The following is a 57,671-nucleotide window of genomic DNA, read 5'->3' as shown; positions in this document are numbered from 1 at the left end:
CTCGGCTATTGTCGGCATCGGACAGATGCTCGTGATTACGCTTGGTCCCGGCAATATCGACCTGTCTGTTCCAGCCACAATGACATTGGCCGCCACTTTGGCGCTAAAGTTCATGGACACGCAGTCCGCGCTGATCCTGCCCGGCCTGCTGGTTGCAATCGGAATAGGCATCGGTTGCGGGATCGTGAACTTCGCGCTGATCCTGATACTGCGTATCCCGCCCATCATCGCAACTCTGTCCGCCTCGTTCCTGTACCAATCACTGGCGATCTGGTCGAACCGGGGGCTGCGCATCAAACCACCGGAACCCCTGGCCGAGTTCGCCTCGGGCGGGACGTTCGGGGTTCCGAATGTCGCCTGGGTCGGCATTGCGCTGGCCGTCTGTGCATGGCTGCTTTTGGAACGCGCGATTGCAGGGCGGTGGATCTCGGCCATCGGGCAAAACCTACGCGCGGCAAGGCTCAGCGGGGTCCCGGTGAACGCGGTGCGCTTTGGCATCTATGTCAACTCAGCCATTTGTGCCGCCTTGGCGGGGTTTCTGCTGGCCAGCTTCTCGGGCGGGGCCAACCTGAACATGGGCACCGAATACATGCTGATGTCCATTGCAGTCGTCGTCATTGGCGGGTCGTCCATCGGCGGAGGCAATTCGAACGTGCCCGGCATCTGGGGGGCGGCGCTGTTCATGTTTTTGATCGTATCGATGCTGAATTCATACGGTCTGGGCGCCGGAATTCGCCTGATTTTGACCGGGCTTGTGATTGTGGGTGTGGTCACTCTGGCCAGCCGAAAGGGATATAGCGCATGAGTCATTCGCAGACATATGAGGTCATCCGTCCCGTGTTTCGGGACCTGATCCACACCAACCTAACGCTGGCGCGAATCGCAACTGGCCATGTCTGGACCGAGGGGCCGGTCTGGTTTCCTGCGCATGAAACGTTGCTGTTCTCGGACATACCAAATGCCCACATGTATCGCTGGACCCCGCATGGCGGCACCAGCCTGTTCCGCCAGAACTCAAACTATTCCAACGGCAACACGCGTGATCGCGAGGGGCGGCTGGTGACCTGCCAGCACGCAACCCGTTCAGTGGTGCGGACCGAGCATGACGGACGACTGACAACAATGGCTGACCGCCATAGTGGCCGACGGTTGAATTCGCCCAACGACGTGATCACCCGGTCGGATGGCTCGATCTGGTTCTCAGACCCAACCTACGGCATCCTCTCTGATCTCGAAGGTCACAAAGCCACGCCCGAACAGGAGGGCAGCTTTGTCTTCCGCCTTGATCCGGACAGTCCGGAACCCACCATCGTTTCGCGAGATTTCGTGCAGCCGAACGGGCTGGCATTCTCTAAAGATGAAGGCCGCCTGTACGTCGCCGAATCCGGCAGCAGCCATGATCCGAACGTCCCATCAGTTCTGAAGGTTTTCGATGTCCAGCAGGACGGCCATCTTGGCGAGCCCAGCGATTTTGCGGCGATTGATCAAGGTCTACCCGACGGGCTACGCGTGGACCAATACGACAACGTCTGGTGCTCAGCGGCCGACGGGGTGCATGTGTTCTCGCCTGATGGAGAGCTTCTGGGCAAGGTGAAAACGCCCGAGACCGTCGCGAACCTGTGTTTCGGTGGCCCGCGCGGCAATATGCTGTTCATCACCGCAACCACCAGCGTCTACGCAGTTCATGTGAACACCAAGGGCGCTGCCGGCTAAGCAAATTCTGGACTTCCGATCCTCGCCTAGACAAGGTGGCGATGTACGCAAACCCCCTCAAAAGAGTTTGCCGGAAACATGCCACCAACAAGGGTCCTCCTGATGAACCAGCCCCAAACGACGCGCATGAATGGCGCGCAGATCATCCTGAAAATGCTGGAGCTTCACGGCGTTTCCCATGTATTCGGTCTGCCCGGTGAGACAACAATTGGCTGGTACAAGGAATGGCGCGCCAATAGCGGGATCGAGTTCGTGCTGACCCGCGATGAACGCACCGCGGCTTTCGCGGCCGAGGCCTATGCAAAGATCACAGGTCGCCCCGCCGTGCTTGAAGCGCCCAGCCCCGGTGTGACCCACTGCACCCCGGGCATTACCGAGGCGTTCCTCAGCTCGGTGCCGGTGATCTATTTCAGCTCGGACATTCCGATCAATCAGGACAAAAAGCACGGTCTGACCGGCGTCGATCAAACTCGGCTCTATGACAGTATCTGTAAGGAAAGCTTCGTGCTGACCAATGCGCGCGAAATCCCGTTCCTGATCCGACGGGCCTTTCGCGTGGCAACCTCGGGCCGTCCGGCGCCGGTTCATATCCGCGTGCCGATCAACATCTTCGGTGAAGAGGCCGAAATCACCGACCTGTATGCCGAACCGGACTACAGCACCTATCCCGCGCATCGGCCGGTCGCGGATCACAGCAAGATCCGCGCTGCAATCGACGTGCTGTTGGCGGCGCAAAAACCTGCGATTGTCTGCGGTCAGGGCGCGCTGATCTCACAAGCCTCGGATACAATCCTTGAACTGGCTGAACGCCTGCAAATCCCGGTCGGCACCACCACGCCCGGCAAAGGCACCATCCCCGAGGATCACCCGCTGGCCCTGCGCGTCATCGGTGGCCGCGGCGGGATGGAATATTCGAACCAATACCTGCTTGAGGCCGACACGATCTTCTTCATCGGCTCGAACACCGACAGCGCCGGAACGGATCACTGGAAGCTCTACGGCGATCCCTATACCAAAAACTTCCTGCACCTTGATATTGCTGAGGCGCATGTCGGAAACACCTTCCCGCTGAAGGTTGGCCTTGTAGGGGATGCCCGCGCAACGCTTGAATATATGGTCGAAATTCTGAAAACCGAGCATCCCGGACTTCAGCGGACACCACTGGACCTGAACCCGATCAAACAAACCGCGCTGGACAAGGTTTTCAACTCGAACATCCCGATGCCCGAAGGCACGATCTCACCGGTCAAGCTGTCTCATGTGTTGGACCAGATCATGCCCGATGACGCGATTGTCACCTCGGAACCGGGCGTCAGCGCGATCTATCCTTCGGCGCTGCTGACGTTCCGCAAACCGGGGCGGCGCTATATCACCAACTACTCGATGGGCGCGCTGGGGTATTCAGTGCCTGCCGCAGTTGGCGCGATCTACGCCCATGACGGCCCGGTCATTTCCTTCACCGGAGACGGATCGTTTGGGTTCGTCATCGGCGACATGGAGACCCTTAAGCGCAGCGGCAAGAACATCACCGTCATCCTGACCCGCAATGACACGTTTGGATGGATCAGGGGTGAGGCGATCCTGCTCGACGATGTGGATGAGCCCTGGACCACCGATTTCGGACGCGTCGACTATTGCAAGGTGGCCGAAGGGTTCGGGTTCAAAACCGCCCGGATCACTTCTGAGGCCGATATCGAACCCATCCTGTCCGATGCCATCGCCAATTCGGGCGCGAATTTCATTGAGATGATGGTGCCCTCACAAGACAAGATCATCCCCTTCGTGCCCAATTGGGTTCGCGTCGCCCGCGCAAAGAACCTGCCCCACTTCTACTGAGGCAGGCTATAGGTCAGCAACTCCCGCACCAGCGGGTTGGGAAATCGGCGTTTGAAGGTGACGGCGTGAAAGCTCTCCTTGATGCGGGGATGTTCCTCGGCCTCGACCAAACGGCCCGAGGACAGCTCATCCTGCACAACGATCGGGGCCACAAGTGCAAGGCCGATATCCTCACGCGCGAGCAGGCGCATCATCGCCATGTCGTCCACTTCGGCCGCGATCTGAGGCCGGACAGACATGCGGCTGGCCATCGAATCAAACGCCGTGCGGACGCTGTTATTGGTGGTTGGCAGGATAAAAGGCTGCTCCTCCAACAGGTCCCGGATCGGGCGCTTTGGATCCAGTCGCGCTGGCGTGCCGACGATGCTGACGGGTTGTTCCGCCAGATGGTGCGTTTCAAAACTGGTCAGGCTGTCACTGGCAGGCTCATGATTCATAAGAACCAGATCGAAATTCAGCGTCTCCAGCCCCTCAAGCAACTCGCTGGGATTGCCTGATCGCAGGATCACCTCGACATCTGAGCGCGCCAGCATCGGGCGCAGAAATCCAATCTGAAAGTTCCGTGACAAGGTCGCCTGCGCACCAACCCGCAGCGCCGTGCGCGCGTTGCCTTCATCCTGCAGAGTGGCCACAAGTTCTTGCCCTGTAGCAAAAATTGCGTCCGCATGGTCCAGCGCGATACGCCCGGCCTCGGTCAGATGCAGCTTGCGCCCGCGACGTTCAAACAGGGGGTGACCCAGCCGTTCCTCAAGCTCTTTGATCTGAACGGACAGTGCGGATTGCGACAGGTTCAGCCGTTGGGCTGTGCGGGTCAGGTTGCCATCATGGGCGACCGCCCAGAAGTAACGTAGGTGATGATAGTTAAGCGGCATATCGTTCTATTTAATAGAACATAATCTCTATAACAATGTATTTTTCATACACAGGATTGCGCAATATGTCCTGCTCAACCGGCCAAATCAGGCTGGACTCACAAGGAACGCGCATCATGACCTACCTGTTTCTACCCCTGCTTAGCCCGCTGATCTTGCTGGCATCGGCCTACTATGCCAGCCGCAATCCGGGACTGCGGCCAACCCGTGTCACCAGACTGTCGGAATGGGCGGCATTGGCGGCCTTCGGAGGCGCCGCACTGTCGGCCCTGATGCTGGTTCTTCACGGCCCCGGCACTTCGGAGTTGATCGGGTTCTGGGGTATCGGCCTCTCCGTGCGGCTTGATGCGGTCAGCGCCACCATGCTGGTTCTGGTCAGCTTCATCGGATGGATCGTCCTGCGCTACTCGGCCACCTATATGGATGGCGAGGCCCGTCAGGGCGCGTTCACAGGCTGGATGTCAGCAACACTCGCCTCGGTTCTGTTGTTGGTGATGTCGGGCAACCTGATCCAACTGCTGGCCGCGTGGATTGCGACCAGCCTGCTGCTGCACCAATTGCTGCTGTTCTACCCCGAGCGGACGACCGCCCGAAGAGCAGCGCGGAAAAAGGCCGTTGTGGCACGTATCAGCGAAGGCGCGCTGGCCCTTGCGGTGGTCCTGTTGATCGCAACCTATGGCACCACGGACATTGCCTCGATCCTGTCATCGGCCGAACCAAACGGACTGACCATCGCCGCCGCCCTGCTTATCGCGCTGTCCGCCATCATGGCTTCAGCCCAGTTCCCGGTCCATGGGTGGCTGACCGAGGTGATGGAGGCCCCGACCCCCGTCTCGGCCCTGCTACATGCGGGCGTCATCAACGCCGGAGGGTTCCTGCTGATCCGCTTTGCCGACGTGATGCTGGCGGCACCGGGCATTATGGCGCTGCTGGTGATGCTGGGTGGGTTCACCGCGCTGTTCGGCGGTCTGGTGATGCTGACACAACCGGCCGTGAAGACCTCGCTGGCGTGGTCGACCATTGCGCAGATGGCCTTCATGATCATGCAATGCGGGCTGGCCCTGTTCCCGCTGGCGCTGCTACACATCGTGGCGCATTCGCTCTACAAGGCGCATGCCTTCCTCAGCGCGGGTGAGGCCGTGCGCAACGTAGCCGCCATCCGCAGGCCCGGCCCAGTCGCTGTGCCAAGCGCGCGGAACGTGCTGCTGGCCTTTGCCACCGGCATCTTGATCTACGGCATCGTCGCCATGACCTTCGGCGTAGACGGCAAATCCGTTCAGGCGATTGCCCTTGGCGTGATCCTGATCTTCGGCGTCGCCTATCTGCTAGCACAGGGCTTTGCCGATGCCGCACCCGGCGCGTTGACCCGCCGCACTGTTGTCTATGCGGGCGTGACCTCGATCAGCTACTTCGTCCTGCAGATCATCGCCGTGCATCTGACCAAAGGCACCCTGCCCGCAGCGCCTGCGCCCGGGCCGTTGGAGTGGACGTTGATCATTCTCGCCCTGATCAGCTTTGGCGCGGTGGCTCTGGCGCAATCGACCTTCCCGCTTTGGGCCTCGCACCCGGCGGCGGCTGGTATTCGGGTGCATCTGTCAAACGGGCTCTATGCCAACGCAATCTTTGACCGGCTGCTGGACGGATGGTCCAAGCGCCAGACCGTTTAAGAGGGGATTCTCAAGATGTATATGAAGCACGAAAGCTATCCCGCAGCCCTTCTAGAACTGGTCGCGCTGGCCAATGACGCGGTGCGTCAAATCCCGCCGTTGTTCCCGCTTGCCTCCAACGTCGCGGTAAACCCGTTTCTGGGACAAACGCAAGAGACACTGGCTGTGACCTCCGCCCGGTTGGCACGGGTTGCAGGCACGCGGATCACGCCGGACCGGGCGGTATTTGCGCAAAAGCTAACAAGTGGAGAGATCACCGAAGCCGATCTGCGGGAGGCCCTCGCCAGTGTCGAAAGCCGCTTTGACACGCCCAGTTTCGAAGATCTGCAAGCCGCGCTTGGGTCCGAGACCGCGAAGCTGTCCCCTCTGCCCACGGTTGCCGATCTGGCTGCCGAGGTTTCCGGCATCGACTGGCCCGGTCTCATTGACGAACGGATCGGGGCCTGGGCCGCCAGCCATTTCGATCAGGGTCAGGCCCTCTGGCAACCCAACCGAACAGGCGGTGCCTACAGCGCGTGGCGCGAGTTCGCCTCACGCGATTTGACCCCGGAAATCCACGGCCTGAAAGGGTTCGGAGCCTTCGTGGCCGGTACAAACCGCTCGCAATGGCGGGCGATTGGCCGCGCTTCTGAGGCTCTGGGTGTCACCCCCGAAGCGGCAAGCACGGCCTTCCATCGCTGGCTGATGACACTGGGCGGTTGGGCGCAATATGCCCGATATCTGCTGTGGCAGGCCGAATTGGAAGGGCAGACGGATACGAGCACAACCGAACTGCTGGCCATTCGGATGGTGTTCGAAGAGGCTCTGTTTGGCCTCTACCATGATCAGATTGCCGATCGCTGGGCCGAAACCATTGCCCAGCATGAGGCCCCCATCACCCCGACCCGCGATCTGGTGATCGACGCGTTGCTGCAGGACGCCTCGGAGCGCGCGCAACAACGCAAGTTGGCGCAAACCCTCAGCGCAGGTCAGCCGCGCAAGGTCGAAGGCCGCCCCGAGGTGCAAGCGGCCTTCTGCATCGACGTCCGCTCCGAAGTCTTCCGTCGCGCGCTGGAATCGCAGGACAGCGGGATCGAGACCATTGGTTTTGCTGGCTTCTTCGGCCTCGCCAGCGCCCACAAGGCGGCTGGCTCGGACGTGACTGAAATACGGGGGCCAGTCCTGTTGAACCCGAACGTTTGTTCCCACGCGGCCGAGGGCGCGCAGGCCGACCTGAACCGCCGCTACACCGCACGGGCCAAACGGGCCTGGGGCCGGTTCAAACTGGCCGCCGTCTCCTCATTCGCCTTTGTCGAGGCAACAGGTCCGGTCTATGCGGGCAAACTGCTGCGTGACGCTCTGGGCAAGGGCCACGGGAACGCGAAGTTCGACCCTGCGCCGAAGCTTGACGACGGGATCGACCTGCCTACACGGGTCGCCTCGGCCAAGGCCATCCTTGGGGCGATGTCTCTGACCAGCAACTTCGCTCGCGTCGTGATGCTGGCCGGTCATGGGGCAGATGTGACCAACAACCCCCATGAAAGCGCCCTACAATGTGGCGCATGTGGCGGTCATGCCGGTGACGTCAGCGCCCGCCTTCTGGCCGGGTTGTTGAACGATCATGCGGTACGTGAAGGGCTGCGCGCCGAGGGGATTGACATCCCGGCGGACACGCTGTTTCTGGCGGCGATGCACCACACTACGACCGACAAGGTCTCTCTGTTCGATCAGGATCAGGCGACGGGTCAATGGGCCGCGCAGATTGCACAGCTGAAAAACTGGCTGACCTCGGCCGGACAGCTGGCCCGGTCTGAGCGTGCCGCGCGTCTGCCGCGTGCCAAGGGGGCCAATGACATCGCCCGCCGCGCCACCGATTGGGCTGAGCTGCGCCCCGAATGGGGTCTGGCCGGATGCCGCGCCTTCATTGCCGCGCCGCGGTCCCGGACTGATGGCACGGGTCTTGCGGGCCAGTCCTTCCTGCACAGCTATGACTGGCGCGCGGATGAGGGCTTTGGCGTGTTGGAACTGATCATGACCGCCCCGGTCGTGGTCGCCAGCTGGATCAGCCTACAGTACTACGGCTCGACCGTCGCACCCGGCCTGTTTGGCGGCGGCAACAAACTGCTGCACAATGTGGTCGGCGGCATCGGCGTGGTCGAGGGAAACGGTGGCGCGCTGCGTCCCGGTTTGCCCTGGCAATCTGTGCATGACGGAGAGCAGTTCCAGCACGATCCACTGCGGCTGTCGGTCATCATTGAGGCCCCACGAGAGGCGATGAATGACATCCTCAGACGCAACGAAACCGTTAAAGAGCTGTTCGACAATCGCTGGCTGCACCTGATTGCCATGGATGAAAACGGCGATCTGGCCTGGCGTTACACCAAAGATTTGGAATGGGTCGCGATGGAGCGTGCCGAGATCAGCGCTATGGCGGCTGAGTAACAATTAAGAGGCCCGGCAAGGAAACTCGCCGGGCAGTCTTACCTAAAGCGCGGCGTGGAACAGCTGCGTCAGGTTCTCTTTCGTCAGCTCAATCGGATTGCCCCCACAGGAGGGGTCAATGATCGCGCCTTCGACCAGCTCGGGAATCCGATCTTCGGTCACGCCCAGATCCGACAGCTGACGCGGGATCCCAAGCGCATCGTTGAACTCCTGCACGAAGTTGCAGAATCCGTCGAAACCACCCTCGATCCCCAGATAGGCGGCAGCCTGCTGGAACCGATCCGCGATGGCGGGTGCGTTGAATTCCAGCACAGCGGGCATGCAGACCGCGTTGGTCGTGCCGTGATGAGTGTTGAACACCGCACCAATCGGATGGCTCATGGCGTGGATCGCGCCGAGGCCCTTCTGGAAGGCTGTGGCCCCCATCGCCGCCGCGCTCATCATCTGCGCCCGCGCCTCAAGATCAGTGCCATCCGCGTAGGCGCGCGGTAGGTACTCCTTGACCAACCGCATTCCCTCCAGCGCGATACCCTGGCTCATCGGATGGTAATGCGGGCTGGAATAAGCCTCGACACAATGGGCAAAGGCGTCCAGCCCGGTGCCTGCTGTGATGAATTTCGGCATACCCACGGTCAGTTCCGGGTCACAGATCACCACGGTCGGCAAAACCTTCGGGTGAAAGATGATCTTCTTGGCGTGGGTCTCGGAATTGGTGATGACACTGGCACGCCCCACCTCGGACCCTGTCCCGGCTGTGGTCGGCACAGCAATGATCGGCGCAATCACATCCGCATTCGCGCGGGTCCACCAATCACCGATATCTTCAAAATCCCAAACGGGGCGCGTTTGACCCGCCATGAAGGCAACCATCTTGCCAAGATCCAGTCCCGAACCGCCGCCGAAGGCAATCACCCCGTCATGACCACCGGCTTTGTAGGCCGCGACACCGGCATCGAGGTTCCTTTCATTCGGGTTCGGGTCCACATCGCTGAACAGACCGCGACCCAGATCGGCCGCCTCAAGAATATCCAACGTCGCCGTGGTGATCGGCAAATCTGCCAACCCCTTGTCCGTCACCAGCAGAGGGCGCTTCATTCCTGCCGCCGCACAGGCCTCGGGCAGTTCCTTGATGCGGCCAGCACCGAATTTGATCGCGGTCGGGTAGGACCAGTTTCCAACAAGGCTCATGATGTTACCTTCTTCAAATGGTAGGATTTTGGACGGGTCAGGTTGTGATACCCAATGACCGACAGGCCACCACCCCGCCCTGTATTCTTGCAGCCAGTCCAGCACAGACCCGGGTCCAGATAGTCAGCCCGGTTCATGAACACAGTGCCGGTTTCGATCTGATCGCCGACTCGCGCGGCCCGGTCCACGTCACGGGTCCACAGGCTGGCGGTCAGGCCGAATTCGCTATCATTCATCAGTGCGATGGCCTCTTCATCCGAGGACACTTTCATAATCCCCACGACCGGCCCAAAACTCTCATCCCGCATCACGCGCATATCATGGGTGACAGTGGTCAGGATCTGAGGCGTCAGATACGCACCACCGTCATCCTCGGGGAATGTCTCGATATGGGCCACGGCACCGGCGGCAACCGCCTCCGAAATCTGCGCCCGCACCTCATCGGCAAAACGCACATTGGCCATCGGGCCCAGCGTCGTCTCAGGGTCCAGAGGATTGCCCAGCTTGTAGCCCTTCACGATCTCAACCGCCTTCGAAACGAAGTCATCGAAAAGACTTTTATGCACATAGATCCGCTCAATCCCGCAACAGCATTGACCCGAGTTGAACATCGCCCCGTCGATCAGAGTATCCACGGCGGCATCCAGGTCGGCATCCTCCATCACATAGCCCGGATCTTTTCCACCAAGCTCGGTTCCGACGCCGGTAAAGGTGCCCGCCGCCGCGCGTTCCATAGCCTGACCACCACCGACCGAGCCAGTGAAATTCACGAAATCAAACGCATTTCCGGCAATCAGGTCATTGGTCACATCGTGGCTGAGGAAGACATTCTGAAACACATCCTCGGGCACACCGGCCGCATGGAACGCCCGCGCCATCCTCTCGCCCACCAACAACGTCTGAGTGGCATGTTTCAGGATCACGGTATTCCCAGCGATTAGCGCCGGAGCCACCGTGTTGATCGCGGTCATATAGGGATAGTTCCAGGGGGCCACCACAAAGACCACCCCATGCGGAACACGCTTGATGTACCGCCGAAAAGTCTCATCCTCTCCAACTGCAATATCAGAAAGCGCGCTTTCAGCAATCTCCGCCATATGGCTGGCGCGTTCATTGAACCCACCAAACTCACCACCGTAGCGCACGGGCCGACCCATCATATGGGCAAGCTCCGGCACGATCTCATCATTCATCGCACCAACAGCCGCCACACCGGCCATCACCAAATCAACCCGCTCCTGCAAGGACCGCGCCGCCCAAGCCGCCTGCGCGGCACGAGCCCGAGCCGCCAACTCAAACGCCGCGTCCCGAGTTAACACCTCCCGCTCTGCAAAAACCGACCCATCAATCGGCGAGACACACTTCAACATCTGCCCCATAGTCACTCCATTTCCGAAAAAACAGGATCCCTGCTTCATCTGGCTAAAAATATCCCGGGGAGCGTGAGGGGCTGGCCCCTCGCTCCCGTCCTTTACGCCCGCTCAAACCCACGGGCAACTTCCCAATCGGTTACCACACGCGCAAATTCTTCGATCTCCACCTCAGCGGCCCGGGCGTAGTGATCGACCACCTCATCCCCCATGGCGGCTCGCAACATGGCCGAGCCGCGCAAAGCGCCAAGTGCCGCACTAAGATTGCTGGGGATCATCCCCGTATCGCCCTGGTAAACGTCGCCGGTTGCTGCAGGTTGCAATTCCAATCCTTCCTCAATGCCGGCAATTCCCGCCGCCAGCATACCGGCCATCACCAGATAAGGGTTCATGTCAGAACCGGGGATCCGGCATTCCACCCGAATGGCCTTGGTCCCATCTCCACACAGACGGAAGCCAGCCGTGCGATTATCGACCGACCAGATAATCCGCGTCGGCGCAAATGTGCCCTTCATGAAGCGTTTGTAACTGTTGATGTAAGGGGCCATGAAATACGTGTAATCCGGGGCGTACTTCAGCAGGCCAGCCAAATAGCTTTTCATCACATCCGACATGCCAAGCGGATCATTTTCATCAAAAAAAGCAGGCGCGCCGTCTTTCCACAGGGATTGATGCACATGGCTCGAACTGCCGACCTTGTCGTGATGCCATTTCGGCAGGAACGTTGCCGCATGACCATGCTGCCAGGCGATCTCTTTCACCGCATTCTTGGCGATCGAGTGGTACTCGGCCGTGTCCATTGCAGGCGCGTATTTGATGTTCAGTTCTTCCTGCCCGGTTTCGGCCTCACCTTTTGAGTTCTCAACCGGTATTCCCGCATCCCACAGATGGTTACGGATCGGGCGCATCACATGCTCTTCCTTAGTGGTCTGGAGGATATGATAATCCTCGTTGTAGCCGGAAATCGGCTCCAGATCTCGAAAGCCGTTTCTGCGGATTTCGTCGAAACTCTTTTCGAAAAGGAAAAACTCCAGCTCTGTCGCACACATCGCCTCATAGCCCATGGCCTTCAAGCGGTTGACCTGCGCCTTCAACATCGCCCGAGGCGCATGCGGCACCTCTTCATGCGTGTGATGGTCGAGGATATCGCACATCACCATCACAGTGCCCTCAAGCCACGGCACCGGGCGCAGGGTCGCAAGATCGGGTTTCATAACGTAGTCGCCATATCCCCGCTCCCAACTGGTCGAGGCGTAGCCATCCGGTGTGCCCATCTCAAGATCGGTGGCCAGCAAGTAGTTGCAGCAATGGGTTTCTTCCCATGCGCCCGCAACGAAATGACCCGCGTGAAAGCGCTTGCCCATCAGACGGCCCTGCATGTCGACAAAGCACACCAGAACGGTGTCTACCTCACCCGCTGAAACCTGCGTTTTGAGATGTTCGAATGTAAGTGTCGCGGTCATTCTGCCCCCTCCTTCAAATTCCTGATGGCGGGCCACAGCAACGCCAAAATCTCAAATGCTACCGTGGCGACCTGTGACCGCGAACGCAACAGATCATTGCGACGTTTCGGTATGAGATTTCACAATCTGCGCCTGAGTGCCTGCAAACGCTGAAAAGACGTACGCGAGGTAGTAACCACGAGGCCTCAGACCCGCGGCTTTCGCGCGACGATCCAGACGGGATGATAGCTGAGAGAGACGCCGTTTTCGGTCTGGAACCGGCGTGTGTACTCTGCCTCGAACAGGGCGAGTGTGGATTTGGTCCAGACGCTCTGCGCGCGCCCGTTGACGCCAGTCTTGCGCAAATGGCGCAGAACATGGCGCGGCGTAGGAAAGTACGAGGGTCGCAGGGCCTCGCCTGTCGAAAGCACCTCCAGATGCGCCCTAACGGCGGCGGCCATTTGGTCAGGGTCGCACAAACCAGGGGCACGGGCCGAGGTGCCGATTTGGCTGAGTTCTCTGTATTGTTGCGGCCCAAAGCCCGCAATCACCAACCAGCCGCCCGGTACGAGGGATCGCGCCGCCCGTTCCAACAGCGCCTGCGGGTCTTCCATCCACTGGATCATCGACGCCGAGGCAAAGAGATCGGTCTTCTCGGGCCAGATCACCCGCCGCGCATCGCCGCAGATAAACTGCGCGCCCACCATATCTCCCGTTTGGCGGGCTTCGGGTGCGATATCATTCAGGGTGAGGCTGTCAAAACGGTGGGCCTGACACAGAAGCCGCGTGAAATGCCCGGTGCCGCAACCCAGCTCAAATCCGCGTTCGAACTGGGCCGGGGCGCCGTGTCGGCGCATCTCTTCCACCAGTTTCTCGGCCACCCAAGCCTGTTGGCAGGCCGTGTCGTGATAGCTTTGAAAGCTACGGCTGAAGCTACGCTGAACCCGGTCCGAGAGTTGCACTGTCATGCCAGCCACTCCACCCAGCTTTGCCCCGCGCAGAACGGGACATGAGGACCTTCGATCGTTCGAATAATATCAGCGCGTGAAGCCCAAGCGGCCTGTTGCGCTTTAGTTGGCAAAATGCGGTCTCGGGTGGGAATCCAAATACGATCAAAACCCGGATCTTCAGATGGGCCACGGTCGATCACTGCGTGCAACTCAGCCCGAGCGGATGGGATATCCAGTTCGTCAACATCACCGCTGAGGCCCGCACGGCGGCAGAATTTGGCAAAGCTGGCCTGAGACAATTGATCCGCCGTTGCCCGGATCATATCGGGTGCGATCCCATGCTCGGCACTTGCAGGGTTCAGCGTGCCGCTGACTGCAACCAAGCGATCTGGGCGCATCCCCGTTTGGCTCAGCCAATGCGCCGCCGAGGCGACGCCGAAAGAGAAGGCCAGCAAATTGACACGGTCGAACCGCGACAAGTCCGGCAGCGGGTCATCCAGTCGGGTATAGCCCTCAACGAACAGCACATTTTCACCACCCATGAGGTCAGTGAACGGCGAAGGACCCAACGCCCATCCCCCGAACACGAGGATCAGATCAGGGTTATCCGAGCGTGCCAGCCAGTGATACCTCATCCGGCACCTCCGGCGAGATCGACCATTGCGGCGGTGACGCGGCTCAGTTCATTTGGCGAGATGATGTAGGGCGGCATGCAATAGATATTGCGACCAAACGGACGCAACCAGACGCCGGTTTTGGGGGCGAGGCCATGGGCCACGGAAGGGTCGACACGATCCTTCATCTCGATCACACCGATGGCGCCCAGAACCCGCACATCCGTCACGTCGGGCAGGTCACGAGCCGGAGCGAGTTCGACCTGCATCTGGTGCGCAATCCCCGTGACCTCGGCCCACCAGTCGCGTTGGACCAATTGATCGAGGCTGGCAACACCTGCAGCGCAGGCCAGAGGGTTGGCCATATAGGTCGGGCCATGCATCAGCACACCGGCCTCGCTTTCGCCGATGCCGCGCGCCACCGCCTCGGTCGCGATGGTGGCGGCCAGTGTGATGTGCCCTCCGGTCAGGGCTTTGCCAAGGCACAGGATGTCAGGCACCACGTCCGCGTGATCCATGGCAAACAGCTCTCCGCTGCGGCCAAAGCCCGTTGCAATTTCATCGAATATCAGCAGCACGTCATGCGCGTCACACAGCGCCCGCGCGCCCTTCAGCCAGTTCGGGTGATAGAAATACATGCCACCCGCACCCTGCACGACAGGCTCCAGGATCAGTGCCGCGATCTTGTCGCCTTTTTCGTCCAACAACTGCTCAAGTGCCTTCAGCCCGTTTTCGGCGGCATCCTCCGACCAGTCCTGATTGAACCGGATGGTCGGGCGCGGCAAGAAATGCTGGATGGACAGAGCGCCCTTGAACAGCCCATGCATCCCATTTGCCGGGTCGCACACGCTCATCGCTTTCCATGTGTCACCGTGATAGCCGCCCCTGATGGTGGCGAACTCCGACCGCGCGCAGCAGCCTTTGGCGATCTGGTACTGCACCGCCATTTTCAACGCGACTTCGATGGCGACTGAGCCGCTGTCGCTGTAGAAGATGCGATCCAGACCCTCAGGCAGCATTCCAATTAGCCTGCGACCCAGCTCAACGGCGGGCGCGTGAGTCAGGCCTCCGAACATGACATGCGGTAGTTGCGCCAGTTGGGCCTGCATCGCCTCGACAATTGCCGGGTGACGATGGCCGTGAACGGTGCACCACCAGGACGACATGGCGTCGATCATCTGCCCACCGTCCTCACGCGTCAACCAGACGCCCTCGGAGCTGGTAATCAGATGCATCGGGCCCGGATCCAGCACATGGGTGTAGGGGTGCCACAGGTGTCGGGCGTCAAATTCCAGCGGGGTCATAGAGCCCTCCGGATCGCATCAAGGTCGATGCTTTGGAACGCATCGGCCAGGTTTTCACGGGTCAGGTCCGAGAGATAGGGTATACGCCCCAAATGCCGCACCTTGCACATCTGTGCGATGGTCTGTTCGACATCCGGCTCAGGGTCGCCAACGAAGGCAACGCCAACGACATCGCACCTCGCATTGCGCAATGCCATCAGGGACAAAGCCGTGTGGTTGATCGTGCCAAGCGCGGTGCGCGCAACTAGAACCACCGGGGCTTTCCACTGCGCGAAGAGGTCCAGATAGAACACCTGCCGGTTCAGAGGGACCATCACCCCCCCTGCCCCTTCAACGACCAGAGGGCCTTCGCCCCGCGGCAATGCCAGTTGGGCAAGGTCGATCTCGACCCCCATATCCTCGGCGGACAGATGCGGCGAAGCGGGCATGTTCAGGCGATACGCCTCAGGCAGCACCTCGGCCCCCGACAGGGTGCGCACGACGTCGGTGTCGGTTGCATCCTCAAGCCCGGATTGCACCGGTTTCCAATAGGTGGCTCCAAGGGCGGCCGTCAGACCGGCGGAGAATACAGTCTTGCCGACGCCGGTGTCGGTTCCGGTGATGATCAGCGCGCTCATGCGGCCTCCGATTGATATGCCGCCAAAACGTTAAACAGGGCCGAGATATCGGCGCTATCTACATTGCCGGTGATGGAAATCCGCAAGCGTGACGTCCCGCGCGGTACCGTTGGCGGGCGGATGCCCCTGACGTCGAACCCTTGCGTCTGCAAGCCTTGCGCCATCGTCATCGTGCGCGCATCATCGCCCAGAATGACCGGAATGATCTGGCTGTTGAGCGCAGCCTCAGCAATTCCAATTGCGCGCGCCGCATCATGGGCATGGCCAATTCGCTTCTGGGCGTCGTCGACCAGACCTGTCTGAGCAGCCAGCGCCTCAAGGGCCGTACGAACCAAAGCGGCATTCAAAGGCGACGGCGCGGTGGCAAAAATGAAGGGGCGTGCGCGGTTGATCAGCGTGTCGATCATGACCTTGGGGCCGCAGATCAACCCTCCGGCAACGCCCAGACCTTTGCCGCAGGTGTGCAGCGTCAACAGATGGCAGTCGAGGTCATGCGCCATCCCCCGTCCCTGAGGTCCGAACACGCCGGTCGCATGGGCTTCGTCGACGACCAGAACAGCTTCCTGCTCTCGCGCCAAACCCGCCAGATCGGAAAGAGGGGCCAGATCCCCTTCCATCGAATAGACGCTCTCGACCGCGATCCAAATTTGGCCCGCGCCGCCCTCGGTCCGCCACTGCTGCGCCTTTTCACGCGCGTCGCCGACATCATTGTGCCGAAACGACCGCAGATCGGCCCGGCAAGAGCGCATGCCCTCATGCGCGCTGGCGTGAACCAAAGCATCAAAGAGGACCAGATCCTCGGCCGCAGGTAGGGTTGCGAAAATCGCCTGATTGGCCTGAAACCCACCACCCATGAACAACGCCGCCTCGGCCCCAAAGAACGCGGCGGCTTCGGCCTCCAGCGCTTCATGCTCGGCGTGATTGCCGCGCAATAGCCTAGAGCCGCCAGAGCCAACCGGAACACCGCGCGACAAGGCCTCTTGCGCGGCCTCTTGCAGAAGCTGCGATCCGGCAAGGCCCAGATAGTCATTCGACGCGAAATCCAATCCCGACGCAGGCGTCAGGACCCGGCGGCGATGCCGGGCCTGCAAGGTGTCGAGCATGGATTCGAGCCGAGCAGCAGCCTTCATTCAGCGGCTTCCTGGCCCGCCTGATCCCCCGCTTTCTCGGCTTGCAGACCAAGTTTGGCGAACAGGATCATATCGGTGTCCTCTTCGGGGTTTTCCGCCGTCAGCAGCGTTTCACCCACGAAGATCGAGTTCGCACCGGCGAAGAAACACATCGCCTGCATCTCGTCGCTCATCTCGCTGCGGCCTGCGGACAGGCGAACGTAGGAGGTTGGCATCAGGATACGCGCCGTCGCGATGATGCGCACAAAGTCGATCGGGTCGATCGGCTCGGCATCGGCCAGAGGTGTATCGGCCTGCGGCATCAGCATGTTGATCGGAACCGAATCCGGCGCGGGCTGCATGTTGGCCAGCGTGAGCAGCATGTCGATACGGTCGCCCGTATGCTCGCCCATACCCAGAATGCCGCCGGAACACACCTTGATCCCCGCTTCCTGCACTCGGTTCATCGTATCGATCCGGTCGGCGAAGGTGCGGGTCGTGATGACCTCGGAGTAGTAGCGCTCGGACGTGTCGATATTGTGGTTGTAGTAGTCAAGGCCTGCATCGCGCAGCTGCACGACCTGTGTGTCGTCCAGCATGCCCAGCGTCATACAGGTATCCATCCCCATGGCCTTGACGCCTTCGACCATCGCGACCAGAGCCGCCATGTCCCGCGCCTTGGGCTCACGCCAGGCAGCGCCCATGCAGAACCGCGTCGCGCCGCCATCCTTTGCCTTCTTCGCCTCGGCCAGAACACGCTGCACCTCGATCAGTTTGGAGGCAGGCAGGGTCGAGCCGTTGCGGGCCGATTGCGAGCAATAGGCACAATCCTCGGCGCAGCCTCCGGTTTTGATCGACAGCAGCTTCGAGGTCTGGATTTTGTTGGGGTCGAAATGCTCACGATGGACGGTTTGCGCCCGGAACAACAGATCCATCAGCGGAAGATCATGAACAGCTTGCGCGGATTTTTTGGTCCAGCCGGAATGAGGGATGATCATTTTATCTATAAAACTTTCGGCAGCTTGCTTTGCGTCGAGTTTATTATCTATAAAATGTCACGACGCAACCCGGCATGCATCACAAGTTCAATATGACGCATCAATTCGCGGATCGTTGACCGAGGGCTATCCCAGAATACCCGGCAACCGCAGACCGTGTTCGCGGGCGCAAGCCTTGGCATCCTCGTACCCCGCATCTGCGTGGCGCCACACGCCCGAGGCCGGATCGTTCCACAAAACCCGCTCCAACCGTTTGGCCGCTGCATCGGTACCATCGGCGCAAATGACCACGCCCGCGTGTTGGCTAAAGCCCATGCCGACCCCACCGCCATGATGCAAAGACACCCATGTTGCGCCCGAGGCCGTATTCACCAGCGCATTCAGCAACGGCCAGTCCGAAACAGCGTCCGAGCCGTCCTTCATCGCCTCGGTCTCGCGGTTGGGCGAGGCCACGGACCCGCTGTCGAGGTGATCCCGACCAATGACAACCGGGGCTTTTAGTTCTCCGTTGCGCACCATTTCGTTGAAGGCTAGCCCCGCTTTGTGACGATCCCCAAGACCGATCCAGCAGATCCGTGCGGGCAGGCCCTGGAAGGCAATACGCTCCTGCGCCATGTCGAGCCAATTGTGCAGATGGGTGTTCTCGGGGAACAGCTCTTTCATCTTGGCATCGGTTTTGTAGATATCCTCGGGGTCGCCAGACAAGGCGCACCAGCGGAACGGGCCAACCCCGCGGCAAAACAGCGGGCGAATGTAGGCGGGCACGAAACCGGGGAAGGCAAAGGCGTTCTCGAGCCCTTCATCCTGCGCCACTTGACGAATGTTGTTGCCGTAATCCAGCGTCGGCACGCCCGCGTTCCAGAAATCGACCATCGCAGCGACATGTTGCTTCATTGAGGCGCGCGCGGCAGTTTCCACCGCTTTGGGATCGCTTTCGCGTTTGCCCTTCCACTGCGCCATGGTCCAGCCCAACGGCAGGTAGCCGTTGACCGGGTCATGGGCGCTGGTCTGGTCGGTAACGATATCGGGGCGCATGCCACCGGCCTGCATCCGGGCGTAAATCTCGGGGAAGATTTCGGCAGCATTGCCCAGCAGGCCGACCGATTTCGCCTCACCCGCCTTGGTCCAGCGGTCGATCATCTCGAGCGCTTCGTCCAGCGTTTCGGCTTTTTCATCCAGGTATTTGGTGCGCAGGCGGAAGTCGATGCTGTCCGGATTGCATTCAACAGCCAGACAGCAGGCCCCGGCGAAAACCGCCGCCAAGGGCTGCGCGCCACCCATTCCACCCAGACCGCCGGTCAGAATCCACTTGCCAGTCAGGTCACCGCCATAGTGCTGACGCCCGGCCTCGGCAAAGGTCTCATAGGTGCCCTGCACGATGCCTTGCGTACCGATATAAATCCACGAACCAGCGGTCATCTGGCCGTACATCATCAGGCCCTTCTTATCGAGCTCGTTGAAGTGATCCCAGTTGGCCCAATGCGGCACGAGGTTGGAGTTCGCGATCAGCACCCGAGGCGCATCCGTATGCGTCCGCACAATGGCCACGGGCTTGCCGGACTGCACAACCAGTGTCTCGTCTTCTTCCAAATCCTTGAGGCTGGCCACGATCGTATCAAAATCATTCCAAGTCCGGGCCGCGCGCCCGATGCCGCCGTAAACGACCAACTCATGCGGGTTCTCGGCTACGTCCGGATGCAAATTGTTCATCAGCATCCGCAGCGGCGCTTCGGTCATCCAGCTTTTGGTGTTCAACTCTGGCCCGGTGGGAGGATAGATATCACGGGTGTTCTTGCGAGGGTCGGTCATGATGCAAGCTCCAATGCTGTGTCTTGGACGGCGTCCAGAATATCGAATAGCCAGCGGCGCAGACGGTCGGCTTTGCGGTCGTCATAGGACCATGGCGGGCGCTCGATTGTAAGGTAGGTGGATTGCGCCAGCTCCATCTGAATAGCGTGCAACCCTTCGGCCGGGCGGCCATAGTGGCGCGTCGTCCAACCGCCTTTGAAACGACCGTTCAAGACGGTGCTGTAGGGTGATGAGGCGGCAAACTCATCGGCCGCTGCCTCGATCTCCGGCGCGCAGGTCGTGCCATTGTTTGTCCCCAGATTCATATCGGGCAAAACCCCGTCAAACAGGTACGGAATGGTGCTGCGGATCGAGTGGCAGTCGTGGAGGACCGCAATGCCGTGGATCGCTCGGACCCGCTCCAGCTCGGCTGCTAGCGTCGCGTGGTAGGGCGTGTGAAATGCGGCGAGGCATTCTGCGATTTCCTCATCGGATGGCGGCTGATCCCAGATGCCATTCCCATCGAAATCGGTCAGCGGAACCAGTGTAGTCGTGTTCTGACCGGGATAGAGCGACACGCCCGACGGATCGCGATTGGCATCAATCACATAGCGGTGGAAGGTCGCGCGGACCGTCGTCGCCCCAGGCAACAACCCGTCGTAGAGCGTGTGGATGTGCCAATCCGTATCCGTCAGCGCCCTGCCCCGCTTGTTCAGCTTGGTCTGAATCTCTGGCGGCACATAGGTTCCGGTATGGGGCAGACCCAGAACGATGGGGCTATCGCCACGGGTGACCTCAACCGGATCCGTCACGCGCCCAGCTCCGGCATGGCAACACGTGTGCGATGCGCGATCTCGCCACTGGAAATCAGGGCCGAGGCTACCTCGATATCCGGCGCGATATAGCGGTCGCCTCCCAACGGCGGCACCACAGCGCGTAACCGGGCCATCACGCCTTGTAGCGTCTCACTAGTGGGCAATGGCGCGCGGAATTCGATCCCCTGCGTGGCGCAGAGCAGTTCGACCCCCAGAATACGCTCCAGATTGGTGACCATCTGACCCAGACGCCGCGCGCCATGGGCCGCCATTGAGACATGGTCCTCCTGATTGGCGGAGGTGGGCGTCGAATCCGTCACGCAGGGGTTGGCGAGATGTTTGTTTTCGCTCATCAAAGCCGCCGTCGTGACCTCGGCAATCATCAGGCCCGAGTTCAGCCCGGGATTGGGGGTCAGGAACGGCGGCAGATCAAAGCTGAGGACGGGGTCCACGATCAGCGCGATGCGGCGTTGGGCGATGGCTCCGATCTCGGCCACAGCCAGCGCGATCATATCGGCGGCGAACCCAACCGGTTCGGCGTGAAAGTTACCGCCCGAGACGATCAGCCCGGCCTCGGACAGAACCAGAGGGTTGTCGGTGGCGGCGTTCGCCTCAAGTTCAAGCGTCGTGGCGGCTTGTCGGATCACGTCCATTGCCGCACCGACGACCTGCGGTTGGCAGCGGATGCAATACGGGTCCTGCACGCGGGTATCGCCGTCGCGGTGGCTTTCGCGGATCACCGATCCGGCCAGCAGGGCGCGCATGGTGGCTGCGGCCTCAATCTGGCCGCGATGGCCGCGCAAGCTGTGTATTTCAGGCTGCAACGGCGCGGTGGATCCCATGATGGCGTCCGTGGTCAGAGCCGAAGTAACCAGCGCGCTCTGCGCCGCTTGCCACGCCCCGAACAGGCCCGCCAAAGCAAAAGCGGTCGAAAACTGGGTGCCGTTGATCAGCGCCAGACCTTCTTTCGGGCCAAGCCCCACCGGCGTCAGGCCAGCTGCCGCCAACGCCTCAGCACCCGGCAAGACCTCGCCGCCATATTCGGCCTCACCCTCGCCCATCATGACAGCCGCCATATGCGACAGCGGCGCGAGATCACCAGAGGCCCCGACCGAGCCCTGCGCTGGGATCACAGGCGTGACGCCCTTGGCCAGCATAGCCTCGAGAAGCGTGATCAACTCCAGCCGCACGCCCGAGGCTCCGCGCCCGAGGCTGAGCAGTTTCAGGACCATCATCAACCGTGCATGCGCCCGCGGGATCGCAGGGCCGACGCCGCAGCAATGCGACAGGATCAGATTGCGCTGCAAGGTCGCCGTATCCTCTGCCGCGATCTTGACACTGGCTAGTTTGCCGAAGCCTGTGTTGACGCCGTAGACTGCGGCCTCACCCGCAGCGGCATCCGCGATGCGCGCGTGGGCAGCCAGAATGCCGGGATGGCATACCGGATTTAGCTGCACCGCGCATTCGTCTCGGAACACCTGCTCCAACTGCGCCAGCGAAACAGCGCCGGGTGTAAGGGTCAGGGTGGTCAAACTGCGCCTCCGAAAATGCGAGTGTGAAGTGAATTGAAGCCGATGCGATAAGATAGCTCGGCCGGGTGAGTGACGTTCCAGATCGCCAGATCAGCGCGCATGCCGGGTGCAATCTGGCCGCAATCGTGCAAACCCAGCGCGCGGGCCGCGTTGAGGGTCACTCCTTTCAGCGCCTCTTCGGGCGTCATGCGGAACAGGGTGCAGCCCATGTTCATCGCCAAAAGCAGAGAGGTCATTGGGGCCGAACCCGGATTACAATCCGTCGCCAAAGCCAACGGGACATTGTGCTTGCGCAGCAGATCAATGGGCGGAGATTGCGTTTCGCGCAGGGTATAGAAAGCACCGGGCAGGATCACACCAACAGTGCCTGCACCAGCCATTGCCACCGCGCCCTCTTCATCGAGATACTCGATATGATCCGCAGACAGTGCGCCATAGATGGCCGCCAGCTTTGCGCCGCCCAGGTTGGACAACTGTTCGGCGTGGAGTTTGATTGGCAGGCCAAGCTCTCTCGCCACATCAAACAATGGCACGAGTTGGTCGGGCAGAAAGGCAATCCCTTCGCAGAAGGCATCAAGTGCGTCGACCAGTCCCTCGGCATGGGCGGCGCGCAGGGTTGGAATGCAAATCTCACTTATGTATGCGTCCGGATTGTCCTTGTACTCCACCGGCACCGCGTGGGCGCCCAGAAAACTGGTAACGACCCGCACCGGGCGGCGGTCTAGCAAAGCCCGCGCGGCGCGCAGCATGGTCAATTCGGTCTCGCGATCCAAACCGTAGCCGGATTTCACTTCGATGACCGAGACACCTTCGGCCAGCATCGCATCCACGCGCGGCAGCGCCTGAGCGATCAGGTCGTCAAGAGTGGCGGCGCGCGTGGCCGTTACCGTCGAGATAATGCCGCCTCCGGCGCGGGCGACCTCTTCATAGCTCGCCCCATTCAAGCGCATCTCGAACTCGACCGCGCGGTGGCCGCCGTGGATCACATGCGTGTGGCAGTCGATCAGAGCGGGTGTCACCAGACGGCCTGCACAGGACGTCTCAGACAACCCGGCACAGGCTTCGGGCAATGCAGCCTGCGGCCCAACCCATGCGATTTTTTCGCCCTCGATCACAATTGCCGCTGACTCGATCACCCCATAAGGCGCGCCATTCTCCACCATGGTTGCGGCGCTCAAGTCCTTCAGGATGTGGGTTGTGGGCATTTGATTCTCGCAATGGATGCAATTCTCTCTTTTCTAGTACATCCCAATATGTTTTATGTCTATCCATAAAATGGAGAGCCAAATGACCATCTTCGCGAAGCGCGCATTGCTACCAACAGGTTGGGCAGAAAATGTTAGGCTGGATTTGAAAGACGGGCATATCGCCACTGTGGTCGCAGGCGCAAAAGCGCAGGACGCAGATGTCACGGTCGACACCCTGTTGCCTGCGCTGGCCAACCTGCACAGCCATGCCTTTCAACGGGCCATGGCAGGGATGACTGAATACCGGCGTGCCGGGCGCGACAGCTTCTGGACGTGGCGCGATGTGATGTATCGATTTACTGCACAACTGACGCCCGATCAGATTCAGGCCATCGCGGCACTGGTCTATATGGAGATGCAGGAGGCTGGTTTCGCTTCCGTCGGAGAGTTTCACTATCTGCACCATCAATCCGGAGGCGCGCCCTATCAACGGTTGGCCGAGCTATCCGACCGCATCATGGCCGCCGCCGTCGAAACAGGCATCGGCCTGACGCATCTGCCCGTCCTCTACTCCTATGCCGGGGTAGGAGAAGTGCCGTTGGAACCCGGGCAACAGCGGTTCGGCAACAACGTCACACGTTTCCTGCAACTGGTGGAAGAGGCCAAAGCGGCCAGCGCAGCTCTGCCTGAGGATGTCCGGGTGGGTATTGCCCCGCATTCCCTGCGCGCGACCTCACCCGCCGATCTGAAAGAAGTGCTGAGCCATAACACCGGTTTGGTCCATATACACATAGCCGAGCAGCCGAAGGAGGTTGTGCAGGTGCAGGCTGGCCTGGGCGCGCGCCCGGTCGAATGGCTGCTGGGCAATACCCCTGTCGACAGGCATTGGTGCTTGATCCACGCCACACACTTGACGGATGAAGAGACGCGCGCATTGGCGGCGTCAGAAGCTGTCGCTGGCCTTTGCCCAATCACAGAGGCCAATCTGGGCGACGGCCCGTTCAAAGGCGCTGTCTACCTGGCTGCAGGCGGCGCATTCGGTGTAGGATCGGATTCAAATGTCCGGATTTCACTGACCGAAGAGCTTCGGACGCTTGAGTATTCCCAACGCCTGCGTGACCTGTCGCGCAATGTGATGGTAGTCGGCGAAGGGTCCGTCGGACAAACCCTCTATTGCGGCGCCGCGACGGGTGGGGCGCAAGCGCTGGGCCGAAACGCGGGGCAGATCGCCGAGGGCGCTTTGGCGGACCTCGTTGCCATCGACAGCAGTGATCCGGCGCTGTGCGCTTTGCGGCCGAACCAGTTGCTGGACGGGCTTGTGTTTGCCGCACAAGACAGAGTGGTGACGGACCTCTGGTCGGCTGGGCGGCATAAGGTCAAGGAGGGGCACCACTTGGCACGCGACCAGATCGTGACGCGTTACAGAAAAGCCATAGCCGAGATATTGCCTCACTTGTAACGCTCGGCATCCTCTTTACGCGAGAGTCGCCTGCGATACATATTATGAATAAGCTTATTGAGGAAACGGGATCAGATCGTGACGGAACAGAAGAATATCGGTTTTCAGGACATCCGTGACGAGGTGATCAACCGTATCCAAAGCCGCATCTGGCCTCAGGGCAGTTTGCTTCCGACCGAGTTGGAACTGGCCGCCGAGTTCGGCTGCGCCCGCGCCACCGTGAACCGCGCGCTGCGCGAATTGGCGGAACAGGGCATCATTACCCGTAAACGCAAAGGCGGCACCCGGGTCGTTACGACCCCGGTCAAACAGGCCAAACTGCCGATCACCGTGGTCCGCCAGACGATTGAGGATATGAATGCCGAATACCGCTATGCGCTTGTCAGCCGCACGCAGATCGACTGCCCCGCGTGGCTACAGGCCAAGCTGAGCCTGCAGGAAGGCGCGCAAATCCTGCATCTGCAGTGCATGCATCACGCCGACAACCGCCCGTTTCAGTTTGAAGAGCGCTGGATCAGTGTCGACGCCGTGCCCCACGTGGTGAATGAGAGCTTTCTGACCACCGGCCCCAATGAATGGCTGCTGTCCGAGGTTCCCTTTTCAAATGCTGAGATCGCCTTTTCGGCGGTTCCGGCCACCGGGCAGTTGCAGGACTTTCTGTCCGTGCCACCGGGGACACCCCTGTTCCAACTTGAACGCACGACATGGTTCCAAAGCAAACCGGTCACATTCGTCAGAATGACCTTCCATCAAGGCTATCAGATGCGGACGACCTACTAGCCCCTTTGCCGAATAGGATCAGGCCGTCGCAGGCTGTTTCGGCGGATCAACTTCCTCGGGTTGATAGGTCGGGATCACTCCGATCGGGGGTTTTTCGCGAATGTATTCTCCGATGCGCGCCAGCATCGGTTTGCGCGGGCAATTGGGCCGCGTCGCCGCCCCCAGATCGCGCAGATGGCCTGGCCCTTCGAACGGAATAAAGCAAAGCGGCCAGTTATCCCGCTTGAACTGCTCGGCCGCCAGGGCGGAAACAATCGTGCAATCGTCAGAGTGGCAGATATGACGGCAGATCGTCTCGAACCGCAAAGCGGTCAGATCAAAGCGCTTACTGATACGGCTGGAGGGATCCTGCTTGGGCAACCGCTCCTCCAGCGCATAGCCGAAACTGTGGGGCAGCCGGATGAAATCATGCACCGGCACTTCATCGGCAGAAATTAAAGGCAGAGTATGCAGCGGATGCCCCTCGCGCAGTGCCAGAAATAGAGGCTCGGACCAGATCGAGGTGAAATCCAGCGCGTCGCTGTTGTTGATCTTGGCCACCAGCGCCAGATCCAGCGTGTGATCTTCGACCATCTTCAACATGTTTTGCGGTAGGTCTTCGATCATCGTCACTCGCATGCGCGGGAACAAAGTGCTGAACAGCTCTGAGAAATACTGCGTCAGATATGGGGCCAACGTGGGAGTCATTCCAATGGTGAAGGGCACCGCCTCGGGGTCGCGGAACTCGGTCGCTGTGTCGCGGATCTTTTGCGCGTCATTCAGCATCCGGGTTGCGATGTCGACGATCCGCACGCCGCAAGCGGTTGGGCGGACCTCATTGTTCAGGCGCAGGAACAGCTCGACCCCCAACTCCTGTTCGAGTTTCTTGATCTGGTTGGACATCGCTGGCTGAGACACGTTGCAGGCCGATGCGGCCTGACTGAACTGGCCGTGCTTGGCGATGGCAATGACGTATTCCAAGTCTCTGAGGTTCATGGCGAGGCAATTCAAACAATCAAATAGGTCAAGGTACCTGTGACACTACGCGCTGCCCCCCTGTTTCAGAAGCCCGGTCAGCGGTTTGAGGCGAATTTGACCCCCACAATTCGTCACAAATAAGTGAAACTTCGTCATCAAATAAGTGAGCGACCCGCGTTTTCCCATCGCATCGCAGTTTGAATCAAGGCCCTGACCGGCGAATACTTCACGAAACCCGTGAGTATTTGCGTTGGTTATACCCCCAATTTGGACCATGAATTTCCGCTGACCACGGGCCAGGCCTACTGATTTGATGCGTCGGTTGCCCGATCGAACGGGCCGCCTGCATCACGCAACAAACCAGACGGAGTGACCCATGCTGTCCCAATTCGTAGAAAGCCTGCGCGCCCGTCTCTTGACCACGTCAACACTGGCGCAAGAGACCACACGTGACGGCCAAACCCTTTTCAACAACTTCTTCCAGAACACGATCGTGGATGACACACCCGCCTTTGTTCTGGCCAATGACTTTTCGCGCCTGTTGAACTTTGGCGAGATCGTCACCAACAACGCCGTCGCCGCCGTTCAGGCGCAGGGCGAGGATGTTGACGTGTTCAACTTCCGCTCGGGCGTGATCGAGGCGAATAGCGGCCCCGATGCACTGGCGGCAGGCGTTCAGGTCACCGGCAGCGCCGCCGTGCGCAACTTCGGTGAGATCTCGGGCGACTTCAACGGTGTTCAGTTTACGGGTCCCGACAGCTCGGGCAGCCTGGATAGTTTCCGTGGCGGTGTGATCTCCTCCGACAGCCGCGCTGTGGACATTCAGGGCCAGGGCATTGATGTGCGCAACTTCGGCGACATCCTTGGCACCGGAGATCAGCGCAACGGCACGATCTATACCAACAGCACCGCCGAGGATATCTCGATCTCGAACTTCACGGGCGGAACCGTGGATGCCGGTGAGGGCAATCAGGGTGCCGGGATCTCGCTTCAGGTCGGGGATGAGGTTGGCGACCGTGTGGAAACCGATATCTTCAACGGCTTTGGCAGCACCATTCAGGGCCGCGGTCAGGCGGCATCGAACACCGGTCTGGCCGGTGACGGCATCCGGATCAACAACGGGGCCGAGGGCACGATCCTCGAGACCGAGATCCTCAACAGCGGGCTGATCACATCAGAAAGCACCCAAGGCACCGCAGCCGGTATCCGCATCGCAGATGGCGCAAGCGCCGAGGGCGAGATCCTGAACACCTTGACCGGTGTGATCGAGGGCGCTGCAAACGGGCTCTACATCGGTCAGGGCACGCATGATCTGGATGTTCTGAACTTCGGCACGATCCAATCCGACAGCCGCGCGGTGAATATCGACGGCACGGGTGTGAACCTAGTGAACGGCGGCGATATCCTTGGCACGGACAGCCAGCGCAACGGCACCGTCTATGCCGACGGCACCGCCGATGATTTCGCAGTCAACAACCTGGTCACCGGCACGATCGATGCCGGTGAAGGCAATGAAGGGTCGGGCTTTGGCGTTGAAATCGGCGGAACTTCGGATGGCGCATCCTCGTTCACGCTGGACAATGCGGGCACCATTCAGGGTCGCGGCAATGCGGCGGCAGGCTCCAACGCGGCAGGCGACGGTATCCGGGTCGGCAATGTGGGCAACATCGGCGTCACCGATGCGGTCATCAACAACTCGGGCATTATCGACTCCGAGGGCGCAAACGGCACCGTTGCGGGTGTGCGTTTCGTCAACGGTGTGTCCTTCCAGGGTGAGTTCAACAACTCGGGCCAGATTTCGGGCGTCCAGAACGGCGTCTATTTCGGCAACCCGGTCGCCGGTGAAGGCGCGGATCACACCGGGGGTGTGTTCAACAACCTCGAAACCGGGGTGATCTTGTCCGACAGCCGCGCGTTCAACATCGACGGCATCGGCCTGGAGGTGAACAACGCAGGTGAGATCGTCGGCACCGGCAATCAACGTAACGGCACGGTCTACGCAGATGGCACGGCGCAAGACTTCACCTTCAACAACCAGGAAACCGGCCTCGTCGATGCGGGTGAAGGCAATGAAGGCTCGGGCTTTGGCGCCGAGATCGCGGGCGAGAATGCTTTCACGCTGAACAATGACGGTCTGATCCAGGGTCGCGGCAACGCGGCAGCGGGCACCAATGCCGCAGGCGACGGTATCCGCATCGGTAATGTCGGCAACGCTGGCACGTTCACCGGCTCCATTACCAATGCAGGCACCGTCCTGTCGGAAGGTGCAAACGGAACCGTTGGCGCGTTCCGCGCGGTGAACAACGTCAACTTCCAGGGCCAGTTGGTCAACGAAGAAGGCGGCGTATTTGCGGGTGTGCAAAACGGTGTCTACTTCGGGACCGGCGATCACACGGGCGGTTCGTTTGTCAACCGTGGAACCGTCACTTCGGACAGCCGTGCGGTGAATATCGATGGTGAAGGGCTTGAGGTCGTCAACGAAGGCGAAATCCTGGGCACCGGCGATCAGCGCAACGGCACCGTCTATGCCGATGGCACTGCCGACAACTACACCTTCAACAACACCGGTCTGGTTGATGCGGGTGAAGGCAACAACGGCTCGGCCGTGTCACTGCAAACCGGCGATGTCGAAGGCGATATCGTGTCGGCGGCCATTCTGAACGAAGGCACCCTGCAAGGTCGCGGCGACGCGGTTGAGGGCAATCAGGTCGGCGACGGTCTGCGCCTGTTTACCAGCCAGTCTGAGGCCGGATTTGCCGGAGTGGTCGTCAACGAAGGCCTGATCGCAGGCTCCGAGACCTCGGACGCCGCTGCAGGTATCCGTGTCGACGGTGGCCTGAACCTTCTGGGGGCAATCCTAAACGAAGGTGAGATCCGCGGGACGGTCAATGCGATTGACGCCTCGGATGCGGGTGACGTGACCATCGTCAATGACGACGAAGGTGTGATCAACGGCAACGTTCTACTGGGCGCTGGCGATGACATCTTTGTCGATCTGGGCACCACCAACGGCAATATCGATGGTGGCGCGGGCGACGACGTTCTGATCGCGGGCGATGCGGACAATGTTCTGACCGGCGGTCTGGGCAATGACTTCATCGACGGTGGCAACGGCATCGACACAGCCGACTTCTCGGATCTGGATGTCGCGGTCGAAGTGCGCCTCGGCGCCAATGGCAACGGCACTGCAACCCGCGATACGGGCTTCAATGTCTCGGTCAAGGACGTCGTGGTCTCTACCCCCGGTCAGTTCGGCGCGAACATCGCCAACGGTGCGGCTTTTGTGGAACAGGCGCTTCAGGGCAACCTGTATTACAACATCCACACATCGGACTTCCCCGGCGGTGAAATCCGCGGGCAGCTGCTGGTGGACAGTGTCGAGACCGAGCATGGCATCCGCACCGTCACCGTCAGCGGCGGTCTGGACGCGGCGCAGGAACCGGGGCCGACCTCGGACAGCGAAGCCACCGGCGAAGCCTCTCTGGTCATCACCCAAAACCTGCACACAGGTGAGGTGACCTATTCCAGCGAGCTGAGCGTTGTGGGCCTGAACGAGGCCGACCTGAACACGCCGATCCCGGGTGTTGTCTCGGCCATCCATCTGCACAACGCTCCGGCTGGCGACAACGGCCCGGTCGTGCAAGACACGCTGGTGGATGCAGGTGCCACGTTGGACGTAAACGCCACAGGCGGCACCGGTGTCATCGGTCAGGACGTCATCGACAACCAGATCGAAGTCGATGTTCTGCAGTCGATCGAGAATGTGATCGGGTCCGACGATGGTGACATCATCATCGGCAGCGATCTGGACAACAAACTCAGCGGCGGCGACGGCGATGACCTGATCTCGGGTGAGGGTGGCGATGACATCCTGATCGGTGGCGAAGGTGCGGATACCTTCACCTTCGGCGCGAACTTTGGGAACGACGTGATCCAGGACTTCGAAGTTGGCCTCGACCAGCTGCAGTTCGGTGACTTCGGCCCCGATTTCGGCGGCGCGGTGAATGTCGCACAGGATGGCAACGACGCGGTGATCTCGTTCGGCACCGAAGGCTCGGTCCGTCTGGCGAGCGTCAACACCACCGACCTGACCGAAGACGACTTCGTCGCTTAATCGAAAACGGACGGGGCGGGTCACACCGCCCCGTTTGCCAAACCGGAAAAGGGCAAGACGATGTTTCAGAAATCCAACCCCGTACAAACCGCATGGGCCTCGTTGCGCAAAGGGTTTGTTGCTGTCGCTTTCTTCAGCCTGTTTCTCAACCTGCTGATGCTGGCCGGACCGCTTTACATGCTGCAGGTCTATGACCGGGTCCTGACCAGCCAGAATGTCGACACGCTGATCGCGCTGACCCTTCTGCTGGGCGGCGTCTTTGTCGTGATCGCCTGTCTCGACCTGATGCGGATGCTCATCCTGGGCCGCCTGGCCGCCCGGTTCGAGATGGCCGTCGGCGCGCCTGTTCTGGGGGCCGCCATGCGCCGCCGGGTTCAGGGCGAGGCACAGAGCGCCGAGAATCTGGTCGACGACGTCAACGGATTTCGTGAGTTCATCTCGGGCTCGACCCTGACCGCCTTTTTCGACGCACCATGGATCCCGATCTACCTGCTGGTCCTCTATGTTCTGCACCCGCTGCTGGGCCTGCTGGGACTGGCCGGAGCCGTCACCCTGACCGTCATGGCGCTGATCAACAACGCCCGCGCGCAGAAACCGATGCGAAACGCGGCCGAGGCCCGAGGGCGCTCGGACGCGCTGTTCAAGACCTCGGATCGCAATGCCGAACTGGTCCACGCGCTGGGCATGAAATCTGATCTAGTGCGCCGCTGGACCGCCCTGCAAATCGACGCGCATGCGCACAAAACACGCGCGGCTGACCGGATCGCTGGCTTTTCGGTCCTGTCCAAGACCATCCGGATGGGGCTGCAATCGGCCATTCTGGGTTTGGGCGCGGCCCTTGCCATAACAGGCGAATCCACCGCTGGCGTCATGATCGCCGCCACCATTGTTCTGGCGCGCGCGCTGGCGCCCATTGATCAGCTCATCGGCCAATGGCGAGGTTTTCTGGCCGCGCGCGGATCGTATTCCAAAATCAAAGCGCTGACCGAGGATTTCGCCGAGGAAACACCCAACCTGCACCTGCCCCGCGCCTTCAAGACGCTGGACGTAAAAATCGCGCAGGCCGGTCCGCCGCGCGCGATCAATGCCACCATTCGGGGTATCGACTTTGATCTGGCCGCGGGCGACGTTCTGGCTGTCATTGGCCATAGCGGCTCCGGCAAGACGACGCTGAGCAAGATGCTGGCCGGGATCTGGCATCCGCAACGGGGTGAAGTTCTGCTGGACGGCAGCCCAATGTCGAAATGGAACGCCGAGGATCTGGGCAAACAGATCGGCTATCTGCCGCAGGATGTCGAGCTGTTCGGCGGCACGATCCGCGAAAACATCGCCCGTTTCTCGGTCGCCATCGACGACGCCGAGGTGTTCCGCGTCGCGCAGGAGGCTGGTATTCATGAGATGATCAGCGCTCTGCCCGACGGCTATGAAACGCGCATCGGTCAGGGGTTCTTTCTGTCCGGCGGTCAGCGGCAGCGCCTGGCCCTGGCCCGCGCGCTCTATGGTGATCCGTTTGTGTTGGTACTGGACGAACCGAACTCGGACTTGGATGCCGAAGGGGAACAGGCCTTGCGCGATGCCATTCTGGCCACTCAGGCCCGTGGCTCCATCGCCATCGTCATGACCCACCGCCCCGCAACCCTGCAGGCCGCCAACAAGGTCATGGTCATGCGCAACGGGTCCCAGACCCAGTTCGGCGACAAGGATGACGTGCTGAAAGTCAATCGCCGCAATGTTCTGGACAGCTCGGGCAAGGGCATTCGCCCGACCCCTCAGCCCGTCCCGGAAACGCAAATCACAGGAGCAGCCCAATGACACAGATTGTCCCGCACAACGCCTCTCGCAATGCGCTGTCGCTGAATGAGGCAGAGTTCATCGATATCTCGGACGCCTCCCCCCGGATCGGACGCTATGTCTGGGTCGGCGTGATCACCCTCATGGCCTTTGTTGGAGGCAGCGCCTACTGGGCCTTCGCCTCGAAACTAGACGGGGCGGTGGTTGCCCCTGCCTCTTTCGTGGTCGAAGGCGATCGCAAAACGGTCGAGCATCTGGACGGCGGCATCATCCGCGACATCCTGATTGCCGACGGAGATTTCGTTCAGGCCGGTCAGCCCCTGATCCGGCTGGACAGCACCGATATCGACGTCGACCTGAATGTGCTGGGCAGTCAGATGGGTGAGCTTTCGGTGCGCCGCGCCCGCCTGCTGGCACAGATGAGCGGTCAAGATCGGTTTGATGAGGTCTCGGCCATGGTTGGCTTTCAGGCGGGAATGGAGCGCCTGCACTGGGCATCCGCATATCTGACGCAGAAGCAGCTATTTGACGCCGAAGCCCGCGCCCGCCAGACCGAAACCCGGATCAATGAGCAGCGGATATCGGGCCTGAAGGATGAGGCGCAGGGGCTGGCCGAACAGCGCGTCAGAACCCAGAACCAGATCGAGATCACTCTGACCGAACTGACCAACCTGCAGACCCTGCTGGACAAAGGGCTGGTTGCGGCCACCCGCGTCAGCTCGCGCCAGATTGAACTGCAGCGGCTCTACGGTGTCGATGCCTCGTTGCGCACGCAGATTGCGCAGGCTGAAAATCAGGTCAGGGAATTGGAACTGACGCTGATCAGCCAGCAAAAGCTGCGGGATGAGGTGATCGCGGGGGAACTGGCGGTGGTCGAAGCGCAGCTTGATCTCGTGCGCCCGCAATATGCAGGCACCGCCGAGCGCCGCAAGCGGATCGAGCTGTTGGCTCCGACCAGCGGGCGAGTGGTCAATCTGGCGGCTTCGACCACGGGCGGCGTCGTTCGTCCGGGCGAACACATCATGGACATTGTCCCGGCGGATCAAGCACTGATTGTCGAGGCGCGGGTCAAGACCGGTGATATCGACAAGCTGCGGATCGGCCAGTCCACCCGTATCCGCCTGTCGGCCTTTGCGCAGGCAGACGTCCCCGAGGCCAGCGGCAAAATCTTCGACATCTCAGCCGACGCCTTGCAAGACGAACGCACGGGCGAGCCCTACTACGAGGCGCGGGTCAAACTAGATGCCCAGCAGCCCGAGGCGGTGGCCACACTTGATCTGGTACCCGGCATGCCGGCTGATCTGTTCGTCAATACCGGCGAGAGGGCCGTGATCGCCTATCTGTCACAGCCCATCAGTGACCGGTTGGCCAAAACTTTTATTGAGTGAGTGGGTACTCAGGTAACGAGTAAAATTTCAACCAGTGGGAATGGTCTGCAGATGGGGTTGCAGGCCATTTCACTTCGTCACACGCCGTAGCGGGCCATGAACATGTCGACTGCTTGCAGCGCAACCTCGTCGATCTCGGCCTGGGAGAACTCTTCCTGAATGCCAAAGGCAGCGCGCAGCCATAGGCGCACTTTGCACAGCTCGGCGAATTGCTCGGCCGCGATCGTCACGTCCTCGATTACCAATTCGCCCTTGGCGACGGCCTTTTCCAGATACTCGACCATCTTGCGCTGACCGTTCTGAGGCCCGGCTTCGTAAAACACCCGGCCAAGTTCCGGGAACCTGTCCCTTTCGGCCACGCAAACGCGGAATATCTGGCGATTAAAATCCGATACGAAAAAGCTGACCAACTGCGTCGCGGTAATCGTCAGAACTTCGCGCACGGGTTTGGTTTCGTCGATCATCGAGATCACACGCTCGGCCATGCGTCGGCACTCGGTTTGCGCAACCTCAATAAACAGCAGGCGCTTGTCGGGGAAATAGCTATACAGCGTCGCCTTCGAGACACCCGCCGCCCGCGCTATGTCATCCACGCTGGCCCCTTCGAACCCATCCGCGAGAAAAACTTCTCGGGCCCCGCGCAGAACCTGGTCGAATTTTCGGCCGGTGCGCAAGATGGTGGCGGATTGGGTCATGATGGCTCCTTCAGCGGGTTGTGGATCGAATTTATAAACCGATCTGTTCAGACACAAGGATTCTTGGTGTTTTCTGACGGGCCGTCACCCAAAACGCCGTTCGATCCGTGACTTGCAGGTCGCGCAATCCATGCTAGGAGGGTACCCATGGTCGAGATTTTTCTGCGCACCCTTCCCTTCTTCGTGATCATCGGCCTGGGTTACTGGGCCGGGCGCACGCGGTTCTTCACAGAGGAAGCCACCGCCTATCTGACGAAATTCGTCTTTTTCTTTGCCCTGTCGGCCATGCTGTTTCGCTTTGCCGCCACCCTGCCGTTTGCCGAGATCTTCAATGGGCGGCTGATCATCGGTTATCTGATCGGCACACTTGCGGTCTATGCTCTGGCTTCACTGGTTGCGTGGATACGGGGCCTCGACATCCCGACCGCAGCGGTTGAGGCCCAGTGTGCCGCCATCGGCAATGTCGGGTTTCTCGGCCTGCCTATGTTGGCCATGCTGCTGTCTGAGGCCGCGATCGGGCCTGTCATGCTGATCCTTGCGGTGGATCTGGTGGTGTTTTCCTCGCTCATTGTGATCCTGATCAATGGCGGCCGGGACGGAAAGCTAACGGTCAAAACGCTGCGATTGATCGGCGTTGGGTTGCTCAAGAATCCGATGATCGTATCAATCTCGGCCGGATTGATCTGGTCGGCGCTGCAGATTCCGGTGCCCGACGCGATGAACGATTTCCTGACCATTCTGGGTGGGGCCGCAACGCCCGGAGCACTGTTTGCAATCGGCGCCTCGCTGGCTGGGAAATCGGCCGAGCGGGTCCAAATCGCGGGCTGGCTGAGCTTTTGCAAGCTGATCGTCCACCCCGCCTGTGTCGCCGTCGCCCTGCTTTGGCTGGTTCCAGTCGATACCTTCTCGGCCACGGTTGCGATTGCCGCCGCTGCACTACCGGTTGCGGGCAATGTCTACATTCTGGCGGCGCATTATGGGGTCGCGCCTCATCGCGCCTCAGCGGCGATCCTGCTGTCTACGGCGGCCAGTATTTTGACGGTTCCGCTGATCATCGGATGGCTTGCCGCTTTGTGAGCGTGCAACCCCACCAAAAAGTCATGCACATGGCGACTGCCGCACTTTACGCGGCGTCCTTAGGGCGATAGCCATGGCGCGACCCTAGATTAAGGACTCGACCAGATGGAAACCCTTTCGGAAAATGCCTGTTTTGGTGGTGTGCAAGGTGTCTACCGCCATGCCTCGACCACCTGCCAATGCGATATGACCTTTGGCCTGTTCCTGCCCGCCGAGGCCAAGGACGGCCCCGTTCCGGTGTTGTGGTACCTGTCTGGCCTGACCTGCACCCATGAAAACGCGATGACCAAGGCCGGTGCACAGACCTGGGCCGCCGAACAGGGCATCGCCATCGTGTTCCCCGACACTTCTCCGCGCGGCGAAGGCGTCGCCGACCACGAAGACTATGATCTTGGCCAAGGCGCGGGTTTCTACGTCAACGCAACGCAAACCCCTTGGGCTCCGCATTTCAACATGTGGGACTATGTGGCCGGGGAACTGCCCGCTCTGATCGCCGAGAATTTTGCCATCGACATGGACCGTCAGGCAATCACCGGCCATTCGATGGGCGGCCATGGTGCGCTGACATTGGCGCTGAACTTGCCGGGACGCTATCGCTCAGTCTCGGCCTTTGCGCCAATCTCGAACCCGACCGGCGCGGATTGGGGCCGCAAACAGCTGAGAGCCTATCTGGGCGATGACGAGGCCGTTTGGGCCAAGCACGACGCCTCGCTCGTGATGAAAGAGGTCGGTTTTGACGGCCCTGTCCTGATCGACACCGGTGCGAACGACCAGTTCATCGACCTCCTGCGCCCCGAAACTTTGGCTTCGGCCATCGCCGAGCGCCGCCAGCAGGCGACCTATCGTCTGCAACCAGGCTATGACCATTCCTATTTCTTTGTGTCCACCTTCATGGAAGACCACATCACGTTCCACGCCGAAGCGCTGTACGGAGACTGAGGCATGAGCAAGTATGACTATGACCTGATCATCATCGGGTCTGGCCCTTCGGGCCGGTCTGCGGCGATTCAGGCAGGCAAGCTGAAACGCCGGGTGTTGGTGATCGACCGACACGACCGTTTCGGAGGCGTCTCGGTGCATACCGGCACGATCCCGTCCAAAACCCTGCGTGAAACCGTGCTGAACCTTTCGGGCTGGCGCGAGCGCAGCTTTTACGGCCGCTCTTACCGGGTCAAAGAGCAGATCCGCGCCGAGGACCTGAAGGCCCGGCTGCACATGACACTCGACCACGAAGTTGACGTGCTGGAGCATCAGTTCAACCGAAACCATGTGGATACTCTGAACGGGTTGGCCTCGTTCACGGGCCCGCATGAGATCGAGGTGGCGACGGATAGCGGTGAGAAAACCCGCCTGACCGCCGCAAAATTCCTGATTGCGACCGGAACAAAAACCTATCGCCCGGACTATGTGCCTTTCAACGGCAAAACCGTTGTGGATGGCGATGAATTCCTTGAAATGGCCGAGATCCCTCGGTCGCTGGTCGTTATCGGTGCCGGGGTGATTGGCGTGGAATACGCCACCATGTTTTCGGCCCTGGATGTCCGTGTCACCCTGATCGAGCCGCGCGACACCTTCCTGGATTTCATCGACAAACGCCTGATCCACGATTTCACCCATCAAATCCGTGAGAATGGAGTGGATCTTCGGCTCGGCTCAACCGTCGAAAAGATCGAAGATGCGGGCGAGCATGTCGAGGTCACCCTTGAGAACGGCCGTCACGTCCGGGCCGAGATGCTGTTGTTTGCTGCCGGACGCATGGGCGCGACCTCGACACTGAATCTGAAGGCTGTTGGTGTTGAAACCGATCACCGCAACCGGATCAGCGTGGATCGCAAGACCTACCAGACCGAAGTGCCGCATGTCTACGCTACGGGAGACGTGATCGGGCACCCTTCGCTGGCCTCAACCTCGTTGCAACAGGGACGCGTGGCGGCCTGTCATGCGCTTGAAACCCCGACCCTGCCGGAAAGCCCGTGGTATCCTTACGGGATCTATTCCGTGCCCGAAATCTCGACCTGCGGCATGTCCGAGGAAGAGTTGCAGGAGCGCGGCATCCCCTATGAGGTCGGCGTGGCGCGGTTCCGCGAGACCTCGCGCGGGCATATTATGGGGTTAGAACATGGCATGTTGAAAATGCTGTTTTCCCTGAAAACCCGCCGGGTGCTTGGTGTGCAGATCGTGGGCGAAGGCGCGACGGAGCTGATCCATATCGCGCAGGCCGTACTGAACCTGAAAGGCACCGTGGACTACTTCGTGCAAAACACGTTCAACTATCCGACGCTGGCCGAGGCCTATAAGATCGCGGGTTTGGATGCCTTCAATCGGATGCCGATCCCCGAAGAGTTCAAGGTCAAGAAAAAGCCTGTTGGACCCGCCAAGAAAGAGGCAAAGAAGGCGTGACAACGCTCTATGTCGATGGGGACGCCTGCCCGGTGAAAGCTGAGGCTGAGCGGGTCGCAACCCGACACAAGGTGCCCATGGCGCTGGTGTCGAATGGCGGGTTGCGGCCATCGGCAAACCCTCTGGTGCAGGTCGTCATTGTCGCAGAGGGCGCGGATGAGGCCGACAAATGGATCGCCGAGTGCTGCGGTGCCGGCGATGTGGTGGTCACCTCGGACATCCCGCTGGCCGCCAAGTGTGTCGAGGCCGGTGCCCGTGTGCTACGGCCCAATGGCGAGGCTTTCACCGCTGCGAATATCGGCCAGCAACTGGCGATGCGCGACCTGATGGCGGATTTGCGCGCGGCTAACCCTCTGGGCGCAGGGGGTGGCGGCAAACCGTTTGGGAAAGCCGATCGCTCGCGGTTCTTGGACGCTCTGGAGCGGGAACTGCGAGCGGCGCTGCGCGGCTAACCCTCCCGCCAGTTGACGTCGCATCAAAGATGCGCCCTCGCCTGTTGGGCCAGGCAGCGCGTGCCGCGCTGCGGGTGCGCCCAACTATGCAGCGGCGGGGGTTGGACCTCGGTTCTCGCGAATGGGCAGGTGGACAATCGCGCTGAACGCGCCCACGGCGATACCGATCCACCAAACCATCGTGTAGTCGCCATAGACGTCATACATCCGCCCGCCCAGCCAGATGCCAAGGAAGCTCCCAAGTTGGTGGCTGAGGAAGACAATTCCATACAGCGTACCCATGTAGCGCAGACCGTAGAGATGCGCGACCAGACCGGATGTCAGTGGTATTGTGGCCAGCCAGAGAGAGCCCATAGCCAACGAAAAAACGATGACCGAAATTGGGGTGATCGGAAACATGATGAACACGACAGCAGCCAGCGTACGCGCCGTATATACGATGGCCAGCAAGTATTTCTTGGGAAAGTGGTTCCCCGCCCAGCCTGCCAAAAGCGTGCCGCCGATATTGGCCAGTCCGATCAGCGAAATGGACAACGCACCCAAGGCGGACGTGGTCGTAATGCCTATCGAATGCAGCACGCCACCCGGCTGGATGGGGCCGCACATCTCGGTCACGAATGCTGGGAAGTGAGCTGTGATAAAGCCGAGCTGATAACCGCAGCTGAAAAAGCCAAGTGAGATCAGCGTGTAAGACGGATCTCGGAGGGCACGCCCCAGGATTTGACCCATGCTTTCTTCCAACTCGGCCTTACTGCTTTGCTGAGGCGCGCGCATAAAGGGCAGGATCAGCACGAGGCAGAGAATGGCGACGGCAAACACGATATAGACCTGATGCCATGGCAGGAAGTTCAACATCCATTCGGCCGTGGGCGCACCCAGAACCTGACCGAAACTGCCCGCAGCCGTGACGATGGCCAAAGACATGGATCGGTTTTCATCAGAGGACGCCCGCCCAACCACAGCCAGAACCACGCCGAAGCCGGTCCCTGCAATGCCGAACCCGACCAACCATGCGTAGATCTGGTGTTCAAACGGAGTGACGGACCAAGCTGAGAGCACCATGCCGGCGGCATAAGTCAGCGCGCCAAGAACAATGGCCTTTCGGTCGCCGATCTTTTCAGCGATTGCACCAAAAATCGGCTGCCCAATACCCCAGGCCAGGTTCTGGATCGCAATTGCCATTGAGAAATCGGTGCGTAGCCAGCCGAACTCAGAGGCGATCGGGATCTGGAACACCCCGAACGACGCGCGCACAGCGAAACTGACTGTAATGATGATACAGCCCACGATCAGAATTGGATTCAGCAGACGTGCGGAGTGCGGCATCGGGACCTCAGACAAACAAGTTTTGCGACGCTACTGTTTTTCTTCGGCGCGTCAATTCAGTAGATTTGCGGTTCGACATAAGGAAAATTGATGCGTGCCTGAAATTGCCCGCTTTTCAACGCGCAGTGCGGGCGCTATGGCTCAAACCCATGACGGATCTGATTTCGCTGTATAACGAACGTATCTCCGATGGGTCCCTGACGCGGGATGATGCGCAGGAAGCCGTTCTGCCGCATTTCGAACGTATCCGGGCCGAATTGAGCGCACCGGTGAAGCGGGGTTTGTTTCGCAAGGCGCCACCTCCGCCCAAAGGGCTGTACCTGTGGGGCGGGGTTGGGCGTGGGAAATCCATGCTGATGGATATGTTCGTCGATGCGCTGGAGGATATACCGGCGCGGAGGGTGCATTTTCACGCGTTTATGCAGGAAATCCATGCGGGTATGCACAAGGCGCGTAAGGATGGTGTCGAAGACGCGCTAGCCCCGGTCGCGCAGGAGGTCGTGAAATCGGTCAAGCTGCTGGCGTTTGATGAAATGCAGATCACCGATATTACCGATGCCATGATCGTCGGACGCCTGTTTGATCTGCTGCATGCGGGGGGCGTGGTCATCGTCACGACCTCGAACCGGCATCCGGATGATCTGTACAAGGACGGTTTGAACCGACAGCTGTTTTTGCCTTTCATCGCCCATATCAAAGAGCAGCTTCAGGTATGGGAGCTGGTCTCGCCGACCGACTACCGCCAAAACCGCCTTGAGGGCGCGCCGGTCTATTTCTCGCCAATTGGCCCGGAAGCGCGTGAGAAGATACGCGCCGTCTGGACGGATTTGTCCGGCGGTACCGCCGAGCCCTTGATCCTACAGGTCAAAGGCCGCGCTGTTGAGCTGCCAGCCTTTCGCAACGGGGTCGCGCGAGCCTCTTTCTACGACCTGTGTGGTCGGATGCTGGGGCCCGGGGACTATCTGGCAATCGCTGAAACGGTCAAAGTTCTGGTATTGGAGGATATTCCCCGTCTGTCGCGTAACAACTTCAATGAGGCCAAACGTTTTGTGACGTTGATCGACGCGCTGTATGAGGCCAAAGTTCGGTTGATCTGTTCTGCAGCTGCCGAGCCCGAGATGCTGTATGTCGAGGGCGAAGGCACCTTTGAGTTTGAGCGCACCGCGTCTCGCCTACGGGAAATGCAGGATCAGGATTGGGGGAAGTAGGGGGCTCTGCCCCCGCCGCCGCTGGCGGCTCCCCCAGGATATTTTTGGCCAGATGAAGCCCTGCGGGCGGATCCTAGCCGTTTTCGCGCAGGATATTGCCCGCAAGGTAGAGAGATCCGCAGATCAGGATACGCGCCTGCGGGTCCTCTGCGACGATTGTGTCGAGCGCCTCGGCCACGCTGTTGGCGGTTGATGCGGGCAGATCGACCTTAGTGGCAGCGGCGGCTGTTTCTTCGGCGCTGAGGGTTGCAGCCTCACCCGGGATGGAAACAGCGGTCATGCTTTGGGCCTGTTTGGCAAGCGGCGCGAGGTAGCCTGTCACGTCTTTGGTGTTCAGCATACCGCAGATCATGTGGGTCGGGCGTTTCGGCAAGTTTGACAGAACCTCGGCCAGAGCGATCCCGGCTGCGGCGTTGTGCCCCCCGTCCAGCCAAAGTTCGGCTTGCCCTGCCGTTTGCACCAGCGGGCCGGTTTTGAGGCGCTGCATCCGTGCGGGCCATTCGGCCTTGGTCACGGCGGCCTCATAGGCGGCATCGCCAAGGTTGAGATGGCGCAGAACGGCAAGGGCCGCTCCTGCGTTCTGGATCTGGTGGGCACCCAAGAGGTTGGGTAGAGGCAGGTCAAGCAAGCCGGTTTCGTCCTGATAGATCAGGCGGCCATTTTCTTCGGTGACGTGCCAATGCTGGCCGTAAGCAATGAGAGGCGCGCCGAGGCGTGCAGAGGTCTGTTCGATCACCTCCATCGCCTCATCAGGTTGCGGGCCGACGATGCAAGGCACGCCGCGTTTGATGATACCGGCCTTTTCAGCGGCGATTTTCGCCAGCGTATTGCCCAGAAACTGCTCATGGTCGATCGAGATCGGGGTGATCACCGTCACGGCAGGTTTTTCGATCACATTGGTCGCGTCCAGACGCCCGCCGAGGCCGACCTCGAGCAGGGTGTAATCCGCTTTGGCTCGTGCGAAGGCCAAAAGGGCCGCGCAGGTCGTTATCTCAAAATAGGTGATGTTTTCGCGGCTATTGGCTGCGTAGCACTCATCAAGCACCGCCGTCAGGTCGGGTTCCGAGATCAGCTCTCCGGCCAGACGAATACGTTCATGGAACCTGGCGAGATGCGGTGAGGTATAGGCATGGGCCGACAGCCCTGCCCCCTCAAGCCCGGCTCGGATCATCGCCTGGGTCGAACCCTTGCCGTTGGTTCCAGCGATATGGATCACTGGAGGCAGCTTGTTCTGCGGGTTGTCCAATGCCTCTAGCAAACGCCAGACGCGATCCAAGGTCAGGTCGATGATCTTGGGGTGCAGCGCCATCATCCGGTCGAGGATGGCGTCCGATGTTTGGGCGGTCATTTCTGATCCGTATCTTCAGCAGGCGCGTCTACGGCGGCCTCTTCCGGTTCCGGCGCAGGCAGATCGCCTTTGATCGCCGGAGGCTGGTTCATCAGCATGCGCGTGATGGTGATCAGTTCCTCACGCAGCTCGGTGCGTTTGGTCACGCGGTCGAGCATACCGTGATCCAGCAGGTATTCGGCGCGCTGGAACCCCTCGGGCAGCTTCTCACGGATGGTCTGCTCGATAACGCGGGGACCGGCAAAGCAGATCAACGCGTTGGGCTCCGAGATATGCACGTCGCCCAGCATCGCATAAGACGCAGTCACACCTCCGGTGGTTGGATGGGTCAGCACGACGATATAGGGCAGGTTTGCCTCTTTCAGCATCTCGACGGCCACGGTTGTGCGCGGCATCTGCATCAGGCTGAGGATACCTTCCTGCATCCGGGCACCGCCCGCAGCCGAGAACAGGATTAGCGGACGCTTTAGCTTCACCGCCTCTTGCGCGGCGGCGATGATCGCGTTGCCGACATACATGCCCATGGACCCGCCCATGAACGAGAAATCCTGCGCAGCGGCAACAATCGGGGTGCGCCCGATTTCACCTGTGGCCACAAGCATGGCTTCTTTTTCGCCGGTTTTCTTCTGGGCCGCCTTCATGCGATCGGGGTATTTCTTCTGATCGCGGAACTGCAGCGGGTCATCTTTGGGCGCAGGCACCGCAACTTCGGTGAAAATCCCGCCATCGAACAGGTGGCCGAACCGGTCGCGTGGCGTGATTGCCATGTGGTGACCACACTGGGTGCAGACGTTCTGGTTTTCGGCCAATTCGCGATGGAACAGCATCGTTCCGCATTCACCGCATTTGTGCCACAGATTTTCTGGCACTTCTCGGCGCGAGAAGATCGAGTTGATCCGGGGGCGGACGTAGTTTGTGATCCAGTTCATATCAGAGCCTTGGATTGTGCGGCGTTGACGTCAAATAAGACGCAACGGAAAGAAATGCAATCAGCGCCTGATGACTAGTCGTGCTGTCAGCCAGCAAACCATCATCGAGCCGAAATCCACCCACAACCACTGCCGCAGCACGCCACCGTCCGACATATCGTAGGGCAGCACGAAAAGGGCCAGACCACTGAGCGTATCGGGCAATGAGATAATCAGGAGAGAGATCACATTATTGAAGAAATGCAAGGCGATAGCCGGGCCCAAAGTGCCGGACCGAGCCGTCAGATCAGCCGCCAGAACGCCGAACACGCAGGACCAGACCGCCACCAAGAGCGCGTTGTCCCCAGCGATCCCCGGCGCATAGTGACCCGCTGCAAACAAGGCCGAAGGCACGCCTACCCAGATCAGCGGTGACTGGAAGCGCGCGGCCAAGGATTGCTGTAGGTAGCCGCGAAACAGGATCTCTTCGGCGCTGGTCTGAATCAGCACGGCGCCTGCCGCAAAAGGCAGAAGCACAATCCAGGTCGAGAAGGCAAGGTTCTGGGTAAGCGGATCCCCCATTCCGTAGGGCGGTAGGGCTGCCAGTGCCAGACCGAGAACCACCAGGGCTACCAAAACCCGTGTGAATTGACTGATCGCCAGGCGGCGCTCTCCGAGAATCGCCCAAAGCGTCCTTTGCTGCATCTGTTTTGCAGCAACAGCGACGCCAACTGTCAGGAACCCAAAGCTGGCCAGTAGGACAAATGTCGCGAGGGGGGACGTGCCGCGCAAAAACCCTTGGGCCTGAGAGGGGGGGATGAGGGCTCCGATGATCGCAAAAAGAACAGTGTTCGCCGCCAAATAGAGCGCGCAAACAATCACCAGCCCGACCAGCAACCGCCACAGATCAGGGCGCGCGCGGGCGTCGCGCACCAGATGTTCATGCGCGGTATAGGCAGCGGGTTCAATCATTGTCATCTGCCTCGTCAAGAATGGTTTCCTGTACCACGTCCGGGAAGACATCCGCCGGATTTGCAACCGTGTTCACGCGCGTGGCGAGCGTAGTCAGGTATCCCGCGACAGTTTGCAGCAACTGCGTCGCGACCGAGGCGTCGCTTTCGACAACGGCGCGCAGTTCTTCGGCTCCAATACGCAGGAAGGCGCAATCTGTGTTGGCGACCAGATCAAGTTGTCGGCGGTCACCGGTGATGATCGACAGGTCCCCGATCAGGCGGCCCGGCTCAACAATCGATATGGGGCGTTTGTTGCCATCTTCATCCGACCAGTCCAACCGGGCCTGACCCCGAATGCACAGGTAGGCTGCGTCCGCCGTTTGCCCGCGCGAAAAGATCACCTGCCCCGCCGCAACGTCGTACCATTGCGCCGAGAACGCCAGCAGCCGTTGGTTCCGCGCGTCGATGCCCGAGAAAAGCTCGGTGGTCGAGACAATTTCGAGCTTTCTGCTGAGGTCGGCAGTAGCTCCTTCTTGATGCAGAACGGGTGTGCGTGAGACACCGTCGATGCGGCCATCCTTTACCTCGACGAACAGATCATAGGCTTCGGGATGGGCAAAATGATCCTCCATGAAGATCATGATCGACTCGGGCAGCAATTCCCGCAGGCGCAGCCGGGTGCGCAGGCGGCTTTCCGAATCGTGGCTGGCGAGCGCCTTGTCGAGGACCAGGATATCGGGTCGCTTGATCCCTGCACGCGAGAACGATGCGCGTTCTTGGAACACCGTAGGCAGGTTGTTCCCCCCCAAGCCCGAGGGCAGGTCGAACATGGTGGCCGCAGCGCGGCGGCGCAGGCCGGCCTCATTCACGGCCTGGGCGACCAGATCTTCGATCTCTTCGGCGTGGGCGCCTGCCATGAGGGAAACGCGCCCATAAAGGACATTCTCGATTACGGTCAGGCGCGGGAAGTAGGCGTCAGGTGACAATGGAACGAACATCCCATCCAGCGCCTCATGCATGGCGGCGGATTGCTGTTTTCGGATCGCAAGGATCTTGTCCTTGTATTCATCCGGAAAGTCGGGGCCAATTTGCTCGGCCGTCAACAGGAACGGCACCGTCAGCATCAACGCACAATCCGGTTCTGAGACCGCATCGTCCCCTTTGGTTTTCAGGCGATCCTTGATGTCCAAAAGCCTGTGATACATGTCTTTGGACATTCCCAACCGTAGGAAAAGCGGGTGATCGGTGCCATCGCGACCAAAGGCCTGGTCCAACGTCTCGATCACGGTGCTGGCCATGTTCATTGCTTCCTCGGCCAGATCATGGCTGCGCAACATGTTGCGGAACCGCTGATCACCAGCCAACGACTCGGGTGTGATATCCCGCGCGGGCGTTGCAAACAGCAAGTTGCCACCCAAAGGCACTGCCGGATTAAACTGATCCGGGTCGAACCGGTAGACATAGCGATCGAGGCCCTTGTCCTGCAATTTCTGGGCCACTGTCTCGCGAAGTTTCACAAGCTCTTGCGCCAAGCCTGGATGCAATTTCGGGTCAAACTGCGTGCGCAGGGTGCGTCGCAACATGAACTCGTCAATGCCCATCGCCTCGACCAGTTGGAACCACCACGCTCGGATGTCGTCGATATCGTCCAGCCCGGCCAGCCCCGGATCGACCCACTCATCCTCGAGCGAATCTATCGGATTGCCAGACCGAACGGCCTCGATCTGGCGGCGGGTCGGAGCCTTCTTGGCCTCAGTCTCGTGCTGAGGATATGGGCGCAGCGGCATCAGCAGGTTGTCACCCAGAGTTCCATCGAACAGGTAGGGCCGCGAGTAGGCGTATCCGATCCGAGCAGCAATCACCGCCTGATGCAGTTCGTTCAGATTGTGCCCGGCCAGGAGGACCTCGCCCTGAACCGGCACCACCTCACGCGTCAGAAGCTGCGCCAAGGCGGTGCGTTCGGCCGCGTTGGTCGACTGAATCGCCACCCGCGCGCCTTTGGGAATTCTCAAATCGATATCTTCCAGAATGGTTTTGCCGTCATCATCGCGCACGGTGATGTTCCGCAGCTCAATATCACCTGTGAGGTGCGGAATGACTTCGGGCCGGCCCTCGAACAGGTGTTCGGGGATCATGTTGGATGGGGCGAAGCGTTCGGTCACGATCTCCCATCGCAGCGACATGTCCTGCACCTGATTGTAGTAGGTCAGCAGGTCCTTCCAAGGGCCGCTCAGATCCTTGTACGCCCCCAAGGCTGCCACCAGAGCACCCACCGTCACCTCACCCGTGATCGCCAGATATCCACCAACCGAGTAGAACAGGAACGGCGTCATCTGAGTTATCAGATTGTTGAGGAACTTCATGAAGAACTTTTTGTTGTAGATCTTGAAGCGGATCTCGAACAGGTTCCCCAGACGGTAGCTGAACTGCGCCAACCGGTAGCGCCAGCCGCCATTGGTGCGCAGATCGCTGATCCCGGCGGCACTCTCGCCGATCTCGGAACTCAGGTGGCGGACTTCCTGAATGCGCTCTTTGTTCAACAGGTTGATTTGGCGTTGCAGTTTCGGGATCAACCACGCCTGCAGCGGGATGAGGGCGATACTGGCCAGCCCGAACCAGACGCTCTGCATGAACAGGAAGGTGACAATGGTCATCATCTGACCGAACTGGAACACGGGCTGGGCGATAGCGTCGCCCATCAGACCGCCCATCGGCTCGGCCTCGGAAGTGATCATCGAAACCAGCTCACCCTGGCTGGTGGTAGCGAAATACGATTTCGGAAAGCGCATCGACCGGTTGATCAGGGTAAACCGCAATCGGCGCAACATCCGTTCCGCCAGAACGCCCTTCATCGTGTTGATGCGCATCTTCATTAGGCCGCTGGCGATCACGGTTGCCAGAAAGGCAAAACACAGGATCATAAGGTATTGAATCTGCGTGACGGTCACCCCCCAGATCGTGACCGTATCTGCCGGCGCACCAATGGCGTCGTTGATGATTTGCTTGGGCAGCTCAAGCGAGGCATAGAGGAACGGAAACGAAATAACCGTCAGAACCAACAGCACAAGCTGTTGTTTTTTCGAGTGTTTCCAAATGAACGAAAACAGGGTGGGTTCCATGGCCGGGCCTTGTCGAATGAAAACTGATGCGTGGCGTGGTTGCTGGCTACCCACTTTTTCAAGAGGCCCGACCCTAAGCACAGACCCGACGTAATGCAAGAACCGACGGTGGCCAGACCCACCGAAATCCGACAGATCAAAATTCCGGGTTTGTCCCTCGCCCGCTCTTTGACTAAAGAGGTCCTACGTCGGACGAAGGGACCATGGGCAGGATTCTCGAACGCTATTTTCACCGCAGGGTTTTGGACCGCTGGCGCAAGGCCGCGCAGATGGCGGCTAACGCCCCTCAGGCCGAACTGCGACGCCAGCGCGACAGTGCGCGCGCCCTGCAAACACAGCTCAGGCAGGTGATTGACACGGCAGATATGCGGCTGCGCGACCCTCAAATCGGCTCGAACCAGTTTCCCAAACCGATCGGCACGGATTGGAGCTGGCGCCCCGATCTGTGGCGCTGGCCCCTTACAACCCCTGGCCTTGCCTCACCCCCGCGCAAAGCGTCCCTCAATGATCAGGTGCAGGTGTTTCATGACTGCCCACAGGCCGAGATCGCCCTGCGTCAGAACCGCAACCGTCTGCCCAATGATCTGGCCCCTTTCAACTTTGAGGTCGAGGTTTTTGGTTTCGAAGGCAGTTTTCTGTCGCTTTCGATCCAACTGCCTAGCGACGCCTCTCAGGGTCTGAGCCTCCAGCACCTTATCCGTCTGGATACGCATATTGACGCGGAACAGGAGATTGACCTCTTTGCCCGGCTGAACATCCTGAGCGGCCCGAATACCGAACAGGTTCTGCGCAAGCTTGATCTGACCAACCCGTCGCCCAGCGTCGATTTCGATCTGGCCCATCTACCGTTGAATGAGAAACGGATCGAGAAGGTCTGGTTGGACCTAATCCTTGAAAACCCCGGCATGAACAGAGTCACTCTGCGCGACCTGACTTTGTGCCGCCACCATCGCGCTGATTTGTGAGGTCCTTGGGAATGACTGAGCCACTATTGACCCGAACCCGGTTTGAGAACGGAATTTGGCAAGGGCATCTGCGCGCCCAGACCCAGCCGGATATACAGGTGTTGTACCGTGGCGAAGATGTCGAGGGCGTCACTCTCTCGGATGCCGAGGACGGCTGGTCCGTGACCATCCCGGTGCCGATCGCAGCTCTGTCGGACGGGGTCCATTGCTTTGTCATATCCGAGCGCTCAACGGCCAAGAAACTCGGTGATTTCACGGTGATCGCGGGCGAACCTACCGCCGACGACCTACGCGCCGAAGTCGAGCTATTGCGCGGTGAGCTTGACATGCTCAAGCGAGCTTTTCGCAGAATTTGCCGGGACCCGAGCTGAGCCACTACCCGGGTTTTCCTATCTTTTTCGCCATTTACATGCATCATTGAGGCAGCCGCAATACTCCGGAAGCCGCCATGGATCGCAAAAGTATCATCAAAGTCATTGCCTTGATGGTGACCGCATTTGGCATCGGCATCGACTTTACCGGGGCTCTGATGCTGGTTCCGTCAATCGAAAGCAGCTTTGACGGCGATATCACCAGCACCCAGTGGGTTCTGAACATTTACGCACTGTTCTTCGCCATGACCATGGTCGCCGGAGGGCGTTTGGGCGACATGTACGGACACCGCAGAGTGATGATCATCGGCCTGTCGATCTTTCTGTTTGCCTCGGTGATGTGCTTCTTCGCCCCCGGCCTCGATTTCCTGATCGGCGCGCGTGCCTTGCAAGGCATTGGTGCAGGATGCGTCTGGCCCTGCACCTTGGCCTTTGGGGCCACCAAAGTCTCCAAACAGGAACACCGCGCGCTTGTCATGGGTCTGATCCTGGCGGGCGTGACCACGGGCAATGTATTTGGCCCAATGATCAGCGGACTTGCCGTCAGTTTCGGTGAATGGCGATACTTCTTCCTCGCCAACGTCGTGTTCTCCTGCATCTCGATGGCAACCGCACTGATTTTGATGGAGCGGGAGACCCAGCACAAACAGGGCGAACATATCGACTTTGCCGGGATGGGGATCCTGTCCTTTGCCGTGCTTCTGTTGCTCTATGGGTTGGACGTGGGGGCCGATTGGGGCTGGTCGTCGATCCCGCTTTTGCTGCTATTCTTTGTTAGCGCCATTCTGTTCCTGCTGTTTCCGCGCGTTGAAAAGCGGGTGAAAGAGCCGCTCCTGTTGCCGCAATTAATGCAGAATAGAGAGTTTCTGATCACGCTTGGCCTGAATATGTTCAACGTCTCAGCCGCCTTCGTCGCGTTGTTGTACTTTCCGCAATACATGCAAAAGGTGCTGGGCTGGACGACTTTCCAATCGGCACTCGGGCTGGCCCCTCTGACCATCCTTCTGGCGGTGGGGTCGATCGTCTCTGGCACCCTTTACAATGATTTCGGCCCCAAACGCCTGCTGTTTTGGGGCTATGTTCTGGCGACCGTTGGGTCGGCCAGCATCGTCATCTTGCCCAGCAGTTTAGGCTACTTCCACATCTTACCGGGTATGGCCATGATCGGGCTGGGTGCGACCCTGACGGTCGGGCCGTCCGGAACCGCTGCGGTCTGCGCGGTCAAACCCGAGCGCGCCGGGCTGGTTGGTGGCCTCAGCTTCATGACGCATCTGGTCTACGGGGCAATCTCGGTCGCCTGTGCGACGGCCATCATGTATGCGGTGTCCCTGTCTACCTTGCGGGACAAGCTTGCCGCCGCCGGGATTGATCTGACCGACGCCGAGCAACGGGCGATCAACGGCGGTTCGCTCAGCACGGACTCGGCACAAGCGGTGATGGCAAAGCTGAACGCGGATCAAGTGGAGGCGGTCAAGTCCGCGCTCACAACCGCCTTTGACAGCGGCATGAGCATGGCGTTCATCTTTTCCACGATCTCGGTCTCGTTGGGTATTCTTCTGGCACTGATGCTAGACGAAGCCAAGCTGCACAAGATCGAAAGCTGAAAAGGGCCACGCTTGGCGCGGCCCTTTTGATTTTACTGAGACGGGCCGTCAGGATTGAACGCCGACAGACCTTTGAGGATGTCGATGGCATAGGCCAGCTGGTAATCCTCTTCCCGCAGCTCAGCGGTGGCTTCAGCTTTGGCGCGGTCTTCTTCGATCTGGCGGATTTCATCCTCGCTGAGGCTGTCGTTATTCAGACTGCCGCGAAGATCCGCCTCGGAGCGTGCCGGACGATCATCCTCTTCTTCAGTTTCCGGAGCCGGGCGCGGTTGTTCCACGATGATGTCCGGGCTGACACCCAACGCCTGGATTGAGCGGCCAGACGGCGTGTAGTAACGCGATGTGGTCAGACGCATCGCACCGTCACCGCGCAGCGGCATCACCGTTTGCACCGAGCCTTTACCAAAGCTCTTGGTGCCAACAACAATCGCGCGACGGTGGTCTTGCAGGGCGCCGGCCACGATTTCAGAGGCCGAGGCCGAGCCGCCATTGATCAGCACCACAATTGGCTTGCCTTCGGCCAGATCACCGGGAGTCGCGTTGAAACGCTCGCCATCCTGGGGGTCACGCCCACGGGTCGACACGATCTCACCTTCGTTCAGGAACGCGTCCGAAACCTTGATCGCCTGCGTCAGCAGACCGCCTGGGTTATTGCGCAGGTCCAGCACAAAGCCATTGACCTTGTCGATTCCGCCCGCTTCCTCGATCTGTTCTTCCATTCCGGCCTGCAGGTTGGGGAAGGTCTGATCGTTGAACGTGGTCACCCGCATGACAACGCTGGTGCCCTCGGTCCGGGCGCGTACGGCAGTCAGTTTGATCGTGTCACGAATGATGGTGACATCGAATGGATCAGGCTCACCCTCACGTACAACGGTGATCACGATTTCCGAGCCGACAGGGCCGCGCATCAGCTCAACCGCCTTGTCAAGCGTCAGGCCCAGAATGCTTTCGCCATCTACATGGGTGATGAAATCTCCGGCCTCGATCCCGGCCTCATCAGCCGGCGTGTCGTCGATCGGAGAGACAACTTTTACAAAGCCTTCCTCTTGCGTGACCTCAATGCCCAGCCCGCCAAACTCACCTCGGGTCTGGACGCGCATTTGCTCGGCATCGTCGGGCGACAGGTAACTGGAATGCGGATCAAGCGAGGTCAGCATGCCGTCAATCGCAGCTTCGATCAGCTCTTCCGGCTCAACCTCTTCGACGTATTGCGCGCGGATCCGCTCAAAAATATCACCGAACAGGTCGAGTTGCTGGTAGACATCGGCCTTGCTCTCAGCCTCCTGCGCCAGCAGGGGTCCTGCGATCTGAGTTGTTGCAATGATGCCTGCAACCGTTCCGGCCAGTCCGGCCATCACAAATTTCTTCATACTCGTTTATCCATCCTTGCTGGTCCGAAACCACGACTCGGGGTCCACGGGGCTGTTATCTTCTCTGACCTCTATATAGAGCGTTTCTGACCGGTCAGTTCCAGTGCCATCACCACGAGTTGACAAAATAGCACCGATTTCCGGCGTTTCACCGGGCATCAAACCGACCGGAGTGCCCTCAGGTATCACTTGACCTATGTCTCCGTAGACTTCCTGCAAGCCCGAAAAGACAAACAGAAGGCCCGGCTGAGGCTCTAGAATGATCAGATTGCCAAGGTCCAGAAGCGGCCCCCGGTAGCGAATTGTGGCCGCTGTGGGCGTCGTTACCAAGGCGCGAGGGCGCGCACCAAGCACGAGACCCGGCCGCGTTACGCCTGCTGCGTCTGTTTCCCCGGCCCGGTGCAATAGGACGCCCTGGACCGGCAGAGGCACGTCGCCTTTGCGGCTTTGAATAGAGTCGTCACTTTGCGCGATCTCCCCTTCCGAGATTTCGGATAGGCCAGTTGCGAACCCATCGAGTGTTTCGGTCGAAGAGATCAGGATCGCCGTTTTGATCGGGTCTTCAACAAAGCGCTGCGGCAACCCGGTGCGATCCGCGATGGCCTCGCTCAGGCGGGTGCGGGCGGACTGCACCCCCGTCAATCCTTCTGTCAGGGTTTCCGCCGCATCCTGCTGCAACAGGCGCAGGGTTTGAACCTCTTGCAAATCCTGTGCCAAAGCCTGCGCCTTGGCATTCAGGCCCGGTGTCACCTCGGACAGCATCATCCCGGCCCGCGCAGCCCCCAAGGGGCCCGAAGGGTGCAACATCAGCACCGGTGGGGTGGTCGTTTCTATGGTCTGCAATACACCCAGCAATTGCGCCACGTCCTGTTCCCGCGCGCGCAGCTCGGCCGACAGCTGCGCCTCGCGCGTGGCGGCCATGCGCAACCCGTCCCGCATGGCGGACAACCCAGCCTCATAGGCTTGGATTGTCTCGGTCAGAGCGCGCACCCGGTCGCGCGCGCTTTCTGCCTCGGACAACGAGATTGACGCCTGTTCCAACATCTCGGCCGCCGCCAGCGCCGCTTGAGATGGGGTGTTCTGCGCCTCCGCCGGGCCACACAAAACCACTGCCAAAGCTGCGGCAAGAACCCTCATGAGAGCAGGCTTTCCCCAGTCATCTCAGGCGGTTTGGGCAGGTTCATCAGGGCCAGCAAAGTGGGCGCAAGGTCCGACAGTCGCCCGGAGCGGAGCGTCGCCCCCTCGGGCCCGCCGACCAAAGCCACCGGCACCGGGTTCAGCGTGTGCGCGGTGTGTGGGCCACCTGTGTCCGGGTCCACCATGACTTCGCAATTGCCGTGATCGGCGGTGACGATCATCGCCCCCCCGGCTTTTTCCAGTGCGGCAACCACACGGGCCAGACCTTGATCCACGGCCTCGCAGGCTTTGATTGCAGCGCCAAGGTCTCCGGTATGGCCGACCATATCGGGGTTGGCATAGTTGGTGACGATCAGATCATAGCCTGCCTCGATGGCCTCAATGAACTTGTCCGTCACCTCGGCTGAGGACATCTCGGGCTGTAGATCATAGGTGGCCACTTTGGGCGATTTGGGCATGAAGCGATCTTCGCCAGCTTCGGGGACCTCCTTGCCGCCGTTCAGGAAGAAGGTGACATGGGGATATTTCTCGGTTTCGGCCAGACGGAACTGGCGCAATCCCTGCTTGGCCACCCACTCGCCCAGAGTGTTCACGATGGCCCGTTTGGGGAACACGGTCGTCATATAGGCGTTGTGGCCGTCGGAATATTCGACCATGCCCAACAATGCGGACAGAACCGGACGCGGGCCTGTGTCGAAATCGTCAAAGCCCGGCTCGGCAATCGCGCGCAGAATTTCCCGCGCGCGGTCGGCGCGGAAATTCAGGCAGAAAAACCCGTCACCATCTTTGACACCGTCATAACCTTCCAGCACGGTCGGCACGATGAACTCATCCGTCTCGGATTGGTTGTAAGCGTGATCGACTGCCGCATGCGCCGCGGTACCGGCACGGCCCTGTCCTTTGATCATGGCGTTGTAGGCTTGGCTGACACGCTCCCACCGGTTGTCGCGGTCCATGGCGAAGTAACGCCCGCAAACGGTGACGATACGCGCGCCTTCGGGCAGACGTTCCTCAAGCTCGGAGATGTAGGTGAAAGCAGATTTCGGAGCGACATCGCGCCCGTCGGTCACTGCATGCAGAGCCACCGGAACGCCGGCATCCGTGATCGCATTGGCCGCCGCAACGATGTGGTTCACATGCCCATGGACACCGCCATCCGAGGCCAGCCCCATCAGATGCGCCGTGCCGCCCGTGGCTTTCACCTTAGCAATGAAAACTTGCAACGCGTCGTTTTCGAAGAATGAGCCATCCTCAATCGCCAGGTCAATCTGGCCCAGATCCATCGCTACAACACGGCCCGCGCCGACATTGGTGTGCCCAACCTCGGAATTACCCATCTGACCGCTGGGTAAGCCCACATCCGGGCCATGCGTAATCAGCGTGGCATGCGGGCCCTGCATGATCGCATCGAATGTTGGCGTATCGGCCAAGTATGGCGCGTTGGCCTGAGTGTCTTCGGACAATCCCCAACCATCAAGAATACACAGGACTACGGGTTTGGGCGTGGCCATTTTGGTCTCCGGTAACTGCTCTTAGCGAACCTTCTATCGCCTGACCGCTTTGGGGTGAACCGCCTTTGCGCCCATCGGCGCAGAATTAATCGTTTCGTAAACCTACCCTGACACCCGGATTTCCTTACCCGAAAGGAACGTGAACCTTACGTCAGACCACCTTGTGCGAACCGCGTCGTGCTGCCTAGTCTCACCCTCAGGGAGAGGGAACCTATGCAGCCAGAGATCGCCGTTTTCGCACTGATCTACCTTTTGGCGCCCGCCGCGATGATGCTGCTTACGCGGCATTGGACTTTGGCCGGGCGGCTGGGGCCGATTGTGCTGTGCTATATGGCCGGGTTGGCGTTGGGGCTGTCTGGTCTGCAACCCGACGCGGCTGGTCAGGTCCGTGACGGGGTCATGGAGGCAAGTTTGGGACTGGCCCTGCCTTTACTGCTGTTTGGAGTAGACCTTGGGGCTTGGGGGCGCATCGCAGGTTCCGCGCTTATGTCGATGGCGCTGGCCGTTGTCTCGGTCACACTCGTTGCGACGGGCCTTTTCTTTGCGTTTCAAACAGGCGGTACAGCGCAGAGTGAGCAGCTCTCCGGTATGGCTGTGGGGATGTATACGGGCGGCCTTGCGAATATGGGTGCGATCAAACTGGCGCTGGATATCCCCGAGAACCGATATCTGCTGTTTGCAACCGTCGATACTGTTGTCGGCGCAGGTTACCTGCTGTTTGTTCTGACACTGGCCCCGTTGGTTTTCGCCCGCTTTCTGAAGCCGTTCCCGGGTGATCGCGACACGCAGGCGCCCGCAGCGGACGAAGCCAATGCGCCGAATATGCTCCGTCAGGGGGTGGCGGCTTTTCTTGTTAGTGCATTTTGCGTGGCCGCGGCGGTACTTCTGACCCCTCTGTTCAGCTTTGCACCATCGCAGGTCATGACCGTGGTTCTTCTAACGTCGCTGGGTCTGCTCGGCTCGGTCACGCCGTCGTTGCGCAAGAACCGCGCCGCACCTCATATGGGCATGTATCTGCTCTATGTATTTTCGTTCAGCGTTGCGGCGTCGATGGATCTGGCGGAGTTGCGCGATATGGATCTGTCCGTTCTTGGCTTTGTGCTGATCGCCACCTTCGGCAGCTTCGGTCTGCACGCGCTGCTTGCACGTGCCGCCGGGGTCGACAGGGATACGTTCCTGATCACCTCGGTCGCTGCCGTTATGTCGCCTGCTTTTGTGCCCATGGTCGCGCGCAGCTTGCGCAACCCTGCGATCTTGATGTCAGGCATGGCAACCGGCATTCTTGGCTTTGCCATCGGGAACTATCTGGGCATTTCACTGGCGCTGCTGCTGGCAGGAAAGGGATAGGACGTGGATCATCAGAAATTGCCAGAGAAAGGCCGCCCCGAGGGCGATATCCTGGACCAGTTAAAATCCTTCGCCGAAAACGACCCGAACTACCGTGAGGGCCGAACGTGGAGCCTTGTTTATCATCTGGACGATGACCACGACGCCTTCACAGCCAAGGCCTATAGCGCGTTCTCTTCGGCAAACGGGTTGAATCCGGCAGCGTTTCAAAGCCTCAAACGGATGGAGACGCAGATCATCTCAACCATGGCTGGGTTGTTGCAGGGCGGACCGGACACCTGCGGCGTCGTCACTGCGGGCGGCACCGAGAGCTGTCTGATGGCGGTCAAAACCTACCGGGACATGGCGCGCAAAAAGCGCAAGGTGACCCGTCCAAACATGATCCTGCCTAAGACAGCGCATGTCGCATGGTTCAAGGCGACCGAATACTTCGGCGTCAAGGCCCGTCTTTTGCCGATGACGCCAGACTACGCCACCGATATCTCCAAACTTAAAAGGATGATTGACGCGGGTACTGTCATGATCCTCGGCTCCGCGCCGGAATACCCGCATGGTACAATTGATCCAATCGCCGAGATGGGCGCAATCGCGCAGTCCAAAGGCATTCCATTGCATATCGACGCCTGCGTCGGCGGGCTGATCCTTCCCTTTATGGAACAGAACGGCGTTGACCTGCCAGATTGGGATTTCCAGGTGCCGGGGGTGACGTCCATCTCGGCCGATCTGCATAAATACGGCTATGCAGCTAAGGGGGCATCGACCATCCTTTATCGCAATCTGGACCTGTTGAAGTACCAGATGTTCGTCTGCCAGGACTGGCCTGGAGGGGTCTTTGCCTCACCCGCCCTACTGGGTACCAGACCGGGCGGAGCCTATGCCGCCGCCTGGGCTGTGATGCAGAAACTCGGTGAGGACGGCTACTGCCGGTTGGCGAAAGACACCACCGAAGCGGTCGAGACGTTGAAGGCGGGAATAGCGGCGATAGACGGCCTGCGCATTCTGGGAAACCCGCAAGGGCCGCTGCTGGCCTATGGCTCAACCGATCCGAAGCTCAACATCTATGCCGTGGCGGATCAGCTGGAGCGCGCCGGTTGGAGCATCAATCGCGTTCAAAACCCAGATGGCATCCATTGCATGGTCACCGCCAAACACCGGCATGTCACTGATGAATACCTGGCCGATCTCGCCCAGGCGGTTGCTACCGTTCGCGCCGACCCCGAGCTCGCCAAAACCGGAGGGGCCGCGACCTATGGCATGATGGCCCATGTCCCGCTGCGCGGCATGGTGAAATCCAAAGTGTTGGATGTGTTTGCCGAGATGTACCGGGCCGGTGGTGGAGATTTGCATCTGGATGACGGCAAGACCCCGAAACTGTTGGAGCGCGGCATGGCCCGATATGTTCAGTGGAAAGCGCGGCGCAGTTAGTCCTTCAGATAACTCTTGTACGGCTTGGCTTTGCGGTTTCGGTATTTGACCGTCAGGTCTAGCGGCATGTCATTTTCGTCGTAGATCCCCAACACGATCCCCCTGCCCCGGCTTTTGGTTCGCATCTCGATCAGTTGCTGTTCAGACCGCGTAGTGCGCTGTGACGGGCGGCGTGCCCAGGCAAACAGGTGGTCATACATTTCACCGATCACCTCGGCATGATCTTCGCTGTCGCCCAGATCAACCAGCTCCTCCGGGTCGTTCTCCAGATCGAACAGGATCGGACGGTGCCCACCTTCGCAATGGATCAGCTTCCAGCGTTTGTTGGCGACCATGAACATCACCGCATCGCGGACAGAGGCGTTCATCCGCTCGGCAATAGGCGACGCGGAATAGTCGTATTCGCAGATCACCACATCCCGAGGCCGGTCCTGTGTCTGTCCATGCAGGATCGGCAACAGGGAATGACCTTCGAGGATATGATTGGCGACGTCGCCTCCGGCCACTTCGACGAATGTCGGAGCTAGATCAATGGATTCAACC

General features: G+C 60.1%; 45 protein-coding genes (2 of these 45 cut by a window edge). 20 read left to right on the top strand and 25 right to left on the bottom strand.

The annotated features are described in order from the left end of the window. From ACR0NO_RS16105 to ACR0NO_RS16095, 3 genes are all read left to right on the top strand, one after another. Positions 1-805: the 3' portion of an ABC transporter permease gene (locus tag ACR0NO_RS16105; RefSeq protein ID WP_480724680.1), read on the top strand. It extends 170 nt beyond the left edge of the window; 805 of the gene's 975 nt are visible here — the last part of the coding sequence; its start codon lies off the left edge, out of view; its stop codon occupies positions 803-805. Further along, positions 802-1,713: an SMP-30/gluconolactonase/LRE family protein gene (locus ACR0NO_RS16100; RefSeq protein WP_480724679.1), complete on the top strand. Its 912-nt coding sequence runs from the start codon at positions 802-804 to the stop codon at positions 1,711-1,713. The genes ACR0NO_RS16105 and ACR0NO_RS16100 overlap by 4 nt, the downstream gene beginning before the upstream one ends. Positions 1,714-1,815: 102 nt before the next feature. Beyond that, positions 1,816-3,549 carry a thiamine pyrophosphate-binding protein gene (locus ACR0NO_RS16095; RefSeq protein WP_480724678.1) on the top strand — a complete coding sequence of 578 codons (1,734 nt, stop codon included), beginning with the start codon at positions 1,816-1,818 and terminating at the stop codon, positions 3,547-3,549. On the opposite strand, the gene ACR0NO_RS16090 is transcribed toward ACR0NO_RS16095, so the two are convergent. Further along, positions 3,543-4,421 carry a LysR family transcriptional regulator gene (locus ACR0NO_RS16090; RefSeq protein WP_170679915.1) on the bottom strand — a complete coding sequence of 293 codons (879 nt, stop codon included), beginning with the start codon at positions 4,419-4,421 and terminating at the stop codon, positions 3,543-3,545. The genes ACR0NO_RS16095 and ACR0NO_RS16090 overlap by 7 nt on opposite strands. Before the next feature lie 116 nt (positions 4,422-4,537). On the opposite strand from ACR0NO_RS16090, the gene ACR0NO_RS16085 reads away from it, so the two are divergent. Together ACR0NO_RS16085 and ACR0NO_RS16080 are read left to right on the top strand one after the other, a co-directional pair. Continuing rightward, the gene (locus ACR0NO_RS16085; RefSeq protein ID WP_480724677.1) at positions 4,538-6,088 is read left to right on the top strand and encodes a proton-conducting transporter transmembrane domain-containing protein; all 1,551 of its coding nucleotides are present in this window, start codon (positions 4,538-4,540) and stop codon (positions 6,086-6,088) included. A gap of 15 nt (positions 6,089-6,103) precedes the next feature. Beyond that, positions 6,104-8,509, top strand: coding sequence for a YbcC family protein (locus ACR0NO_RS16080; RefSeq protein WP_480724676.1), 2,406 nt, complete (start codon positions 6,104-6,106; stop codon positions 8,507-8,509). A 42-nt stretch (positions 8,510-8,551) separates the two neighbouring features. Here ACR0NO_RS16080 and ACR0NO_RS16075 read toward each other — a convergent pair whose 3' ends face one another. The 13 genes from ACR0NO_RS16075 to hutI form a co-directional block, all read right to left on the bottom strand. Continuing rightward, complete coding sequence (locus ACR0NO_RS16075) at positions 8,552-9,697, bottom strand: iron-containing alcohol dehydrogenase (protein WP_480724675.1); 1,146 nt, start codon at positions 9,695-9,697, stop codon at positions 8,552-8,554. Then, positions 9,694-11,076 carry an aldehyde dehydrogenase family protein gene (locus ACR0NO_RS16070; RefSeq protein ID WP_480724674.1) on the bottom strand — a complete coding sequence of 461 codons (1,383 nt, stop codon included), beginning with the start codon at positions 11,074-11,076 and terminating at the stop codon, positions 9,694-9,696. The genes ACR0NO_RS16075 and ACR0NO_RS16070 overlap by 4 nt, the downstream gene beginning before the upstream one ends. A gap of 92 nt (positions 11,077-11,168) precedes the next feature. Next, positions 11,169-12,530 (bottom strand): glutamine synthetase family protein, encoded by a 1,362-nt coding sequence (locus ACR0NO_RS16065; protein WP_170718497.1) that lies wholly within the window; start codon positions 12,528-12,530, stop codon positions 11,169-11,171. A 185-nt stretch (positions 12,531-12,715) separates the two neighbouring features. Next, positions 12,716-13,477 (bottom strand): methyltransferase domain-containing protein, encoded by a 762-nt coding sequence (locus ACR0NO_RS16060; protein ID WP_480724673.1) that lies wholly within the window; start codon positions 13,475-13,477, stop codon positions 12,716-12,718. After that, the gene (locus ACR0NO_RS16055) at positions 13,474-14,094 is read right to left on the bottom strand and encodes a pimeloyl-ACP methyl esterase BioG family protein (protein ID WP_480724672.1); all 621 of its coding nucleotides are present in this window, start codon (positions 14,092-14,094) and stop codon (positions 13,474-13,476) included. Before ACR0NO_RS16055 ends, ACR0NO_RS16060 begins: the two co-directional genes overlap by 4 nt. Continuing rightward, entirely contained in the window at positions 14,091-15,377 is a 1,287-nt protein-coding gene (gene bioA, locus ACR0NO_RS16050; protein WP_480724671.1) for an adenosylmethionine--8-amino-7-oxononanoate transaminase, read from the bottom strand. Before bioA ends, ACR0NO_RS16055 begins: the two co-directional genes overlap by 4 nt. After that, the gene (bioD, locus tag ACR0NO_RS16045; protein ID WP_475219777.1) at positions 15,374-15,994 is read right to left on the bottom strand and encodes a dethiobiotin synthase; all 621 of its coding nucleotides are present in this window, start codon (positions 15,992-15,994) and stop codon (positions 15,374-15,376) included. The genes bioA and bioD overlap by 4 nt, the downstream gene beginning before the upstream one ends. Continuing rightward, positions 15,991-17,124, bottom strand: coding sequence for an 8-amino-7-oxononanoate synthase (locus ACR0NO_RS16040; RefSeq protein ID WP_480724670.1), 1,134 nt, complete (start codon positions 17,122-17,124; stop codon positions 15,991-15,993). Before ACR0NO_RS16040 ends, bioD begins: the two co-directional genes overlap by 4 nt. Continuing rightward, positions 17,121-18,101, bottom strand: coding sequence for a biotin synthase BioB (gene bioB, locus ACR0NO_RS16035; RefSeq protein WP_475219779.1), 981 nt, complete (start codon positions 18,099-18,101; stop codon positions 17,121-17,123). The genes ACR0NO_RS16040 and bioB overlap by 4 nt, the downstream gene beginning before the upstream one ends. Before the next feature lie 126 nt (positions 18,102-18,227). Beyond that, positions 18,228-19,910: a urocanate hydratase gene (hutU, locus tag ACR0NO_RS16030; protein ID WP_480724669.1), complete on the bottom strand. Its 1,683-nt coding sequence runs from the start codon at positions 19,908-19,910 to the stop codon at positions 18,228-18,230. Next, positions 19,907-20,701: an N-formylglutamate deformylase gene (gene hutG, locus ACR0NO_RS16025; protein ID WP_480724668.1), complete on the bottom strand. Its 795-nt coding sequence runs from the start codon at positions 20,699-20,701 to the stop codon at positions 19,907-19,909. Before hutG ends, hutU begins: the two co-directional genes overlap by 4 nt. After that, the gene (gene hutH, locus ACR0NO_RS16020) at positions 20,698-22,236 is read right to left on the bottom strand and encodes a histidine ammonia-lyase (protein ID WP_480724667.1); all 1,539 of its coding nucleotides are present in this window, start codon (positions 22,234-22,236) and stop codon (positions 20,698-20,700) included. The genes hutG and hutH overlap by 4 nt, the downstream gene beginning before the upstream one ends. After that, entirely contained in the window at positions 22,233-23,441 is a 1,209-nt protein-coding gene (gene hutI, locus ACR0NO_RS16015) for an imidazolonepropionase (RefSeq protein WP_480724666.1), read from the bottom strand. The genes hutH and hutI overlap by 4 nt, the downstream gene beginning before the upstream one ends. A gap of 82 nt (positions 23,442-23,523) precedes the next feature. Here hutI and ACR0NO_RS16010 point away from each other — a divergent pair, with 82 nt between their 5' ends. Continuing rightward, positions 23,524-24,882, top strand: coding sequence for a formimidoylglutamate deiminase (locus tag ACR0NO_RS16010; RefSeq protein WP_480724665.1), 1,359 nt, complete (start codon positions 23,524-23,526; stop codon positions 24,880-24,882). Between the two features lie 78 nt (positions 24,883-24,960). Continuing rightward, positions 24,961-25,662 carry a GntR family transcriptional regulator gene (locus tag ACR0NO_RS16005; protein ID WP_170555019.1) on the top strand — a complete coding sequence of 234 codons (702 nt, stop codon included), beginning with the start codon at positions 24,961-24,963 and terminating at the stop codon, positions 25,660-25,662. Between the two features lie 18 nt (positions 25,663-25,680). On the opposite strand, the gene ACR0NO_RS16000 is transcribed toward ACR0NO_RS16005, so the two are convergent. Further along, on the bottom strand, positions 25,681-26,637 hold the full coding sequence (locus tag ACR0NO_RS16000) for a LysR family transcriptional regulator (RefSeq protein WP_480724664.1): 957 nt from the start codon (positions 26,635-26,637) through the stop codon (positions 25,681-25,683). Between the two features lie 358 nt (positions 26,638-26,995). Between ACR0NO_RS16000 and ACR0NO_RS15995 the strand changes: the two genes are divergently transcribed. Genes ACR0NO_RS15995 through ACR0NO_RS15985 form a run of 3 tightly spaced genes read left to right on the top strand, consistent with a single transcriptional unit; the run spans position 26,996 to position 33,912 of the window. Next, positions 26,996-30,733: a beta strand repeat-containing protein gene (locus ACR0NO_RS15995; protein WP_480724663.1), complete on the top strand. Its 3,738-nt coding sequence runs from the start codon at positions 26,996-26,998 to the stop codon at positions 30,731-30,733. Between the two features lie 60 nt (positions 30,734-30,793). Continuing rightward, positions 30,794-32,545 (top strand): type I secretion system permease/ATPase, encoded by a 1,752-nt coding sequence (locus ACR0NO_RS15990; protein ID WP_480724662.1) that lies wholly within the window; start codon positions 30,794-30,796, stop codon positions 32,543-32,545. Then, positions 32,542-33,912: an HlyD family type I secretion periplasmic adaptor subunit gene (locus tag ACR0NO_RS15985; protein WP_480724661.1), complete on the top strand. Its 1,371-nt coding sequence runs from the start codon at positions 32,542-32,544 to the stop codon at positions 33,910-33,912. The genes ACR0NO_RS15990 and ACR0NO_RS15985 overlap by 4 nt, the downstream gene beginning before the upstream one ends. A gap of 77 nt (positions 33,913-33,989) precedes the next feature. On the opposite strand, the gene ACR0NO_RS15980 is transcribed toward ACR0NO_RS15985, so the two are convergent. Beyond that, positions 33,990-34,607, bottom strand: a complete 618-nt coding sequence (locus ACR0NO_RS15980) for a TetR/AcrR family transcriptional regulator (protein WP_170472485.1) — start codon at positions 34,605-34,607, stop codon at positions 33,990-33,992. A 147-nt stretch (positions 34,608-34,754) separates the two neighbouring features. On the opposite strand from ACR0NO_RS15980, the gene ACR0NO_RS15975 reads away from it, so the two are divergent. The 4 genes from ACR0NO_RS15975 (at position 34,755) to ACR0NO_RS15960 (ending at position 38,536) form a co-directional block, all read left to right on the top strand. Next, on the top strand, positions 34,755-35,684 hold the full coding sequence (locus tag ACR0NO_RS15975; protein WP_480724660.1) for an AEC family transporter: 930 nt from the start codon (positions 34,755-34,757) through the stop codon (positions 35,682-35,684). Between the two features lie 105 nt (positions 35,685-35,789). Continuing rightward, positions 35,790-36,623 carry an S-formylglutathione hydrolase gene (gene fghA, locus ACR0NO_RS15970; RefSeq protein WP_480724659.1) on the top strand — a complete coding sequence of 278 codons (834 nt, stop codon included), beginning with the start codon at positions 35,790-35,792 and terminating at the stop codon, positions 36,621-36,623. Between the two features lie 3 nt (positions 36,624-36,626). Further along, positions 36,627-38,084, top strand: a complete 1,458-nt coding sequence (gene sthA / locus ACR0NO_RS15965; RefSeq protein ID WP_480724658.1) for a Si-specific NAD(P)(+) transhydrogenase — start codon at positions 36,627-36,629, stop codon at positions 38,082-38,084. After that, complete coding sequence (locus ACR0NO_RS15960; protein ID WP_480724657.1) at positions 38,081-38,536, top strand: YaiI/YqxD family protein; 456 nt, start codon at positions 38,081-38,083, stop codon at positions 38,534-38,536. Before sthA ends, ACR0NO_RS15960 begins: the two co-directional genes overlap by 4 nt. 84 nt (positions 38,537-38,620) lie before the next feature. Here ACR0NO_RS15960 and ACR0NO_RS15955 read toward each other — a convergent pair whose 3' ends face one another. Continuing rightward, complete coding sequence (locus tag ACR0NO_RS15955; RefSeq protein ID WP_480724656.1) at positions 38,621-39,862, bottom strand: MFS transporter; 1,242 nt, start codon at positions 39,860-39,862, stop codon at positions 38,621-38,623. Positions 39,863-40,011: 149 nt separating this feature from the next. Between ACR0NO_RS15955 and zapE the strand changes: the two genes are divergently transcribed. Further along, positions 40,012-41,070: a cell division protein ZapE gene (zapE, locus tag ACR0NO_RS15950; protein WP_170554999.1), complete on the top strand. Its 1,059-nt coding sequence runs from the start codon at positions 40,012-40,014 to the stop codon at positions 41,068-41,070. Between the two features lie 73 nt (positions 41,071-41,143). Here zapE and ACR0NO_RS15945 read toward each other — a convergent pair whose 3' ends face one another. Genes ACR0NO_RS15945 through ACR0NO_RS15930 form a run of 4 tightly spaced genes read right to left on the bottom strand, consistent with a single transcriptional unit; the run spans position 41,144 to position 47,398 of the window. Beyond that, positions 41,144-42,418 (bottom strand): bifunctional folylpolyglutamate synthase/dihydrofolate synthase, encoded by a 1,275-nt coding sequence (locus tag ACR0NO_RS15945; RefSeq protein ID WP_480724655.1) that lies wholly within the window; start codon positions 42,416-42,418, stop codon positions 41,144-41,146. Further along, positions 42,415-43,347 carry an acetyl-CoA carboxylase, carboxyltransferase subunit beta gene (accD, locus tag ACR0NO_RS15940; RefSeq protein ID WP_170640185.1) on the bottom strand — a complete coding sequence of 311 codons (933 nt, stop codon included), beginning with the start codon at positions 43,345-43,347 and terminating at the stop codon, positions 42,415-42,417. The genes ACR0NO_RS15945 and accD overlap by 4 nt, the downstream gene beginning before the upstream one ends. A gap of 60 nt (positions 43,348-43,407) precedes the next feature. Beyond that, entirely contained in the window at positions 43,408-44,298 is an 891-nt protein-coding gene (locus tag ACR0NO_RS15935; RefSeq protein ID WP_480724654.1) for a CPBP family intramembrane glutamic endopeptidase, read from the bottom strand. Then, positions 44,291-47,398, bottom strand: a complete 3,108-nt coding sequence (locus ACR0NO_RS15930) for an ABC transporter transmembrane domain-containing protein (protein ID WP_480724653.1) — start codon at positions 47,396-47,398, stop codon at positions 44,291-44,293. Before ACR0NO_RS15930 ends, ACR0NO_RS15935 begins: the two co-directional genes overlap by 8 nt. A 203-nt stretch (positions 47,399-47,601) precedes the next feature. On the opposite strand from ACR0NO_RS15930, the gene ACR0NO_RS15925 reads away from it, so the two are divergent. The 3 genes from ACR0NO_RS15925 (at position 47,602) to ACR0NO_RS15915 (ending at position 50,338) form a co-directional block, all read left to right on the top strand. Beyond that, on the top strand, positions 47,602-48,363 hold the full coding sequence (locus ACR0NO_RS15925) for a DUF6478 family protein (protein ID WP_480724652.1): 762 nt from the start codon (positions 47,602-47,604) through the stop codon (positions 48,361-48,363). 11 nt (positions 48,364-48,374) lie between these two features. Further along, the gene (locus ACR0NO_RS15920) at positions 48,375-48,734 is read left to right on the top strand and encodes a hypothetical protein (RefSeq protein WP_480724651.1); all 360 of its coding nucleotides are present in this window, start codon (positions 48,375-48,377) and stop codon (positions 48,732-48,734) included. 77 nt (positions 48,735-48,811) lie between these two features. Beyond that, positions 48,812-50,338: an MFS transporter gene (locus ACR0NO_RS15915; RefSeq protein ID WP_480724650.1), complete on the top strand. Its 1,527-nt coding sequence runs from the start codon at positions 48,812-48,814 to the stop codon at positions 50,336-50,338. Between the two features lie 32 nt (positions 50,339-50,370). On the opposite strand, the gene ACR0NO_RS15910 is transcribed toward ACR0NO_RS15915, so the two are convergent. Genes ACR0NO_RS15910 through gpmI form a run of 3 tightly spaced genes read right to left on the bottom strand, consistent with a single transcriptional unit; the run spans position 50,371 to position 54,356 of the window. Then, entirely contained in the window at positions 50,371-51,708 is a 1,338-nt protein-coding gene (locus tag ACR0NO_RS15910; RefSeq protein ID WP_170377303.1) for a S41 family peptidase, read from the bottom strand. A gap of 6 nt (positions 51,709-51,714) precedes the next feature. Further along, entirely contained in the window at positions 51,715-52,845 is a 1,131-nt protein-coding gene (locus tag ACR0NO_RS15905; protein WP_480541712.1) for a murein hydrolase activator EnvC family protein, read from the bottom strand. Beyond that, positions 52,842-54,356, bottom strand: a complete 1,515-nt coding sequence (gpmI, locus tag ACR0NO_RS15900; protein WP_480724649.1) for a 2,3-bisphosphoglycerate-independent phosphoglycerate mutase — start codon at positions 54,354-54,356, stop codon at positions 52,842-52,844. Before gpmI ends, ACR0NO_RS15905 begins: the two co-directional genes overlap by 4 nt. A 213-nt stretch (positions 54,357-54,569) precedes the next feature. On the opposite strand from gpmI, the gene ACR0NO_RS15895 reads away from it, so the two are divergent. Next, a complete protein-coding gene (locus tag ACR0NO_RS15895) occupies positions 54,570-55,703 on the top strand; it encodes a DUF819 family protein (RefSeq protein ID WP_480724648.1) in 1,134 nt (377 codons plus the stop codon). Between the two features lie 3 nt (positions 55,704-55,706). Continuing rightward, on the top strand, positions 55,707-57,128 hold the full coding sequence (locus tag ACR0NO_RS15890; RefSeq protein ID WP_480724647.1) for a pyridoxal phosphate-dependent decarboxylase family protein: 1,422 nt from the start codon (positions 55,707-55,709) through the stop codon (positions 57,126-57,128). On the opposite strand, the gene ACR0NO_RS15885 is transcribed toward ACR0NO_RS15890, so the two are convergent. Further along, positions 57,125-57,671, bottom strand: partial view of a sulfatase-like hydrolase/transferase gene (locus ACR0NO_RS15885; RefSeq protein WP_480724719.1) — the end only. The gene runs 1,094 nt beyond the window's last position; only the last 547 of its 1,641 coding nucleotides appear in the window; its start codon lies off the right edge, out of view; its stop codon occupies positions 57,125-57,127. The genes ACR0NO_RS15890 and ACR0NO_RS15885 overlap by 4 nt on opposite strands.

The organism is Ruegeria sp. CL3 (assembly GCF_056536505.1).
Note: the sequence above shows the minus strand (reverse complement) of the source record. Positions and strands in the feature narration are given on the sequence as shown.

What these genes read in the sequence shown, in the direction of transcription:
- ACR0NO_RS15945 (WP_480724655.1), bottom strand. Translation starts at nt 42,418, where the DNA reads ATGACCGCCCAAACATCGGACGCCATCCTCGACCGGATGATGGCGCTG.
- ACR0NO_RS16060 (WP_480724673.1), bottom strand. Translation starts at nt 13,477, where the DNA reads ATGACAGTGCAACTCTCGGACCGGGTTCAGCGTAGCTTCAGCCGTAGC.
- ACR0NO_RS16090 (WP_170679915.1), bottom strand. Translation starts at nt 4,421, where the DNA reads ATGCCGCTTAACTATCATCACCTACGTTACTTCTGGGCGGTCGCCCAT.
- ACR0NO_RS15935 (WP_480724654.1), bottom strand. Translation starts at nt 44,298, where the DNA reads ATGATTGAACCCGCTGCCTATACCGCGCATGAACATCTGGTGCGCGAC.
- ACR0NO_RS15955 (WP_480724656.1), bottom strand. Translation starts at nt 39,862, where the DNA reads ATGCCGCACTCCGCACGTCTGCTGAATCCAATTCTGATCGTGGGCTGT.
- ACR0NO_RS16055 (WP_480724672.1), bottom strand. Translation starts at nt 14,094, where the DNA reads ATGAGGTATCACTGGCTGGCACGCTCGGATAACCCTGATCTGATCCTC.
- ACR0NO_RS15910 (WP_170377303.1), bottom strand. Translation starts at nt 51,708, where the DNA reads ATGAAGAAATTTGTGATGGCCGGACTGGCCGGAACGGTTGCAGGCATC.
- ACR0NO_RS16065 (WP_170718497.1), bottom strand. Translation starts at nt 12,530, where the DNA reads ATGACCGCGACACTTACATTCGAACATCTCAAAACGCAGGTTTCAGCG.
- sthA (WP_480724658.1), top strand. Translation starts at nt 36,627, where the DNA reads ATGAGCAAGTATGACTATGACCTGATCATCATCGGGTCTGGCCCTTCG.
- ACR0NO_RS16080 (WP_480724676.1), top strand. Translation starts at nt 6,104, where the DNA reads ATGTATATGAAGCACGAAAGCTATCCCGCAGCCCTTCTAGAACTGGTC.
- ACR0NO_RS16100 (WP_480724679.1), top strand. Translation starts at nt 802, where the DNA reads ATGAGTCATTCGCAGACATATGAGGTCATCCGTCCCGTGTTTCGGGAC.
- hutU (WP_480724669.1), bottom strand. Translation starts at nt 19,910, where the DNA reads ATGACCGACCCTCGCAAGAACACCCGTGATATCTATCCTCCCACCGGG.
- ACR0NO_RS15980 (WP_170472485.1), bottom strand. Translation starts at nt 34,607, where the DNA reads ATGACCCAATCCGCCACCATCTTGCGCACCGGCCGAAAATTCGACCAG.
- accD (WP_170640185.1), bottom strand. Translation starts at nt 43,347, where the DNA reads ATGAACTGGATCACAAACTACGTCCGCCCCCGGATCAACTCGATCTTC.
- ACR0NO_RS15915 (WP_480724650.1), top strand. Translation starts at nt 48,812, where the DNA reads ATGGATCGCAAAAGTATCATCAAAGTCATTGCCTTGATGGTGACCGCA.
- ACR0NO_RS16040 (WP_480724670.1), bottom strand. Translation starts at nt 17,124, where the DNA reads ATGAAGGCTGCTGCTCGGCTCGAATCCATGCTCGACACCTTGCAGGCC.
- ACR0NO_RS16075 (WP_480724675.1), bottom strand. Translation starts at nt 9,697, where the DNA reads ATGAGCCTTGTTGGAAACTGGTCCTACCCGACCGCGATCAAATTCGGT.
- ACR0NO_RS15990 (WP_480724662.1), top strand. Translation starts at nt 30,794, where the DNA reads ATGTTTCAGAAATCCAACCCCGTACAAACCGCATGGGCCTCGTTGCGC.
- ACR0NO_RS16070 (WP_480724674.1), bottom strand. Translation starts at nt 11,076, where the DNA reads ATGGGGCAGATGTTGAAGTGTGTCTCGCCGATTGATGGGTCGGTTTTT.
- ACR0NO_RS16085 (WP_480724677.1), top strand. Translation starts at nt 4,538, where the DNA reads ATGACCTACCTGTTTCTACCCCTGCTTAGCCCGCTGATCTTGCTGGCA.
- gpmI (WP_480724649.1), bottom strand. Translation starts at nt 54,356, where the DNA reads ATGGCCACGCCCAAACCCGTAGTCCTGTGTATTCTTGATGGTTGGGGA.
- ACR0NO_RS15930 (WP_480724653.1), bottom strand. Translation starts at nt 47,398, where the DNA reads ATGGAACCCACCCTGTTTTCGTTCATTTGGAAACACTCGAAAAAACAA.
- ACR0NO_RS15985 (WP_480724661.1), top strand. Translation starts at nt 32,542, where the DNA reads ATGACACAGATTGTCCCGCACAACGCCTCTCGCAATGCGCTGTCGCTG.
- ACR0NO_RS16000 (WP_480724664.1), bottom strand. Translation starts at nt 26,637, where the DNA reads ATGAACCTCAGAGACTTGGAATACGTCATTGCCATCGCCAAGCACGGC.
- ACR0NO_RS16095 (WP_480724678.1), top strand. Translation starts at nt 1,816, where the DNA reads ATGAACCAGCCCCAAACGACGCGCATGAATGGCGCGCAGATCATCCTG.
- bioB (WP_475219779.1), bottom strand. Translation starts at nt 18,101, where the DNA reads ATGATCATCCCTCATTCCGGCTGGACCAAAAAATCCGCGCAAGCTGTT.
- ACR0NO_RS15975 (WP_480724660.1), top strand. Translation starts at nt 34,755, where the DNA reads ATGGTCGAGATTTTTCTGCGCACCCTTCCCTTCTTCGTGATCATCGGC.
- ACR0NO_RS15925 (WP_480724652.1), top strand. Translation starts at nt 47,602, where the DNA reads ATGGGCAGGATTCTCGAACGCTATTTTCACCGCAGGGTTTTGGACCGC.
- ACR0NO_RS16010 (WP_480724665.1), top strand. Translation starts at nt 23,524, where the DNA reads ATGACCATCTTCGCGAAGCGCGCATTGCTACCAACAGGTTGGGCAGAA.
- zapE (WP_170554999.1), top strand. Translation starts at nt 40,012, where the DNA reads ATGACGGATCTGATTTCGCTGTATAACGAACGTATCTCCGATGGGTCC.
- bioD (WP_475219777.1), bottom strand. Translation starts at nt 15,994, where the DNA reads ATGAGCGCGCTGATCATCACCGGAACCGACACCGGCGTCGGCAAGACT.
- bioA (WP_480724671.1), bottom strand. Translation starts at nt 15,377, where the DNA reads ATGACCCCGCTGGAATTTGACGCCCGACACCTGTGGCACCCCTACACC.
- fghA (WP_480724659.1), top strand. Translation starts at nt 35,790, where the DNA reads ATGGAAACCCTTTCGGAAAATGCCTGTTTTGGTGGTGTGCAAGGTGTC.
- ACR0NO_RS15905 (WP_480541712.1), bottom strand. Translation starts at nt 52,845, where the DNA reads ATGAGGGTTCTTGCCGCAGCTTTGGCAGTGGTTTTGTGTGGCCCGGCG.
- hutI (WP_480724666.1), bottom strand. Translation starts at nt 23,441, where the DNA reads ATGCCCACAACCCACATCCTGAAGGACTTGAGCGCCGCAACCATGGTG.
- ACR0NO_RS15920 (WP_480724651.1), top strand. Translation starts at nt 48,375, where the DNA reads ATGACTGAGCCACTATTGACCCGAACCCGGTTTGAGAACGGAATTTGG.
- ACR0NO_RS15895 (WP_480724648.1), top strand. Translation starts at nt 54,570, where the DNA reads ATGCAGCCAGAGATCGCCGTTTTCGCACTGATCTACCTTTTGGCGCCC.
- ACR0NO_RS15995 (WP_480724663.1), top strand. Translation starts at nt 26,996, where the DNA reads ATGCTGTCCCAATTCGTAGAAAGCCTGCGCGCCCGTCTCTTGACCACG.